This is a genomic window from Chryseobacterium sp. L12 (assembly GCF_056133985.1).
This window is the reverse complement of the sequence record NZ_JBVYOF010000045.1, coordinates 1-40,675: the sequence shown is the minus strand read 5'-3', so window position 1 is coordinate 40,675 and position 40,675 is coordinate 1. Positions and strand designations below refer to the sequence as shown.

41 protein-coding genes are annotated in these 40,675 nt (G+C 34.5%); 21 read left to right on the top strand and 20 right to left on the bottom strand.

The genetic code is table 11. The features are described from left to right. The 3 genes from AC0NBN_RS17605 to AC0NBN_RS17595 form a co-directional block, all read left to right on the top strand. On the top strand, positions 1 to 1,905 hold a 1,905-nt coding region (locus AC0NBN_RS17605; protein ID WP_160813883.1), incomplete at its 5' end, for a peptidase domain-containing ABC transporter. A gap of 38 nt (positions 1,906 to 1,943) precedes the next feature. Next, entirely contained in the window at positions 1,944 to 2,303 is a 360-nt protein-coding gene (locus AC0NBN_RS17600; RefSeq protein ID WP_160813882.1) for a four helix bundle protein, read from the top strand. Positions 2,304 to 2,321: 18 nt separating this feature from the next. After that, the gene (locus AC0NBN_RS17595) at positions 2,322 to 3,620 is read left to right on the top strand and encodes an HlyD family efflux transporter periplasmic adaptor subunit (RefSeq protein WP_160813881.1); all 1,299 of its coding nucleotides are present in this window, start codon (positions 2,322 to 2,324) and stop codon (positions 3,618 to 3,620) included. Here the strand turns inward: AC0NBN_RS17595 and AC0NBN_RS17590 are convergent. Continuing rightward, positions 3,611 to 4,420, bottom strand: a complete 810-nt coding sequence (locus AC0NBN_RS17590) for a hypothetical protein (RefSeq protein WP_160813880.1) — start codon at positions 4,418 to 4,420, stop codon at positions 3,611 to 3,613. The two genes, AC0NBN_RS17595 and AC0NBN_RS17590, sit on opposite strands and share 10 nt — an antisense overlap. Before the next feature lie 374 nt (positions 4,421 to 4,794). Between AC0NBN_RS17590 and AC0NBN_RS17585 the strand changes: the two genes are divergently transcribed. The 16 genes from AC0NBN_RS17585 (at position 4,795) to AC0NBN_RS17510 (ending at position 16,847) form a co-directional block, all read left to right on the top strand. Continuing rightward, positions 4,795 to 4,998 carry a hypothetical protein gene (locus AC0NBN_RS17585; protein ID WP_160813879.1) on the top strand — a complete coding sequence of 68 codons (204 nt, stop codon included), beginning with the start codon at positions 4,795 to 4,797 and terminating at the stop codon, positions 4,996 to 4,998. A 59-nt stretch (positions 4,999 to 5,057) separates the two neighbouring features. After that, entirely contained in the window at positions 5,058 to 6,731 is a 1,674-nt protein-coding gene (locus AC0NBN_RS17580) for a tetratricopeptide repeat-containing sensor histidine kinase (RefSeq protein ID WP_160813878.1), read from the top strand. Between the two features lie 5 nt (positions 6,732 to 6,736). Then, on the top strand, positions 6,737 to 7,402 hold the full coding sequence (locus tag AC0NBN_RS17575) for a response regulator (protein ID WP_160813877.1): 666 nt from the start codon (positions 6,737 to 6,739) through the stop codon (positions 7,400 to 7,402). A 137-nt stretch (positions 7,403 to 7,539) separates the two neighbouring features. Next, a complete protein-coding gene (locus AC0NBN_RS17570) occupies positions 7,540 to 7,689 on the top strand; it encodes a hypothetical protein (protein WP_185147268.1) in 150 nt (49 codons plus the stop codon). 4 nt (positions 7,690 to 7,693) lie between these two features. Beyond that, complete coding sequence (locus tag AC0NBN_RS17565) at positions 7,694 to 8,026, top strand: YegP family protein (protein ID WP_143883089.1); 333 nt, start codon at positions 7,694 to 7,696, stop codon at positions 8,024 to 8,026. A gap of 10 nt (positions 8,027 to 8,036) precedes the next feature. Beyond that, positions 8,037 to 9,110, top strand: a complete 1,074-nt coding sequence (locus tag AC0NBN_RS17560) for a type I restriction endonuclease (RefSeq protein ID WP_143883088.1) — start codon at positions 8,037 to 8,039, stop codon at positions 9,108 to 9,110. Between the two features lie 9 nt (positions 9,111 to 9,119). After that, complete coding sequence (locus tag AC0NBN_RS17555) at positions 9,120 to 9,422, top strand: hypothetical protein (RefSeq protein ID WP_143883087.1); 303 nt, start codon at positions 9,120 to 9,122, stop codon at positions 9,420 to 9,422. A 12-nt stretch (positions 9,423 to 9,434) separates the two neighbouring features. After that, positions 9,435 to 10,046: a hypothetical protein gene (locus AC0NBN_RS17550; protein ID WP_143883086.1), complete on the top strand. Its 612-nt coding sequence runs from the start codon at positions 9,435 to 9,437 to the stop codon at positions 10,044 to 10,046. Between the two features lie 2 nt (positions 10,047 to 10,048). Further along, positions 10,049 to 10,411 (top strand): DUF6804 family protein, encoded by a 363-nt coding sequence (locus tag AC0NBN_RS17545; RefSeq protein ID WP_143883085.1) that lies wholly within the window; start codon positions 10,049 to 10,051, stop codon positions 10,409 to 10,411. A 4-nt stretch (positions 10,412 to 10,415) separates the two neighbouring features. Further along, complete coding sequence (locus AC0NBN_RS17540; RefSeq protein WP_143883084.1) at positions 10,416 to 10,823, top strand: hypothetical protein; 408 nt, start codon at positions 10,416 to 10,418, stop codon at positions 10,821 to 10,823. Between the two features lie 3 nt (positions 10,824 to 10,826). Then, positions 10,827 to 12,170: a beta-carotene 15,15'-monooxygenase gene (locus AC0NBN_RS17535; RefSeq protein ID WP_474468963.1), complete on the top strand. Its 1,344-nt coding sequence runs from the start codon at positions 10,827 to 10,829 to the stop codon at positions 12,168 to 12,170. Between the two features lie 10 nt (positions 12,171 to 12,180). Beyond that, positions 12,181 to 13,062: a hypothetical protein gene (locus AC0NBN_RS17530; protein ID WP_160813875.1), complete on the top strand. Its 882-nt coding sequence runs from the start codon at positions 12,181 to 12,183 to the stop codon at positions 13,060 to 13,062. A gap of 120 nt (positions 13,063 to 13,182) precedes the next feature. Next, on the top strand, positions 13,183 to 13,890 hold the full coding sequence (locus AC0NBN_RS17525) for a response regulator transcription factor (RefSeq protein WP_160813874.1): 708 nt from the start codon (positions 13,183 to 13,185) through the stop codon (positions 13,888 to 13,890). Between the two features lie 3 nt (positions 13,891 to 13,893). Next, complete coding sequence (locus AC0NBN_RS17520) at positions 13,894 to 15,303, top strand: HAMP domain-containing sensor histidine kinase (protein ID WP_160813873.1); 1,410 nt, start codon at positions 13,894 to 13,896, stop codon at positions 15,301 to 15,303. Positions 15,304 to 15,470: 167 nt separating this feature from the next. Beyond that, positions 15,471 to 15,968 carry a hypothetical protein gene (locus AC0NBN_RS17515; RefSeq protein ID WP_160813872.1) on the top strand — a complete coding sequence of 166 codons (498 nt, stop codon included), beginning with the start codon at positions 15,471 to 15,473 and terminating at the stop codon, positions 15,966 to 15,968. A 27-nt stretch (positions 15,969 to 15,995) separates the two neighbouring features. Beyond that, positions 15,996 to 16,847: a YoaK family protein gene (locus AC0NBN_RS17510; RefSeq protein WP_160813871.1), complete on the top strand. Its 852-nt coding sequence runs from the start codon at positions 15,996 to 15,998 to the stop codon at positions 16,845 to 16,847. Positions 16,848 to 16,946: 99 nt separating this feature from the next. Here AC0NBN_RS17510 and AC0NBN_RS17505 read toward each other — a convergent pair whose 3' ends face one another. The 11 genes from AC0NBN_RS17505 to AC0NBN_RS17455 form a co-directional block, all read right to left on the bottom strand. Then, the gene (locus AC0NBN_RS17505; RefSeq protein WP_160813870.1) at positions 16,947 to 17,348 is read right to left on the bottom strand and encodes a hypothetical protein; all 402 of its coding nucleotides are present in this window, start codon (positions 17,346 to 17,348) and stop codon (positions 16,947 to 16,949) included. A gap of 81 nt (positions 17,349 to 17,429) precedes the next feature. Then, entirely contained in the window at positions 17,430 to 18,833 is a 1,404-nt protein-coding gene (locus AC0NBN_RS17500; RefSeq protein WP_160813869.1) for a spore maturation protein, read from the bottom strand. A gap of 148 nt (positions 18,834 to 18,981) precedes the next feature. After that, positions 18,982 to 19,494: a DUF6973 domain-containing protein gene (locus AC0NBN_RS17495; RefSeq protein WP_160813868.1), complete on the bottom strand. Its 513-nt coding sequence runs from the start codon at positions 19,492 to 19,494 to the stop codon at positions 18,982 to 18,984. Between the two features lie 116 nt (positions 19,495 to 19,610). Continuing rightward, a complete protein-coding gene (gene accD, locus AC0NBN_RS17490) occupies positions 19,611 to 20,465 on the bottom strand; it encodes an acetyl-CoA carboxylase, carboxyltransferase subunit beta (RefSeq protein ID WP_143882990.1) in 855 nt (284 codons plus the stop codon). A gap of 104 nt (positions 20,466 to 20,569) precedes the next feature. Continuing rightward, complete coding sequence (gene fbaA, locus AC0NBN_RS17485) at positions 20,570 to 21,640, bottom strand: class II fructose-bisphosphate aldolase (RefSeq protein WP_160813867.1); 1,071 nt, start codon at positions 21,638 to 21,640, stop codon at positions 20,570 to 20,572. A gap of 72 nt (positions 21,641 to 21,712) precedes the next feature. Further along, entirely contained in the window at positions 21,713 to 22,579 is an 867-nt protein-coding gene (locus AC0NBN_RS17480) for an NAD kinase (RefSeq protein ID WP_160813866.1), read from the bottom strand. A gap of 1 nt (position 22,580) precedes the next feature. Further along, a complete protein-coding gene (locus tag AC0NBN_RS17475) occupies positions 22,581 to 23,231 on the bottom strand; it encodes a CBS domain-containing protein (RefSeq protein WP_160813865.1) in 651 nt (216 codons plus the stop codon). 185 nt (positions 23,232 to 23,416) lie between these two features. Continuing rightward, entirely contained in the window at positions 23,417 to 23,947 is a 531-nt protein-coding gene (locus tag AC0NBN_RS17470) for an RNA methyltransferase (RefSeq protein WP_160813864.1), read from the bottom strand. A gap of 91 nt (positions 23,948 to 24,038) precedes the next feature. Then, positions 24,039 to 24,920 carry a bestrophin family protein gene (locus AC0NBN_RS17465; RefSeq protein ID WP_160813863.1) on the bottom strand — a complete coding sequence of 294 codons (882 nt, stop codon included), beginning with the start codon at positions 24,918 to 24,920 and terminating at the stop codon, positions 24,039 to 24,041. A gap of 78 nt (positions 24,921 to 24,998) precedes the next feature. After that, the gene (locus tag AC0NBN_RS17460) at positions 24,999 to 26,096 is read right to left on the bottom strand and encodes a glycosyltransferase family 4 protein (protein WP_160813862.1); all 1,098 of its coding nucleotides are present in this window, start codon (positions 26,094 to 26,096) and stop codon (positions 24,999 to 25,001) included. Further along, entirely contained in the window at positions 26,096 to 26,320 is a 225-nt protein-coding gene (locus AC0NBN_RS17455) for a uroporphyrinogen decarboxylase (protein WP_143882997.1), read from the bottom strand. The genes AC0NBN_RS17460 and AC0NBN_RS17455 overlap by 1 nt, the downstream gene beginning before the upstream one ends. 151 nt (positions 26,321 to 26,471) lie before the next feature. Here AC0NBN_RS17455 and AC0NBN_RS17450 point away from each other — a divergent pair, with 151 nt between their 5' ends. Then, a complete protein-coding gene (locus tag AC0NBN_RS17450) occupies positions 26,472 to 29,006 on the top strand; it encodes an ATP-dependent Clp protease ATP-binding subunit (protein WP_143882998.1) in 2,535 nt (844 codons plus the stop codon). A gap of 78 nt (positions 29,007 to 29,084) precedes the next feature. On the opposite strand, the gene AC0NBN_RS17445 is transcribed toward AC0NBN_RS17450, so the two are convergent. Beyond that, positions 29,085 to 29,615, bottom strand: coding sequence for a hypothetical protein (locus tag AC0NBN_RS17445; protein ID WP_474468953.1), 531 nt, complete (start codon positions 29,613 to 29,615; stop codon positions 29,085 to 29,087). A gap of 126 nt (positions 29,616 to 29,741) precedes the next feature. On the opposite strand from AC0NBN_RS17445, the gene mnmA reads away from it, so the two are divergent. Further along, positions 29,742 to 30,929 carry a tRNA 2-thiouridine(34) synthase MnmA gene (gene mnmA / locus AC0NBN_RS17440; protein ID WP_143883000.1) on the top strand — a complete coding sequence of 396 codons (1,188 nt, stop codon included), beginning with the start codon at positions 29,742 to 29,744 and terminating at the stop codon, positions 30,927 to 30,929. 79 nt (positions 30,930 to 31,008) lie between these two features. On the opposite strand, the gene AC0NBN_RS17435 is transcribed toward mnmA, so the two are convergent. From AC0NBN_RS17435 to AC0NBN_RS17405, 7 genes are all read right to left on the bottom strand, one after another. After that, positions 31,009 to 31,752 (bottom strand): LytR/AlgR family response regulator transcription factor, encoded by a 744-nt coding sequence (locus AC0NBN_RS17435; RefSeq protein ID WP_143883001.1) that lies wholly within the window; start codon positions 31,750 to 31,752, stop codon positions 31,009 to 31,011. A 64-nt stretch (positions 31,753 to 31,816) separates the two neighbouring features. Further along, positions 31,817 to 32,080 carry a 2TM domain-containing protein gene (locus tag AC0NBN_RS17430; protein ID WP_143883002.1) on the bottom strand — a complete coding sequence of 88 codons (264 nt, stop codon included), beginning with the start codon at positions 32,078 to 32,080 and terminating at the stop codon, positions 31,817 to 31,819. Between the two features lie 26 nt (positions 32,081 to 32,106). Then, positions 32,107 to 32,403: a 2TM domain-containing protein gene (locus AC0NBN_RS17425; RefSeq protein ID WP_143883003.1), complete on the bottom strand. Its 297-nt coding sequence runs from the start codon at positions 32,401 to 32,403 to the stop codon at positions 32,107 to 32,109. Between the two features lie 388 nt (positions 32,404 to 32,791). After that, complete coding sequence (locus tag AC0NBN_RS17420) at positions 32,792 to 33,253, bottom strand: hypothetical protein (protein ID WP_143883004.1); 462 nt, start codon at positions 33,251 to 33,253, stop codon at positions 32,792 to 32,794. 3 nt (positions 33,254 to 33,256) lie between these two features. Then, entirely contained in the window at positions 33,257 to 36,790 is a 3,534-nt protein-coding gene (locus AC0NBN_RS17415; protein ID WP_143883005.1) for a DUF6443 domain-containing protein, read from the bottom strand. Positions 36,791 to 36,797: 7 nt separating this feature from the next. Then, positions 36,798 to 40,271, bottom strand: coding sequence for an RHS repeat domain-containing protein (locus tag AC0NBN_RS17410; RefSeq protein ID WP_143883006.1), 3,474 nt, complete (start codon positions 40,269 to 40,271; stop codon positions 36,798 to 36,800). A 6-nt stretch (positions 40,272 to 40,277) separates the two neighbouring features. Continuing rightward, the coding region (locus tag AC0NBN_RS17405; protein WP_474468948.1) for a T9SS type A sorting domain-containing protein at positions 40,278 to 40,675 on the bottom strand (398 nt) is incomplete at its 5' end.

Here is a 40,675-nt window from a genome sequence, read left to right as displayed (position 1 = left end):
TATTGCGGAATTTGGGTTTATATCTCTGATCCAAGTTATGGATTGATAACCTACACAAGAGAAGAATTTATCAAATTCTGGATCGGTGAAAACGCTAATGAAAATACGGAAGAAGGTATTGCTCTTATTCTGGAAACCACCCCCGCTTTTTTTCAGACTGAATTTGACGCTGAGGAAAGCAAAGCAAGTTTTTCTTTTCTTTCAAAATATCTTCTTAAATATAAATCGCTTATTTTTCAGTTGGCAGTAGGCTTACTTGCAGGAAGTTTACTGTCGCTTATTTTGCCTTTTCTTACCCAAAGTATTGTGGATGTCGGAATTCAGAATCAGGATCTGAATTTTATATATCTGGTTTTACTTGCTCAAGTTATGCTTTTTCTCGGCAGAATGGGGATTGAAGTCATCCGAAGCTGGATCTTACTGCATCTTTCTACAAGAATTAACATCTCTATCATTTCGGATTTCTTCATAAAACTGATGAAACTTCCGATTAGTTTCTTTGATACAAGAATGACCGGAGATATTATGCAGAGAATCAACGATCATCACAGGATTGAGCAGCTTTTGACCAACTCTTCGCTCAACACTTTGTTTTCATTGGTCAACCTGATTATTTTCAGCATTGTTTTGCTGTTTTATGATTACAGGCTGTTTGTTGTCTATTTGGTTGGAGCTGTTTTGTATGTCGGATGGATTACTTTTTTTCTTAACAAAAGAAAAGAACTCGACTATAAAAGATTCTCACAGGTTTCTCAGGAACAAAGTAAAGTGATTGAACTCATCAATGGTATGCAGGAAATCAAAATGCACAATGCGGAAAAGCAAAAACGCTGGGATTGGGAGTTTTTGCAAGTCAAATTGTTTAAATTGAGAATAAAATCGCTTTCGTTAGAGCAATGGCAATCGGTTGGCGGAAATTTCATCAATCAGATGAAAGATATTCTGGTGAGTTTTCTTTCTGCTAAATTGGTTTTGGAAGGAAATCTTACTTTGGGGATGATGCTTTCGGTTCAATATATTATTGGACAGCTCAACAGTCCTCTTTTACAATTAATTGATTTTATTAAACAAACGCAGGATGCCAAGATTTCATTAGAAAGATTAGGCGAAATTCATGATAAAGAAGATGAAGAAAATAAAAACGAACAATATGCCAATGAGATTCCTGAAAAAGATATTGAAATCAACAATATGTCTTTCAGATATATTGGTTCTGACCAGTTCGTTTTTGAAAATTTAAGCCTAAATATTCCATACCAAAAAACAACCGCCATCGTTGGAGCCAGCGGAAGCGGAAAAACTACATTGCTAAAACTTTTAATGAAATTTTATGAACCCAATGAAGGGGAAATAAAAATCGGTAATACTCAGATGAAGAATATTTCTCCAAGATTCTGGAGAGATCAATGCGGTGTTGTGATGCAGGAAGGTTATGTATTCAATGACACCATTGCCAATAATATTGCGGTAGGAGAAGATTATGTAGATAAAAATAAACTGAAAAAAGCAGTAGAAATTGCCAATATTAAAGATTTCATTGAAGAATTGCCATTAAGCTACAATACGAAAATCGGAAACGAAGGAGTTGGGATCAGTGGCGGACAAAAACAAAGACTGTTCATTGCAAGAGCAGTGTATAAATCTCCGGAATACATTTTCTTTGATGAAGCTACAAGTGCTTTGGATGCCAACAACGAAAAAGTAATCATGGAAAATCTTGAACAGTTCTTCAAAGGCAAAACGGCAATTGTGATTGCACACAGATTATCAACCGTGAAACATGCTGATAAAATTATTGTTTTAGATAAAGGTAAAGTGGTAGAAGAAGGTAATCATGCGGAATTGGTTACTTTAAAAGGTGAATATTACAGACTCGTTAAAAATCAGTTGGAACTGGGTAATTAAAATAATTACGAATTTCAAATTACGAATTACGATAACAAATGATAAAAGACAACATTATACAAAGAAAAAGTTATGATTTTGCGTTGAAATCTATTTCACTTTATAAAAAAATAACTTCAGAAAATAAAGAGTATGTTTTATCAAAACAATTTCTGAGAAGCAGCACTTCTATCGGAGCTAATGTAGAAGAAACTATAGGTGCACAAAGCGAAAGAGATTTTTTATCAAAAATTTCAATTTCATATAAAGAAGCGAGAGAAACTCATTATTGGTTGCGATTGCTAAAAGATAGTAATTATATTAGTGATGAAGACGCTACGGAAATGTTGAGTCTATGTGAAGAAATTTTAAGAATAATAGGTAAAATTCAGATTACGATTAAAAGTCGTAATTCGTAATTGAAAATTTGTAATTACATGAAGCAAGATATTTTAGATAACATAGAACTCCGCTCAGAAAGCGTTCAGGATATTCTTACACAGCCTCCTCATTGGATGATCAGATGGGGAAACACGGTTATTTTTATTATTTTGATCATGATTATGGTGATGAGTTACATCATCAAATATCCAGAGTTTGTTCCGGCTCCGATTATTGTTACCTCCCAGAATCCGCCGGAAAAAATTGAAGCGAGAAGTAATTCAAAAATAGAAAAAATCTTTATTAAAGATCATCAGAAAGTAAAAAAAGGTGATGTAATGATGGTTTTACAGTCTACCGCAAACTATCAGGATGTTTTGGAACTTAAGACAATTGTTGATTCCATAAAATCTGACGAGCTGCTTTCATTCCCGTTGAGTAAAGTTTCCAATTTCAAACTGGGCGAACTGCAGGGTGATTACAATAGTTTTGCGAAAGCTTTTCAGGACGAAAATCTATTCACCAGATTACAACCGTATGCTCCGGAAAACCTTGCTGCCAATCAAAGCATGACAGAAGCGAGAATAAGAATTGCTAATTTAATGCAGCAGAAAAATCTGGAGATTACAAAATACGAGCTTACCAAAAAAAATTATCAGCGTTCTCAGGAATTATTCAATCAGGGAGTTATTGCAGCGATGGAGCTGGAAAATGAAAAAATAAAATTCCTGCAGGCTCAGCAAAACCTCGAGAACATCAATATTTCTTTGTCACAGTTACAGGAAAACATAACCAATCTTAATAAAACAAAAAGCGGAACCGCCATCAATACAGAAAAGGATAAAATTACCTATTCTTCGCAGACTTTACAGCTTTTTGAAAATCTCAGAAAATCTCTTAAGCAATGGGAACAGACGTATCTCATCGTTTCTTCTACTACCGGAATGGCGAGCTTTCAGCAGTTTTTTGGTGAAAATCAGTTTGTAAAAGCCGGAGATCCCATCATCTCTATTTTGCCAGATCACACCGAGCAATTGGTGGGGAGAATGTCTGTTCCTGCTGTTAATTCAGGAAAAATAATTGCGGGAGAAAAAGTTCTGATCAAACTGGATAATTACCGTTTTCAGGAATACGGAATCATCGAAGGAAAAGTACAGAATATCTCTCTTATACCCGATGACAAAGGAAATTATTATGTAGATGTGGTTCTTCCGAAAGGCTTGCAAACTTCTTACAATAAAACCCTTAAGTTCGACAAGGAACTCCGCGAAAATGCAGAAATTATTACACAGGATTTAAGATTAATAGAACGATTTTTTTATCAGATCAGGAAATTGTTGGGGTATCAGTCCTGATTTTCATTATCTGATCCTGCATAGTTTTCAATAATACGATCAGTGGCTTCTTTTAAAGTTTTCCCATTCTCAGGATGTCGTCCAAAACTCGTAAAGAAATCCACTCTATTATTACTTTTATCATACCAGACTTTCCCTTTAAAATTATTAATATTGAGGGTATCTGGTCTTGTAATTTTTTTAAGATATGTAAACGTACCAGGATTCATTGGGATCACATTAATTTGCGGTCCAAGATAGCTACTGTCAGTTGCCATATATCTATCTTTATTCCAATACATAAAAGGTTTATCAACAGCGGGAGAACCACACTCTCCAATCAGGTCAATATGTTTACTTTTATTATTAGAGAAAACCACACCTCCTGTAACGAGTAGCAATACAAAAGTCATTTCTAAAATACCCATTCCATTTTTCTTCATAAAATCAGGCAACAAAACAGTTGGAGTCACCGTGATAAATATTTGATGAATTTTTTCGGATATATCATTAAAGCTTAATGAAAAGGTTTTTAAATCATCATTTTCTATGTTCACTTTATCACAGAAATCTTTGAAGTCATTATACTTAAGATATTTACTTAGGTAATCCAGAGCAAGATCATCAATATTATAATCTTCATTTTTTTCTACTAAACTGGTATAATATCTTATGTAAGCTCTTTCCTCTCTTTCAAAACCGTATCGATCTTCAAAAAGCGAACTGAGATAAGATGCAACAGAACTTTTATTTCCACGAGGTATCTCATTTTTAGCTTTTTCAAACACGGTTTTCACTAAAAATCTTTTCTTCTCACACATAATTTTTCAGGTATTAGTTATTTGCTGTCCAAATTAGACAAAAATCGGACACAGAACTTACGGAAAACCGTAAAAATCAAACATTTATCAACTATTCTGCTGTCCGTATACTGTCCTTAGATTTCAGCATATCTACCAGATATTTGTAAAAGAAATCAGGGACAAAAAAAATAAAAAAACAAACCTGATTTCTAAACCACCTGATAAAACGGAAGAAAACTCCGGGTTGGGAAGCAGATGTTTCTCTTCCGTTTTTGAAGGTTCACTTCCCAAAAAATTTAGAAGCGCTTCAATTTTTTTAATCGTGTAACACTATCTGCGATCTGTTTCGCAGGGAAGAACACGAATGCTTTAACAATAAATTTTTTGACAAAATGATTCAATTACTTTTAATGCTACTTGGCTTAGCATTCGGAAACAATACAGCAAACACAACAAATTGTAATAATGGAAATACAGTAACCACTCAAAACAACCCAGGAACGGGCTTTGATCCGGGAACGGGGACTGATCCTGGAGACGGAAACGGTGGACCGGTAACTGGAAATACTGGACAAACTCCACCTCCTAGACCTTAACATTTTATGAAGGACAGATTTATCTGTCCTTTTTTGTTAATTTGCATAAAAACTAATTTATGAGACCAAATTACCTAGTTATAATATTATTAATCTTCTATTCTTGTAACAAAATAGAAACAAGAGATGAAGTATATCCAACAAAACTTTACGAAAAAGCAAAATATTTTCAAAATGAAAATATTTCAGACTCTGCATTTTATTACTTTAATCTCGCTAAAAATGATTATGTCAAGATTAACGATTCCACTGGAGCAAGTAAATCGTTAGTAAATATGGCAATCATTCAGTGTAATAATGGGGATTTTTACGGAAGTATCGAAACATCATTAGAAGCTGATAAATTACTACGGAATGAGAGCGATAGCACTGTAAAAAGCACTTTAGCCGCCAATTATAATAATATGGCAATTTCATCATCCTTTTTGAAAAACTATGAAGAGTCTGTTGCTTATTACAAAAAAACTTTACAGTTTTCAAATGATGCCGAAAATAGATACATATATAATAACAATATTGGAGATGCACTTATACTTTTGGGTCAATACAAAGAAGCTAAAAAGTATCTGGAATTAGCGATTTTTACAAAAGATAGCTTGATTTATGCAAAAGTTCTTAACAATATTGCCCGAGCTAAGTTTCTTGATGATCAAAATTATAATCCATTACCAGAATTAAATAAAGCTTTAATAATTAGGCAAAATAACAAGGATATTGAAGGACAAAATTCAAGCTTTTCAACACTGGCAGATTATTACTTAGAAAAAAATGCTGAAAAATCATTACTTTATTCATACAAACTTCTTGAAACTTCAGAAAAAATAAAAAAACCTGAAGATCAAATAAATGCTTTACAAAGACTTATAATGCTTGATAAACCAAATTATTTAAAGTACTTTAAAAGATTAACCGCAATAAATGATAGCACGCAAACATCAAGAAACAAAGCTAAAAATCAGTTTGCTGTGATAAGGTATGATGTAGAACAAAAAGATGCTGAGAATAAAAATTTAAAGCTTAGAGATGCTGAGAATGAAATTAACATAATTTATCTGAGTTTTGGCTTAGGAATTTTAATCATAACACTAATCATAGGACACTTCTGGAATGAAAAACGAAAAAAGAGTATAAAAATTGAAAAAGAAAAAGAAAAAGAGCTCGAGGTAAAAAACACAGAGCTTCGGTATTCTAAAAAAGTACATGATAAAGTAGCCAACAAAGTTTATCATGTCATGTCTGAATTAGAGAATACTGAAAATATGAACAAAGAAGTTTTGCTGTATAAACTTGATGGGATTTATCAGATTTCGAGAGACATATCTTATGATAAAAATGATGTCGCTCTCGAGCACAATTTTTCACAACATTTATCTCAAATGCTAAAATCTTACTCATCAGAAAATATCAAAGTTCCGATTATTGGTAACGAAGAATCTTTGTGGGAAGATGTTGGAGATCATTCGAAGGTTGAAGTTTTTTATATTTTACAGGAACTGATGACTAATATGAAAAAACATAGCAAAGCAGATAAAGTTCTTCTTGATTTTTCACGTGAAAATGACTTGATTAATATTGTATATTCTGATAACGGAATAGGAATTTCGGAATTTTCTCCAAAAAATGGTATACAAAATACGGAATCCCGTATAAATTCTATTGGTGGAACAATTAATTTTGACACGAAAACAGAAAATGGTTTGAAAATCACCCTTTCATTTCCAGCAAAAAATTAATAATTATGTTTAAAAAAACACTGATAGCAGAAGATTTCGAGAGCTACAACTCCTCTGTACAAAAAGCCCTTGAAGAATTAAAAATTGAAATCATAGATAATGTTCAGTATTGCGACGATGCATTTATGAAGATCAAAAAAAGTATTCGTGAAAAAAAACCTTATGATCTGCTGATTACCGATCTTTCGTTTGTAAGTGATCACAGAGAACAAAATATAACGAATGGTCGAGATTTAATCAATATGATCAAAAATGAATCTCCAACTATCAAAATCATCGCTTTCTCAATAGAAGACAGAGCCGAAATTGTTGACGACCTATTCAAAACACACGAAATCAATGGTTTCGTTTCCAAAGGTCGGGAAGATCTTAAAGAACTAAAACAAGCTATAAAAGCTGTCTTTAATAATCAAAAATATATTTCAACCAATATTAAAAATTCGATAAAAACGAAAAACTCTTACGATTTCACAAGATTTGAAATTATTCTTGTAAAATTACTTTCAGAAGGCATGATGCAGAAAAACATCCCCGAATATTTGAAGGAAAACAACATCAAACCATCCAGCTTGAGCAGTGTAGAAAAATGTCTCAACAATATGAAAGAATCTTTAGGAGTAGGTAATAACGAACAACTGATTGCTCTTTGCAAAGATTGGGGAATTATTTAATCTCATTTTCATTAAAACATTTACGAAACCTTTCAATTTTTTTGAAAGGTTTTTTAGTTTTACGGTTTCCCGTAAGGATTGGTTTTGAAAGGGTTATACTTTTGGAGTATTAAAAACAATTTAAAAAAATATTTATTATGAATGTAAAACATACACCAACAGAAATTGTACATAAAGGGCAAAAAGGAGGAACAACTGGTTGTGGAACCAATACAAATGTTCATTCAGACCACTGGACAAATACTTCCGATAAAATAACATGCGATAAAAACGGCTGCAAAAACTAAAATCATGGGAAAATTTGTAATCACTCAAAGAGTAAACAACGAGTATCAGTTTAATCTGAAAGCCGGCAACGGAGAAATAATTTTAATGAGTGAAGGCTGCGTTCAGAAATCATCTTGTCTTAAAGGGATAGAATCTGTGAAAAACAATTCGCAGGACGATTCCAGATACGACAGACGAATGACCGTTAACAACAAAGATTATTTTGTGCTGAAAGCAAGAAACGGAGAAATCATAGGTAAAAGTCAGTATTACAGTTCAAAATCTGCTATGGAAACCGGGATTGCATCAGTAAAAGCCAACGCTCCGACAGCAGAAACTGTTGACGAAACCATTTAAACCAAAAACCATGGATCTTAAAATAAAACTAGAACAGCTGCATCAAAAAGTTGTTGGACTGAAAGATCAGATCGGAACAGAAGAAGCCACAAAGAATGCTTTTGTAATGCCTTTTATTCAGATTTTGGGATATGATATTTTTAATCCGACAGAGGTTATTCCGGAACACATCTGTGACATTGGAACGAAAAAAGGGGAGAAAATAGACTATGTCATCAAGAAAAATGACGAACCCATTATTATCATCGAATGCAAACACTGGAAAGAAAATGCCGATGCTCACAATTCTCAGCTTCACCGTTATTTTCATGTTTCAAAATCCAGGTTTGGAGTTCTTACCAACGGAATTGTCTATAATTTTTACACAGATTTGGAGAAACCGAATATTATGGACGAAAAACCTTTCTTTACCATTAATATTGAAGACATCAAAGACAGTTCTATCAAAATTCTGGAAAGCTTTACCAAGAAAGAGTACAATCTTGAAACTATTTTAGATTCTGCAGAAGCATTAAAATACATAAAAGCCATTCGAAAAGAATTTGAAAAAGAAATTGAAAATCCTTCCGACGAAATGGTAAAAATGTTGGTCAGCCGATTTTTCAATAAGCCACTTATCGCAAACCGAATGATTGCCTTTAAAGAATATACTAAAAAAGCGTTGACAACATCCATCAACGAATCTATTAGTTTTAGATTAAAATCGGCATTAAGCATCAACGAACAAATAGAAAAGCAGGAAGAAAAAATAGTCACCTCTTCTCCTATTGACGACAACAACGAATCTAAAATCGTTACCACAGAAGAAGAACTGGAAGCTTTTCAAATTGTAAAAGCCATCTTGCGGGAAAAAATTCCATCTGAAAGAATTGCACACAGAGACACGCTGTCGTATTTCGGAGTTCTGCTCGATGACAACAACAGAAAGCCACTTTGCAGATTTCATTTCAACACGGCAAACAAGTATCTGGAAACGTTTCACAACGGAAAAGAAGCGGGAGAAAAAGTTTTGCTCAATAATCTCGATGAAATCTACAATTTCAGAAATCAGCTTCATCAGACTTTAGAAAATTATAACATTTAAACAATCACTATGAAAAAATTACTACTTACAAGCCTTTTAGGTTTAGCCTTATTATTACCTACAGCTATTTCAGCTTCTGATAACAGCACAGCTTCAGCAAAAGAAGTGTCTTTCTCCAAAGGAAAGAAAAAGAAAAGCAGAAAAAGCGCAAAAAGTAAAAGAAGCAAAGCGAAAAGATCAAGATCAACAGCAAAAAGAGGTTGTACTTACAACGGGCACGAATTAATTGTTGGTCCGAGAGGAGGTTGTTATTACTATTCCGGAAATAGTAAAGAATATGTAGACAGATCGTATTGTTCTAATTGTAACTAATAAAAAATAATTATGAAACTCAAATTTTTACTTTTAATAATTTTCTCATTTTCTTTTCTTACACAAATTGAAGCACAAAGAAGAACTACAAGTGTAAAAGGCTATACAAGAAAAGATGGAACTTATGTAAGACCACATACAAGAAGTTACAATTCAGGAAGCAGCTATTCATCCAGTAGTTATCAAAGCTCACCATCTTATTCATCAAGTTCTGATGAAAGCTACTCTAAATCTAAAAAAACATCTTCTGGTGACTATTTAGCTTCTACATCTAATTATAATGGAGATAGAATTGAGAAATCAAATTTAATTTCTATTCAAAATTCTGATTTTGAGACGGAAGATGGTAATATTATTTATTTATCAGTTCTCTATTACAATGATAAGGTCATAGATATTTGCCCTATTTCAAAAAACATAATTGATGATTGGGCATTTGATGAGGTAAATCATTCTTTCAATAAAAATAATTTAACTCCTCAAGACGCTTTAGACTTAGTTTCAAATTATGGATGGAGAATCAGTAAAGACAAAATCAGTAGAAGTTTTAGATATGTAAGTTCCTATGACAAAGTACTTCCTAATTATTTAATTAAAAAAATTGAGGCAGTAAAACTAAAATAACCATGAAATACCTCATCATCATAGCTTCACTATGCTGTTTTATCGGCATTATCGATTTACCGATTGGCTATTACACTTTTCTTCGGATCATCGTTTCATTCATGGCATTTGTCATTATTGTGAATGAATTCAGAAGCAGAAGATTTTGGTTTATCACTTTTGTTTTAATCTTTATTCTTTTCAATCCAATTGTGCCGATTTACCTTTATTTAAAGCCATTTTGGATTATCATAGACTGCATTGTAGGACTTTTATTACTCTACTATTTCTACACGCTAATCCCGAAGAAAAAAACAAAAGAACCAGAAACCATCAATACTAATCACATAGAAATCCCTCGAACCAGAGACAGAATAATTAAATAAAAATATGGAAACCACACAAATACCTGAAAATCTTAAAGCACATTTTTTAAGATTGTATCAAATGGCGATATGCGACGAAGATTTTAGTCCGCTTGAACTGAAAATGTTGTATAAATCTGCAGAAGAAAGAGGAATTTCACAAAAAAATCTAGACGAAATTCTTCTTAATCCTATCAATTCCAAAAACTTAATCCCTGAAAATCTTGACGAAAAAGTAGAATATCTCTATGATCTTACTGCAATGATCTGGGCAGATGGAATAGTAAGTCCCAATGAGTATTCTGCGCTTCAGAAATATGTATTAATGTTTGGCTTTTTGGAAGAAAATGTAAATGACATTGTAGATTATTTCATTGAAGCGGTAAAAAACGGAAAAACCAAAACTGAAATTATTAATGCCTTAAATAATTAAATCATGAACACCATGACCTCGAATATTAAGAATCTTTTTCGGCTGAAGCCCGTTTCATCAGAAGAAAATATAACATCTGCGGCTCAGACCGAAAAGCTGTCAGAAGAAGCCAGTGAAGAAAGCAGAAAGCGTACTTATCATGAATCCGGTTACAGAGACAGCTCTCGAAATAGTGGCAACCATACTGCTTTATCCATCTGTCTGGATGCCATTTACTCCAAATTTCAAAACGAAGAAAAAGAACTTGTTGATAAGCAGAACAAGCTCAAAGAACCTTATCTGAATGAGCAGAAAAACAAGGAAACCGAAATTAAAGGTTTAACCGTTTCTTTAGATAATAAAGAGGAAAAACTGGTTAATATTGATGGAGAAATTAAAAATGTGCAGAGTATAATTGAAACTATTAAATTTGAAATTAATGATCTGCCCAGAAATCCGGAAGCATATAGCGTAAAAGCCACAAAAGGGGCTTCTACAAAATTCTGGATCGGTCTTTTTCTGCTTTTACCTATCAGTTTATACCTGTTTACATTTTATATTTCAACATCTTACTCTGCATTTTTCAAAAATTTTGATGCCAACGGCAATATTATTCAAAGCGTTCTAGATGCACAGGCTTTCAATAAAGCATGGGAAGAAGGTCCGTTGGAAGGTGCTTTTGTAACATTAATTCCTTTTGTATTTTTGGGTCTGGGATATTTGATTCATATGTTTGGAGAGAATAAAAACTGGATCAATTATTCAAAAATTGCCTTGCTATTCATTATTACATTCGTTTTCGATGCTATTCTGGCGTACGAAATTGAGTCAAAACTTTACGAACTAAGCAAGACTTTCAGCTCTGCTCCATTCGATCTATCTGTTGCGTTTACAAAAAATCAGTTCTGGGGAATTATTTTCGCAGGATTTATCGTGTATATCATTTGGGGACTTGTGTTTGATTTTGTAATGAAAGAGCATAAAGAGAAAGATAAAATTAAAAATGAACAGATAATAAGACAAAAAAATATCTTAGTACACCAAGAAAAAATTGTTGACTTTGAAAAACAAAAGGAAGAGATAAGAAACAGCATAGGAAGCATTAAAGAACTGATTGCCAAAGCCAAAGGAAGGGTGGAAGAATTGCAGAATATCATTGATGGGGTTATCATTCCCACCAAAGATTATAAATCATATGCTTCGGAATATATGCAGGGATGGATTACGTTTATCGGTGAAAAGCTTGCCGTTTCCTACCCGGTAAAACAGGATATGATTGAAGAATGTAAAAAACAATACAATTATAATCTCAATAAAGTTGGTGCAAATTCTGACAGTCAAAACTCTGTTTATATGTCTGTTCTTTAAAATTTTAATTATGAAAAAAATATTCTACATCATTACAGCTTCTGTATTTTTTATCCAATGCGGAAAACCGAAGGAAAAAGTTTCAGAAAATCCAGTTACGCCAGATAACTCGGCAAAAAATCTGAATGTAAGTGTATTAATCGATCTTTCCGATAGAATAGATCCAGAAAAAAATCCCAATCCTACGATGGAATATTTCCAGAGGGATACAGAATACATCAAAGCGATAGAAAAAGGATTTTTGGATCACATTAAAAGCAAAAAAGTAATTCAGCTCAACGATCAGATGCAGGTTTTCTTCAATCCGGAACCTTCAGATCCGAAAATGAATGAATTTACTAAACAACTAAAGGTTTCTTTTGATAAAAATATAACAAAAGATTACTTTACAACTGTTGAAAAAAGATATTCAGAATTACCTTTAAGTATTTATCAGTCAGCCATTCACGACGGAAATTATGTCGGCTCAGATATCTGGGAGTTTTTCAGAAATAAAGTGAAAGATTATTGTATAAAAGATGACCGAAGAAATATCCTCTTTATTTTGACTGATGGTTATATGTATCATGACGATTCAAAATTTTCACAGGAACAGAAAACCTCTTATTTAACTTCAAAATTGATAAAAGCAAATAATCTTACAGATTCTAATTTCAAAACTACAATTGAAAAAAACAAGCTGGGTTTTGTAAAAGCCAATGAAAATCTGAGTAATCTTGAAGTAATCGTTTTGGGAATAAATCCAGAAAAAGGCAATCCATTCGAAGAAGGTGTCATCAAAGAATACTGGGAAAACTGGTTTAAAGAAATGAAAATAAAAAAATATCAGATAAAATCGGCAGATTTGCCATCCAATTTAGAACCTATTATTTTGAAAGCAATTTCGGGGTAAACTAAAAACACTCTTCTATATATTATTCATTCTAAAGGCGAAGTTTTCTTCGTCTTTTTTGTTTTTTATTGATAAATCTATTAATATTCTTTTCCCTATTTTTGTGAAACTCGTTGCATTATGAAAAAAATTGTTCTGATTGAAGATGAAACCAGCGTTGTTTCTTTTATAAAAAAAGGACTTCAGGAAAAAGGTTACGAAATTTCTGTGGCTTTCGACGGTCGCACCGGAGTAAATCTTGTGCAGGAAAACGATTTTGATCTTGTCATCTTAGATATCATGCTTCCGGAGATGAATGGCCTGGAAGTCTGCAAAGAAATCCGGAAAACCAACAAAAGCGTTCCTATTCTATTTCTTACGGCATTAGGAACTTCAGAAAATATTGTTTTGGGGCTTGAAAATGGTGGTGATGATTATCTGGTAAAGCCCTTTAAATTTATTGAACTTGTGGCAAGGATCAAATCACTTCTCAGAAGAAGCAGTTCAGGAAAAGTGGAAGAAATTCCGGAAGAAAGCGCCGACAGTAAACATATTTATCAGTTTTCTGATCTTATCGTAAACGATTATACCAAAAAAGTAACCCGTGCAGGTGAAGAAGTTTCTCTTACCTCCACAGAATACAAACTCCTTATTTATTTTCTCAATAATCCGGAAAAAGTAATTTCAAGAGCAGAAATTTTAGATGCTGTATGGGGAGTAAACTATGAGTTGGGAACCAATGTGGTAGATGTATACGTAAATTATCTGCGGAAAAAAATTGATAATCAGGAAGATAAAAAACTCATACATACGGTAATAGGAATGGGGTATGTGCTGAAAAAACCTTAAAATATGTTTAATAGAGTAATTACCAATCAAACCAAAACGATGATTCTTCTGATGGCTGTTTTTACAACCGTCATTCTCATTTTTGGAGGTTCGGTTTACTTTTCTATCGTTAATTTTTCACATCAGAGGTTCTATGAGTTACTTAAAATCAGAACGACAACAATTGTTCAGATAGAGAAAAACAAAGATCTTCTGGATCTGCCGGAAAACTATGTACTCAACAGCAACAACGATGAGGAGCTGCCCATGGAAAGAGACTATGTTTTTGCAGTTCCTTCTGATTCCAACTTCACAGACATTTCCAATAAAATACATATTCCAAGCTCCTTTTTCAAAAATATTCTGAAAAAAGGTGAAGCCAACTTTAATGACTCGGAGTTCTATTACATCGGTCAGTCTTTTAAACACCGCAACAAAGATTATATTGCTATTGCTTCTGCTAAAAACCATTATGTAGTTCATTATCTTGGTTTTCTGAAACGTACATTAATTACGTGTATGATTCTCTCAATATTCTTCAGCATGATTTTTTCTTTTTATCTTTCTAAAACACTTTTTAAGCCTATTTTAAAAATTACAGGGAAGGTAAAAGAAATCAGCTCCGAAAATCTTCATCTAAGGCTGGAACCTCAACCGGGAAACAAAGAACTTAACGAACTGGTAGAAACTTTCAACACCATGCTGACCAGAATAGAAACCTCCTTTGAAACACAAAATCATCTTATCGGAAATGTTTCTCATGAGCTGCGAACGCCCCTTACTTCCATTATGGGAGAAGCCGATGTTGCACTTTCCATCAACCGTACTGCCGAAGAATATAAAGAAACACTGGGTATCATATTAGATGAAGCCGAAAAATTAGATAAAAAAATAAAAGCGCTTCTTCTCATTGCACAGACGGGTTTTGACGGAAAAATTCAGAAAATAGATCGTGTAAGAATGGATCAGCTTCTATGGGATGTCATTGAAACATTAAGGAAAATAGATTCCAGGAATAATATTTACCTTGATATCAGCATGCTTCCGGATAATCCTAAAAAACTGAAAGTTCAGGGGAATGAGCAACTGCTTCATCTCGCAGTAGCCAACATCATCAGCAATGGCTGCAAATACTCTGATTTTCAAAAAGTAAAGGTTTCTTTAGGTGCTACAGATACCGACCTGTATATCATCGTAAAAGATATTGGAATCGGGATTCCTGAATCTGAAATGAACAAAATTTATGATCCTTTCTTCAGAGCTTCAAATACCCGAAACTATGAAGGTTACGGAATTGGTCTTCCGCTTGCCAGAAATATCGTAAGAATGCACAATGGCGAACTTTTGGTAAGCTCACAGGAAAACGAAGGAACTACAGTACAAATGCGATTTCCCACCATTTACGGAATTTTAAAAAAGGAAGAAAATTCTTAATTCAGTTCAATTTTTCACTTAGAATAAATACGTTTTTTAAAACTAACATCAATTCTAATCTCATTTTAATCTCTTTAATTACATTTTAATTTCTTTCCAAAGAGCTTTTAATTTGGCAGCGATAGTTTTGTAATATCAAAAATGTTACACTTCTAAATCTGAAAGATATGAGCACAACCATTTTAATAGCAACAGATTATTCTCTTGAATCATTAAATATTTTAAAAAAAGTACTTAAAGAAAAAAATAACGCTGAACAGGATACGAAGTACAAAATTCTCATGGTATCTGGTTATGACATGGGAGATTCTATCAGAGATCTGCTATTCAATACAAAGTCTACCGTTTTCAACAAAATAAGAGCTCAAGAGTTTTGTGAAGCTTATGCTATTATTGCCAACAAATATTCTCATCTGGTAGATAAAATCGTATGCGACATTTTTACCGGAAGCATGCAAAGAGCCTTCAACAATTATGTGAAAGCGGAAAATATCACAGAAGCTTATTATTCTCCGTCACTGAAAAACAGGAATACAAAAGGAAAGTTTGATCTGGCTCCTTATATCAGAAAATGCAAAGAGCTGCCTTCTTTCGAGCTGGTACTGGAAACTCCTAAAGTAATGCCTGAAAAAGGCAGGCTTGCGGAAGTTTTCGCAGAAGTTTAATACAAACTCACTTTTAAATTTAAAAAAATGTTAAGGAATTATAGTAACAGCAGAACGTTGGGAGACAATATAAGACTGGGAACGCTGACCGCCTTTACGGCAGGAACTATAAATGTTGCCTCACTGCTTATTTTTTTGTCTTTTACATCCAATGTTACAGGACATTATGCTGTTTTTTCAGCAGAAATAAGCAAAGGAAACTGGACACAGGTAGCTGTAATAGGAGCATGGATTTTTCTTTTCTTTTTCGGAAGTTTTACTGCTAACTTTTCGGTCATTAATTTCAATAAAAAAAGTAAATATTTTGCCCACGCATTTCCACTCGTTCTAGAAATTATCTGTCTCTTGACAGTAGGAATTTACGGACATCTTTACTATCAGAAAACCATAGAAGAAGCACAGGTTATGGTAGCGCTTATGTTGTTTGCAACAGGTCTTCAGAATGGTTTAACGGCGAGTATCTCCAATTTTTTGGTAAAAACAACCCACCTTACCGGAACGACCACTGATCTAGGAATTTTAGCGTCTATGTTTACTCAGAAAAGATACAGGAAAAATCCCGAGCTTAAGGCAAGAGCAAAACTGCTGGTCAGCATCATGATTTCTTATGTTTTGGGAGCCGTTTTCTCAGGTCTTACATATTATTATCTGGAATTCAGTGTGTTTTATGTAATCAGCACCTGTCTTGTTGTCGTAATTGGATATGATTTTTATAAAATTCATGTAAGACATTTTAATACGCAATACAGATATTCCAAAATATACAAAAAGCCTAATCCATTGGCCTTTCTGTACGATAAAATACATGGAAACGGTGAAAAAATTGAAAGAAAAAGGACAGAAAAATCTAAACTCGTTTTAGAAGAAAAAATGACGTAATGAATTTTTTAAACACAAGACAATCATAGTTTACTTAGTTTGGCTTCCATTATTGAAAAATGATGGGAGCTTTTTTTATTTTCTTTCACTGATGACAACTTAATTTGTAACTTCAAGTGCTTTTTTTATCTCGCTGATTCTGTTGATAATCGGAAGTGCAAAAATACCACTTGTTTTAAGATAAAGCTCATAAAAATCTTTTGCCTTTTCTAAAAAATCATTGTTATTGAGGACTTTTCCGTTATAATAGAAAAGGTTTCCCAGCATTTCATAATAATCTTTATGGTCACGCTCTTGCCTTTCCTGAACGATTTCAATAATCTCTTCTTTCGATTTTGAAGAAAGCATTACAAAATCAAACTTGAAGATGTCTTTCATTAAAGAATCAAAATCAAGTTCTTTCTGCATTAAACTTTCTTCAGGCTTGTCTAAAATCAGTTTTTCCAATGCTTGAGTTAACTGACGTATGAGTCTTAAGGTGAATTCTTTATCGGTAATCATTTTTTGTATTTATCATTTTATCAATATCTGAAACCAACCGATTAATTCTACAGATTTCTCAAAAATATTATTTCTCATAATTTAAGCAAAAAACAGATACGCTAACAAAATAGAAGTAATAATCCCGACCAAATCTGCCAAAAGCATGGCAACAACGGTATATCTGGTATTTTTAACAGCTACTGCACCAAAATAAACAGCAATTACATAAAATGTAGTATCTGAGCTTCCCTGTAAAACAGCCGCCAATTTTCCCTGAAAACTATCGGGTCCGAAAGTTGCCATCGTATCCATCATCATTCCGCGAGCTCCGGAACCTGATAAAGGTTTAATTAAAGCGGTTGGAAGTCCGTCCACAAATCTTGCATCTAAATTCACTGCGTTTACAGCCCACTTCATCCCGTCAATAATGACTTCAAATACTCCCGAAGTTCTCAAAAGAGAAATGGCAATCAACATTCCTACTAAATAAGGGATAATTTTCACACTCGTTGTAAATCCTTCTTTAGCACCATCTATAAAAGCATCAAACACATTTATTTTTTTATACAATGCTCCTAAAACAATGGAAATAAATATAAATAGGATCAATCCGTTGCTCAGAACTTGGCTGAAAGTATCCAGGTTTTCTTTGCTGAGACCCATTAGATAAACAACAAGAAGCCCGACAAGCAGAGAAATTCCGCCGACGTATGCTAAAAGTACAGGCTGTAACAGGTTTATTTTCTGGTAAATTGATACAATAATCATTGCTGCCAATGTCGCCGCAAATGTGGCTATCATACAATAAAGAAATATATCTGTTGGGTTTTTTGACCCCGCAGAAGCTCTCAGCGCAATAATAGAAACAGGGATTAGGGTCATTCCTCCTGCATGCAGACAAAGAAACATGATCTGGGAATTGCTTGCGGTGTCTTTATTCGGATTCAGAGTCTGTAAACTCTCCATTGCTTTGAGTCCGAAAGGAGTTGCGGCATTATCCAATCCCAAAAGATTGGCACTGAAATTCATCAGCATGTGTCCGAAAGCAGGATGATTTTTCGGAATCTCGGGAAATAATCGTGAGAAAAAAGGCTGAATTAATCTGCTTAATAAATTGATTCCACCCGCTTTTTCAGCAATAGCCATAAAGCCCATAAAAAGAGCCATAATTCCGATGAGTCCCAGACAAATTTTAACGGCAGTTTCAGAAGTTCCAATCACACCATCAGTTTGCTGAATGCGGTAAACCTGCACATTTTGTTGAAGAGGATCTGTTTTATAGTGAATCCTGTCGTGTACAAAATCATTGCTTTTTATGAGACCATCTTTTATAACAGGAGAAAACTCGTTCATATCTTGAGTTGCAATTCGTACCGTATCTCCTCCCTTTCCAACAACCATGTCATTGAAAATGGTCTTATAGTGACCGGAAGAAATATATTTAACGCTTGCAACGGCAATTGCAATAATGATAAATGCCGACCAAATTCTGCTCAGAACCATTTTATTAAATTAATTTTAGAAAAGATAATAAATTAAAGTAAAACCTAAAAAACTTTTATTTTTTTGAACCATTAAGATGTAATAAGAATTTAAAAATATAAGCGAAACTCAACTTAAAATAATATGTTCTTAATCGTTAAAATTAAAGTTACTTTTCATCCAAATACACCAAAAATCCCTCAAAATCATCGTCTAAATTTTTTAAGACTTTTGCATTCGCCGTTTTTTTCTGCAGTTCATCAATAAAAAAGTTTTTCTCAAAAAACTGGCGGTGAATTCCCGGTAAAAGCTCCATGAAATAATCCATCCCGACTTTATTGTTGTGCAGATCCATTTTGGTTTCCAAAGGCTCATTTGGAAATAATTCTTCGTGAAGATCTGTAATTTTTTTGCAGAAATTAAACGCTTTTTCCGGCGATGACACTTTGCTGCAGTACATCATAATAAGGCAGCACCAAAAAGCATGTCTAAAGGCGTTTCCTCTTCCATTTTTAGAGGCGGTTTTAGGATACAGCTTCTGCGCAATGGAAAAAGCTTTTACTGTGGCATAAAAACTTAATACCGAAAATAGTGGATGTGGCAAAACAGCAGATAAAAGCCTGAGAATTTTCTTAAAACTCATGCTCCGTATCGTATTGAAAATAACTTTAAAAGTTCTCATAAGCTGTTGACATTTGCCTATTGCAGACGGTAAATTTTCATTAAATTACTGATAAAAACACTCAAACAAAAAATCTCTCCCAAACTGAGAGAGATCTGTTTTAGTTGGTTTCAACTTTATGCTTTTGCAGACAATAAATTTACGGTTTTGGATACCTTATCTTTTATTTCTGTTCTTTTAACGATGAAATCTACAAAACCTTTTTCCTGTAAGAATTCTGAGGTCTGGAAACCTTCCGGTAAATCTCTACCGATAGTTTCGCGGATTACTCTTGGTCCTGCAAAACCGATCAGCGCTTTTGGTTCTGCCATGATGATATCTGCAGTCATTGCGAAAGATGCAGTAATTCCTCCGAATGTAGGATCACAAAGATAAGCAATATACAAAAGTCCTGCCTCAGAAAGCTGTGCCAGTTTTGACTGTACTTTTGCGAGCTGCATCAAAGAATATGTTGCTTCCTGCATCCTTGCTCCACCAGATTGGCAGATGATCATATAAGGAAGTTTTTTCTCCAGACAGTAATCTATCGCTCTTCTGATTTTTTCGCCCATTACAGAACCCAAAGATCCTCCGATAAAGGCAAAATCCATACATGAAACAACCATTTTGGTTCCGTTAACATCACCAACAGCATTTCTGATAGAATCTGTAAGCTTTGTCTTTGCTTTCACTTCCTTTAAACGGTCTGTATAAGATTTGGTGTCTTTGAAATTAAGCATATCAACGCTTTCAACATTAGCGTCCAGCTCAGTGAATTTGCTTTCATCAAAAAGGATTTCAAAAAACTCTGCACTTCCGATTCTTACATGAAATCCGTCTTCAGGAGAAACATAGTTGTTTTTCTTCAGTTCCTCGTGTTCCACAACTTTTCCGGACGGAGTCTGATGCCAAAGACCTTTCGGCACATCTTTTTTCTCGTCTGTAGAAGTGGTAATATTTTGTGCTTTTCTTTTAAACCAGTCGAATGCCATATTGTTGATTTGAAATTATTGATTTGAAGTTTGAAATTCAGGCTTGCCAGTAAAACTTTAGTTTCCGACAGTCTCAAATTTCAAACCTCAAATCTCAAATTAATTTATTTTAAAGTATTTACGTTATTTAAATCTTCAAACGCCTGTACCAGTCTTTTAGAGAAAGTTTCCTCTCCTTTTCTGATCCAGACTCTAGGATCGTAGAATTTCTTGTTTGGTTTGTCATCTCCGTCAGGATTTCCGATCTGAGTTTTCAGATATTCGATATTCTCTGTCATATAATCTCTGATTCCTTCTGTATACGCAAACTGAAGGTCAGTATCAATATTCATCTTAATTACTCCGTAATCAATCGCTTCTCTGATCTCTTCTAAAGTAGAACCTGAACCACCGTGGAATACAAAATTGATTGGTTTCTCCGCTGTTCCGAATTTTTCCTGTACAAATTTCTGAGAATTATCTAAAATTTTCGGTGTTAAAACTACGTTACCTGGCTTATAAACTCCGTGAACGTTTCCGAAAGCAGCTGCAATTGTAAAATTATCGGAAATAGCTTTCAGTTTTTCGTAGGTATATGCTACATCTTCAGGCTGAGTATATAATTTAGAATTGTCAACGTCAGAATTATCAACACCATCCTCTTCACCACCGGTTACCCCGATTTCCACTTCCAAAGTCATCTGCATTTTTGCCATTCGTTCGAAGTATTCTGCTGAAATTTCAAGATTTTCTTCTAATGATTCTTCAGAAAGATCAAGCATGTGAGAAGAATAAAGTGATTTTCCTGTTTGCTTGTAGAACTCTTCGTTAGCTTCCATCAAACCGTCAATCCAAGGCAACAATTTTTTTGCAGCGTGGTCCGTGTGAAGAATTACCGTTGCTCCGTAAGCTTCAGCCAAAGTATGAATATGTTTAGCTCCCGCAATACCTCCCAAAATAGCAGATTTCTGCGCATCATTGCTCAATCCTTTTCCTGCATTGTAAGCAGCTCCTCCGTTGGAAAACTGAATAATGACAGGTGAATTTAATTTTGCAGCAGTTTCCATTACAGCGTTTACGTTGCTCGAACCGATTACGTTTACTGCAGGCAATGCAAATTTATTTTCTTTTGCATACTGGAAAATATCTGTAACTAACTGACCTGTGGCAACTCCTGCCGGGAAAATTCTGCTCATATTTTAGCTTTTATGTAAGATTTAAGTTTAGTTTAAAAAATTCTTGTAAAGATAATATTTTTTGATCAATAATTAATTTCTTTTGTCTCTACCCCACAGAAGCTTCTGGCGGATGGTTTCGTAGAAGCTGAGATTATCCGGCTGTACCAGCAGAATCTGAAAATCTGCCTTTCTGATAACAATTTCCTGATCCGTTTCAATGTGAATTAATCTTGAATCTAATGAAAGAGAATATTGTGGAACGCGGCTTTCAACTTTAAATTTAATTTCTACTTTATCATTTACCACCAAAGGTCTTACATTAAGATTGTGAGGCGCAATTGGCGTGATGACAAAATTTTCATTGTTGGGCGAAATGATAGGTCCTCCGCAGCTTAACGAATAAGCAGTAGATCCTGTAGGAGTGGAAACAATCACCCCATCACCCCAGAAAACATTCAGAAATTCGTTATTAATATAAGAATCTACCGTAACCATGGATGTTGTTTCTTTTCTGGAAATCGTGACATCGTTCAATGCATAAGGGAAAAAAGCGTCTGATCTTGGACATACCACTTCAATCACGGAGCGGCGGCTGGTTTTTATATTTCCTTTCAGTATAGAATCTAATTCTTTGAAAGCCTCTTCTTTGGTAAAACTTGCCAGAAAACCTAATCTTCCGGTATTAACCCCAACAATCGGAATTTCAAGATCTTCAATAAAAGTCAGTGAGTTTACGATAGTGCCGTCTCCCCCGAAAGTGAAAAACAAATCTACTTTTTTCTCAATAAGATCCTGTTTGTGAGCAAAAGTTTCAAAAATCTTTGAAAACTGTAGCGCTTCTGCCATTTCGTTATACAAAACAGATTTCACTCCCCTGCTTTCCAGTTCGGAAATAAATTTGCTTAAATATAAAAAAGTATCAAGATCTTTTTTCTGGGAATAAATGGCTGCCTTCATATTAGATTTCTATAAATTTCTGTAAAAAGCCAAACCGGTCTTTCAACAAATCTGTTTTTTCGTCAGAATAATATTTTTCTACAATTCTGTAATCGTACCTGTCAAATGTTGCATCAATGGAAGCCAGATTTTCATTACTCATCTTTACCGTAACCTGTACAATCTCATCAGACATCATGCTGATAAAGCCTCCGTAAAATTTTGAGTTGTTGCTTTCAACAATATTGGCAATTTCTGTCATCGAATATTTTCTTGCAGGAATTTCTACGGTAATAATAGCTCCTGTCTCTGAAAAAAGAGGATATCTCGATAGTGTCTGAAAAACATCATCACAGGTTATATATCCTAAATATTTTTCAGATTTGTTGATCACAGGGATAACATTTGCATTAAAAGTATAAAAAAGACGGATACTGTCTAAAATATTGTTGTCTTCCAGAATGGCAAAGCGCTCAATCTGATGTTCCAGATTTTTAAGCAGACCCTCTTCTTCGTATAGGAAGTCTCTGGCAATCGCACCATAAAAATGATGAGATTTTTTGATGAAAATATGTGTATATCCAAATGCTTCTATTGTTTCTTTTGCCGATTCTATAGAGTCAGTAAGGTGAAAACACGGAAAATCTTTTGAGATATAGTCCTTGATAAACATTGTGCTAATTTATAAAAAATTCAACGAAACCGTTTCCTAATAATAAAGTTTTTTTTCGGCATTTTAAAATTTTCAGATAAAAAATTTGTCGGATTACAAAAAAAGTGTACCTTTGTCGCCTTTCATTTTTACTTTTTATTAGATTTATTTCAAACTGCACTGTCTTTCAGACAGAAGCAGTTTTTTTATTTTAGAGCTTTTGCAAATTCCCACATCACGATTCCACCGCAAACACTTACATTTAAAGAGTGCTTGGTTCCCAGCTGCGGAATTTCAAGAAAGACATCAATATTCTCCAGAGCTTCATCACTGATTCCGTCAACTTCATTTCCTAAAATAACCGCATATTTTTTAGACTGATCAATCACAAAATCCGAAATCATTTTACTGTCCGAGGTCTGCTCAATCCCGAGAATCTCAAAACCGCTGCTTTTCAGATCATTAATTGCTGTATTAATATCATTTTCATAACTCCAGTCAACACTTTCTGTAGCTCCTAAAGCTGCTTTGTGAATTTCACGGTGCGGCGGCTGTGGTGTAATCCCGCAAAGTACAATCTTCTCAACCAGAAATGCATCTGCCGTCCTGAAAGCTGCTCCTACATTGTGCATGCTTCTCACATTATCTAAAACAACCACTAAAGGAATCTTTTCTGTCTTTTTAAATGTATCTACATCTATTCTGTTGAGTTCCTCAAGTTTTAATTTATGTACCAAAATAATTGATTTATTTCTTGTTACTATTTACGAATTTTTCTTTGGAAATGGATTTAAAACTTTAATGTTGATAAGCTAAGCAGCTTTGCATTTATTTATTTCCACCCATAATCTGATGCACATTCCTTTCAATATTCTGAGCAATAGCTTCCATAGGAATATCATTTTCATCATTATTAAAAGGGTCTTCTATTTCTTCAGCAATCAATTCCAGACTCATCAGAACATAATATACAAAAACCGTAAGCGGAATCATAAAATATCCGAGATTGATAACATATGCTACAGGCAATGCCAAAACGTACAGGATGATAAACTTTTTGATAAATGATGAGTAAGAATAAGGAATCGGTGTATTTTTAATTCTCTCACAACCTCCGCAGACATCCAGAAAACCGGAAAGCTGAGTATCCAGAAACAGCATTTCAGTATCCGAAATTTTTCCTTCTTTTTTAAGTTGATACAATTTGCGGGAAAGAAGCGCTATTAAATCCGACGGTCCGTGGTTCGTCAATGACTTTTCAATTTCAGAATAATCTTCGTCTAACGCCAGTCTGGTAGATTCTTTAGAAAGATGTTTTGCAAGAAAGTGAGGGAAATATTTCACATATCTGGCAATCTGATGTGCAGACTGTCGGTCATCCATAAGAATGGTGTTAATTTTTATGGCAAAATTGCGGGAATCATTCACAAGTTTCCCCCAAAGCTTCCTGCCTTCCCACCACCTGTCATAAGCTGTATTGGTTCTGAAAACCAGAAGTAATGACAGAACAAATCCCAGTAAAGAATGAATCATTCCTACATTGCTGACTTTTGACTTCGATGTTAAGTGAAAATATTCTATCTCAAGGTATTGTATTCCATAAGAGTACAGAGCCATCAAAATCATGGTAGGAAAAAGAATCTTTAAAGTATCACTTTTGTGTAAGCTAAGAAGAATTGTCAGAAAATGCTTCGTATTATATACTCTCATAGAATTATAGTCTTCTGCAAAGATAATTGATAAAATTTTTCCTGTGTAATTTGTTTCGGATTTTAAAATTCTTTGCTATTACAAATCCGCTTTTTCAAACAGATCAAGAATCTTACGCTCTTCTTTTTCCCAGCAAAAAAAATCTGCTGCTTTTTCCAGTTCAGTCCGGTAGCTTCTTCTGCCTTTATTTAAAACTTTTTTTACAGCCTCTGCAATGGATTCCGGTTGATGATTATGAATAATTTCGCCCACATCAAACTGATTTTTGATATTTTCCATTTCCGGAAAAGGTACAAGAATCAAAGGAACTCTTGCCTGAATACAATCTAAAACTTTATTGGGTAAAGAATAGTAATAACTTTCGCCGCCGTTTTCTTCAATACTCATTCCGCAGTCTGCCAATAAGGTTTCTTTTCGCAAATCCTCCGGCAATAGCTTTCCTAAAAACTGAACTTTATCCTGAAGATTTTCCTGAATCACCAATGCTTCATACTCTTTTTTCATCGGTCCGTCACCGGCAATTTTAAAAATAACATTTTCAAGATGATGCATTGCCAAAATGGCTTTATCTACTCCACGAAACGGATTAATAGCACCCTGATACAACAATATTTTTGGCTGATTATCCGGAATCTCCATATTAAACTCTATTTTTCTAGGCGAATTCTGAACAATAACCGGCTGAACTTTATATTGATCCTGAAACCATTTCCCATAGCTTCCGCTTGCCGTCATGATAAATTTTAATTCCGGAACAATTTTATCCTGAAGATACCGCCACAGTTTTTGAGACATTTTGCCCTGAATGGCAGGCATTTCGGAAAAAATTTCATGACTATCAAAAACCAGAGGAATATTAAGCTTTTTAGAGATTAAATAATTCGGAAACAGTGCATCCAGATCATTGGCGAGGAGAATCGTATTTTGATCCGATTTAGTTTTCAGACGTTGATACAATTTCCAGTTAAATTCAAAATAAGCCGTTTTTAAACTTTTTGAGATAAGGGAAATCCTTGAAAAAGGATAAGGACGGTGCATCTTGGTGTTTCCGCCCCAATCATTTCCGATGAGCTCAATATCATAGCCGTTTTCGTATAACGTCCTGCAGACTTTTTCTATTCTCTGATCAGTATAAAGGTTACTGAATGCAGAAACAAGAACTTTTTTAGGAGCCATTATTTCTTTTTTGCAGTCAGCAGGTGGTAAATTTGTACAAAGCAAATAATTCCGTTTGGAATTATAACCGGCCAAAGCATTCCACTGAACACGCCATAAACCACGAAACAAATGCAGCCGATAAGATTAACAATTCTTATTTTGGTTAAATCTTTAAGAATGAAACTTAAAACAATAAAAAAAGAAGCGGCATAACCGATATAAGTAGCAATTTCGGGATTCATGAGGAAAATTTGAGGACAACAAACTTAATCATTTTCAGGAAGATAAAAAACTTTTTTCTGCCATAAAGTCATTAATTGCTTTTTGGTAAAATATTTGTAATTTAGATAACGAATACAAAGCAACGTTGCTTTTATTCTAATGAGATAAATTATGGATTATAAGTTTTCACAAGGTTTGAGCCAGGTGTTCAAGCAAAGCAAAAATGAAGCTCGAAGGCTGAAAAGTGAATTTCTTAATACAGAACATCTACTTTTAGGTATTATAAAAACAGAAAACTCTGCAAAAGAAATCCTTCAGAACCTTAATGCGGATTTAACACAAATCAGAAGAAAAATTGAAACTTTAAATACAGCAAGTTTAAATCCTATTTCTGAAGAGGTTACCAATATTTCTTTCACTAAAATGGCAGATCATGCCGTAAAACGTGCTGAGCTGGAATGCAGACAGTATAAAACAAATGAAATTAATACCGTTCATTTGCTTTTGGGTATTCTATATAAATATGAGGATCCTACTTCTAATATTTTGGGAGCTTATGATGTTGACTACGAAGGAGTTTCAAGAGAATATCAGACTATGCTGAAAAACTCAGGTCAGTCACCTCAAAATTCTGCTTATGACGACGATGATGACAGAGAAGATTTTGAGCAGATGAGAAAGCCTACAGGAAATCTGGGTTCTGCTAAAAGCAAAACTCCTACGCTGGATAATTTTGGAAGAGATCTCACCTCTTTGGCAAGAGACGGTAAACTAGATCCTGTGATCGGTCGTGAAAAAGAAATTGAAAGAGTTTCTCAGATTTTATCACGAAGAAAGAAAAACAATCCTTTGCTGATTGGTGAACCCGGAGTTGGTAAGTCTGCCATCGCAGAAGGTCTTGCATTAAGAATTCAGCAGAAAAAAGTTTCAAGAGTTCTTTTCGGCAAAAGAGTGATTACACTTGATCTTGCAAGTCTTGTTGCAGGAACAAAATATCGTGGTCAGTTTGAAGAAAGAATGAAAGCCATCATGACGGAACTCGAAAAAAACCGTGATGTAATTTTATTCATTGATGAGCTGCATACTATTGTAGGAGCAGGAAGTTCTACCGGAAGTTTAGATGCTTCCAATATGTTCAAGCCTGCTTTAGCTAGAGGTGAAATTCAATGCATTGGAGCGACTACTCTTGATGAATACCGCCAGTATATTGAAAAAGACGGCGCTTTGGAAAGAAGATTCCAAAAGGTAATGGTGGAACCAACTTCTATTGAAGAAACCATTCAGATTCTGAATCAGATTAAAGATAAATATGAAGAGCATCACAATGTAGTGTACACTCCGGAAGCGATTGCAGCGTGTGTAAACCTTACCTCAAGATATATTACGGATCGTTTCTTACCAGATAAAGCGATTGATGCGATGGATGAAGCTGGATCACGGGTTTATATCAAAAACATGAAGGTTCCGACTGCAATTATTGATTTTGAAAAGAAAATTGAAGAAATTAAGGAATTGAAGCAAAAAGCCGTTAAAGCCCAGGATTATCTAGAAGCCCGAAAGCTGAAGGATGAAGAAGAGCGTTTACAAATGGAGCTGAATTCTGCGCAGGATCAGTGGGACAAAGATGTTAAGGAAAAGAAAGAAACCGTTTCAGAAGAAAATGTTGCAGAAGTGGTGTCTATGATGAGCGGTGTTCCGGTGACCAAAGTTGGTAAAAATGAGCTTGATAAATTAGCTCAGATGGATGAGAAACTCAACGGAAAAGTAATCGGACAGGAAGATGCTGTGAAAAAAGTGGTAAAAGCCATCCAGAGAAACAGAGCCGGACTGAAAGATCCTAACAGGCCCATTGGAACATTCATTTTCTTAGGAACTACCGGGGTTGGTAAAACCGAGCTTGGTAAAGTAATGGCAAGAGAACTCTTTGATTCTGACGAAGCTTTGATCAGAATTGATATGAGTGAATATATGGAAAAATTTGCTGTTTCAAGATTGGTTGGTGCGCCTCCGGGATACGTTGGGTATGAAGAAGGCGGACAACTGACTGAAGCTGTAAGAAGAAAGCCTTATGCGGTAGTTCTTTTGGACGAAATTGAAAAAGCGCATCCTGATGTATTCAATATTTTACTTCAGATTTTGGATGAAGGTCACGTTACCGACAGTTTAGGAAGAAAAATTGATTTCAGAAATACCATTATTATTCTGACATCCAACATCGGAACAAGAGATATTAAAGATTTTGGTGATGGCGTAGGCTTCGGAACCAATGCGAAAAAATCTAATTCGGATTCCAGAGCAAGAAGCACTATTGAAAACGCTCTTAAGAAAGCATTTGCTCCAGAGTTCCTTAACAGAATTGATGACATCATCATTTTCAACTCTCTTGAAAAAGATGATATCAAGAAAATTATTGATATTGAACTCAACAAACTGTACGGAAGACTTGAAAAACTTAACTATAAAGTTGAGTTGACTGATGCAGCGAAAGATTTCATTTCAGAAAAAGGATGGGATAAAGATTTCGGAGCAAGACCACTGAAAAGAGCTATTCAGAAATACATTGAAGATTTATTGGCAGAAATGCTCGTAAACAAACAATTAACTGAAGGCGAAACGGTTGTTTTGGATTTGAATGAAGCTAAAGACGGCTTAGAAGGTAAAACTTCAAAACCTAAAAAATCATCTGCTGAAAAGTCACAGTCTTAATTAAATAACTAAACTATAAAAAGAAAGCATCGGGAATCTCTCGATGCTTTTTTGATTATAAAAATTAAAGGTAATTAACTAAAGACCCACTACAAATCCCACCGTTGGAATCAATCCTCCAGAGAAAACACTTCTGTTTTCATTATAAAGTACATTGTACATAACGCCAAGCTGCAGAAAAGAATTATTTCCAATCTGCTGCATATATCCTCCGCCTAAGTACAAAGCTGTTTCCTGCTGATTATTTTTAAAATCATAAAACTTATCCTCATAATTCACAAAAAAATGCTGCAGATTTCCGCTTATAAAAAATGATCTTCCAAAATAATAATTGGCAAAAGGACCAAAACCAAACATAGAAGATTTGTAAAAATCTGAAGTCTGCCAAGAAATATTTCCCATGAAACCAACTTCAAAATCGTTGGTAAGCTTATACCCCACTCTGGGCGCAAACTGAAGGTTGAAGTAAGAATTGCTTCCAAAACCCACGCCTAAACCTCCTCCAAATGTCCAGTTTGAGGATTTTTCGTTTTGATAATTATTTTCTACCTGTGCGTTCAAGGCAATAGCAGAAAAAAGAAAAACTGATAATACTGTTTTTTTCATCATAATTAATTTATCAATTATTCAAATTTAAAGCATTTATTTTACAATTAAGATCTTGTTGAATAAAGTCGTAATTTTGCCCCGTCAAACTAAGGACTCCCGTTAAGAGTTTCGTAAAATTGAAATAACATGAAAGTAGTAGTAGGATTATCCGGAGGTGTGGATTCCAGTGTTACAGCGTATCTGCTGCAACAGCAAGGTCATGAAGTCGTGGCTTTGTTTATGAGAAACTGGAACGATGCTTCGGTAACGCTGGAAGATGAATGTCCGTGGATCGAGGACAGTAATGATGCCTTAATGGTGGCTCAAAAACTTGGAATTCCGTTTCAGGTAATTGATATGAGCGATCTGTACAAGGAAAGAATCGTAGATTATATGTTCGACGAATATCAGAAAGGAAGAACTCCGAATCCTGATGTTCTGTGCAACAGAGAAGTAAAATTCGATGTTTTTATGAAGACGGCAATGTCTCTGGGTGCAGATAAAGTAGCAACCGGACATTACGCCAGAGTCGATTCAACCATTGATGAAAACGGAAAGGAAATTTTCCATTTACTTGCCGGGAAAGATAACAATAAAGATCAGTCCTACTTTTTATGTCAGTTAAGTCAGGATCAGTTGTCCAAAGCATTATTTCCGATTGGGGAACTTACAAAGCCTCAGGTTCGGGAAATCGCTAAAGAAATTGGCTTGGTAACAGCAGATAAAAAAGATTCTCAAGGATTATGTTTTATCGGAAAAGTAAGTTTACCACAGTTTTTACAACAACAATTGATTCCAAAAGAAGGTGAAATTGTAGAAATTTTCAAAGATTCTCCCCTTTTTGCTGAAGAAATGCCCGAATTTTCATCAAAACAGGAAGAATTGGAATACCTCAGCCGAAAGATCAATTATAAAAAAACAGACGGTAAAGTCATCGGAAAACATCAGGGAGCTCAGTTTTTCACGATCGGACAAAGTAAAGGACTTGGAATCGGCGGACATAAAGAAAGTTGTTTTATTATCTCCAGAGACATGGAAAACAATATACTTTTCGTAGGAGAAGGTCATCAGTTTCCGGGATTGCTTAAAAGAGCTTTAAAAATTGATAACTCTGAACTGCACTGGGTTCGTGAAGATTTAAGGTTAAAAAACGGAGAATCGATGGAAGTAATGGCAAGATTCAGATACCGACAGCCATTGCAAAAAGCAACTTTATATCAGTTTGAAGAAGGATTCTATATAGAGTTTGAAGAACCGCAGTCAGCGATTGCAGAAGGGCAGTTTGCAGCTTGGTACATCGGTGAAGAGCTGATCGGAAGCGGTGTAATTTCTTAAAAGAATTTTATCTGAATAATAATCCCGAAGCATTTTTGTTTTGGGTTTTTGTTTTTTCTATATTATCTTTCATCTCAAATCAACTTACCAACCAGTCTTTAAAATCTTTCACGCGGTCGCGGCTTACAGTAATTTCTTCCTGTGGCTGAAATTCTAATTCAACCTTATAATTGGGCGAGGTGTGAATATTTTTAATATAATCTGAATTGATGATGAACTGCCGGTTTACGCGAAAGAATTTCTTTTCATCCAGCACCTCTTCCAGTTCATCCAGTGTGAAATCTGAAGGATATGTTCTTTCCTGAGTCTGCAGATAAACAATTTTATTTTCGCTGAAAAAACAGCTTACTTCGTGGGTCTGAACAATTTTAAGGTTATAGCCTATTTTCACCAGAATTCTGGAAAGTATTGTTTTTTCTTTTTTTATGAGTTGTTTGATATCCTGAGAATTAACCGCCTGATCTGATGGAATGAATGACTTAAACTTTTCCACAGCTCCTGCAAGATCTTCTTCCATTATCGGCTTCAAAAGATAATCTATACTGTTGAGCTTAAAGGCTTTTAAGGTATACTGGTCGAAAGCTGTTGTATAAATAATGAACGCTCTGGTTGAAATTTTATCAAAAATATCAAACGAAAGACCGTCGCCCAAAACAATATCCGAAAAAATAAGCTGCGGATGCTCATTTGCAGCAAACCATTCTACAGCAGCTTCCACAGAATCAAGATTGGCAACTATCTCTAAATCAAGAAATAAACCTAACATTCTTTCAAGCTTTCTTGCAGCCGGTTTTTCATCTTCAATTATGACAGTTTTGATCATTCTGAGGTATAATTTTAATGTTGAATCTGATGCTAAAATTAAATAAATATTTCGGTATAAAAAGCTACTGCTTTCTCAGATTATTCATTTCATCTTTAATGGCATTCTGCTCCCATTCAGAATTCAGAATGAATAATTTTACGGCTTTTACCAAGAGGATAATTGCCCAAACTGTCAGAATTATTGATCCGTGAAAGGTATAATCGGTGGTCATCCATTTAATAAAATTTCTTCCTAAAATAATTACTGCCACAATACCAAACCATATACAGTTTGTATAAAATGATTTAAGGTCTTTTACTCTTTGCTGGGTTAATGTATGATTCATGATAACAAATGATTAATAATGATTAATTAAAGTGATTTTGATTTACTTTTTTCCTGTTCGATCAGTTGGTTTATTTTTCTTTCTTCCCATTCTTTTCCGATTCCAAAAGTGTTTAAACCATGAATGGTTAAACCCAATCCCCATCCTAACATTGGCCAGTAAAACCATAAATGTTCCGGTGATGTAAGCAGATTGATGATAAGTAAAAAAGGAATGACCAAACAGTATGAGATTAAATTTCCATAAAAGCTCTTTAAATCTTTTACCCTCTTTGCCGCTTTTTCGTACGCTAAATTTTCTTTGTTGAATGATAAATTTTCCATGATGTTTTGTTTTACAATTAATTTGCTTGTTTTTGTTGAGACAAATGTATGTCAGAAAAGTATCCTCAATCAACTTTATGTGACTGAATGGTAGAAAAACAGAACTGAATGGAAGTAATCAGGATATATAAACAAAATCCCTCGTAAAATTGCGGTGGGTTTATTTTTATCCGCTCAAAGTCGGGAGACTTTGCGCAGCGGGGTATATAAATATAAAAAAACCTCGCATTTTCCGAGGTTTTGTTTTTATCCGCTCAAAGTCACAGACTTTGCGTAGCGGAGGGATTTTAAAAACAGACAATCTTATTCTTTATAAAACAAAAACCTCGCATTTTGCGAGGTTTTTTTATTATCAGCTCAAAGTTACAAACTTCGCAGAGCGGGGCGGTCATTTGGAAGGTTGATATGAACAATTTCGGAATATAGGATAAATCATTTTTAACTTATCCCCAAAATTATTCTCTTCATCTTGGTATTGACTTATTTTTCCTTTTTCCACAACCCACCATCTATCATAACCATCATAGTACATTGTGTCATTTCCTTTATTATTATATAATACAAAAGCAAAATCTACATTATTATAATATTCCGGATCATTGTTACCGATAAATTTAAATGTTTTAATTTTCGTATTAATTTCTAAATAATTTGCTTTAGAAAATTTTTGCATAATAAAAGAATTTTCATCAGAATTAATTTTCCAAAACAATTTCTTTTCAAAGCTAAATGATGCATCGTTTGCAGAAGTTGACTGTTTGTAAAGAATGACTTCTTCATTACTATCCTTTCTTATTGAACACGAAAAAATTATTGCAAAACACATAAATAAAATAACTAATCTAATCATAACCTACTTTGCTTTATTACTTGTTACAGATTCTGTTGGTATTTTAATACCCCAATAAACTTGACGTTGTGGTTCATTTAATGCTTCATTCACTTGGTTGGAGAGAATAGTTGTTCTTATTTCTTCATTATTAGTAAAACCATTTTTATCTACATTTTTAAACGGTTCTTGTCTTTGAAAATAATTAGCATTATCCAATAAAAAATTTCCAGCGTGTATTATTTCATGTCCTAGCCCTGCAGTTGGAGAATTTATTTTATCATCTTTGCTAAATTTACCACTTTGATATCTTGATATTAAGCCTTTTCTATTCGCATCGTTATCCTCAGAATTATTGAATAGAATTCCTTTTTTACTATTAAATGTAATTTTACCTATATCAATAGGATCTTTTGTATTCCAATGTTTATACTTTTCGTTATAAGATAGCCCCATATAAAATCTTGTAGTTTCACCTTCAACTACACTGAGAACTCTTTTGTCATCAATTATTTTTTGTAAGTAATTTGTATCTTTTTTCCCGTCTCCGTTTGTATCTAAATTTAATGCATCAGATGTATAAAGCTTATCTAAACCTGCAATTGCATTATCAAGAAATTCATTACCTGTTGTTTTCCTATTCTTAGAATATGAATAACTCCATTGTTTTTGTCTACCATCTTCTGTCTGGTAATAAATTATAATCTCTTTTCCATTGGGATCTTTAAAAAATATCGGATTATTAAAGGCATAATGGTAGGGACTGGCTTTAATATATCTTTCCGCCAGCGGATCCACCACACCCCAACGTCCAATATCCGGCATATAGAATCTTGCGCCATAATCATACATTCCGGTCTCTTGTAGCTCCTTGCCGTTGTACTTGTATTGATAGGGATTATAAAAATTATAAAACATCATGTTCTTATGCATCATTCCAAAGGGATAGTAATCGGTGACTTCCTCAATATCTCCCATTATAATTCCTGGCATACACGGCTGATCAGGAGGTGAATTATCACAATTTTTAATACCATCTCCCTTAACTATTCCATCTCCATCTGAATCACTATAATTTATCCTTACGTTACCTAAGTGATCAGTATAATTATAATAATATGTGGCTCTTAATGAATCGTAAAAACCTTCTGATGTCGGAATAAAGCTTAATTTCATTCCATTATTTGCTGCATTTCCATACGGATCTACCCAATATCTATATTGAAAACCATCTAAATAATTTGTCTCTAAACCATCAAAGAGCTTCTTTATTTTCACTCCATCCGCTCGATAAGTATAATTGGTTATCTCCGAATTCTGAGTGATCTGCTTTGGTAAATTTAGAAAATTATACTGAATTGATGAAATGCCTTTATCTACAAATGAGGTCATATTTCCATTTATGTCATATGCTATATCTGTTGGTGCAGCCTTGTAAGGATAACCATATGTTGTAGTAACGGCATCTGTTATTTTCTGCAAACGGTTGCTTGTATTGTTGTTTTCGTACTGATAGGAAAGATTATCAATGAGCATAGCGGTAGTTCCAAATCTATGAGCAGTTCTCTTCATAGTCTTTATATTCCCATTGAGATCATAGGTTACTTTTTCATAATATTCCCTGATTGATGGATTCATTGAGTTCTGATAAAATCCTGCTGATAAACGGCTGAGTCCATCATACACATATCCATATCTTTTGAGAGGATCATTTTCATTCCCAGTTCTCCAGTCAACTTCAGCAATATTCCCATTGTACCTTGGAAGAACCTGTAAACTTGGATCAGATGCATCAGGAGTTTGCAGACCTTCAACCTGATTATATTTTATCTTATATCCAAAAAGATCATTTCCCAAATTGTTAGGATCATTAATTCCCGTCATCCAGCCACGAATATTGTAAGTGTAATCAACATTTTGAAGCCCACTTCCTGAAATTTTCCCACCAACTTTCTTGGTTTTGAGCTGTGAGAGCTCGTTGTATTCGTTCTGAGCGAGATATTCAACAGGATTATTGTCAACCTGATGGGTATGGGTTTTTAGTCTGTTCTGATGATCATACGTAAAGTTTTCGGTAATTACTTTTTCGGTATCAGAATTAAGCCTTTTATGACGGGTAACGGCTTGTTTGGTTACCCCGGCAAAGTCAAGCTGAGATTCTGTTTTGGTGTAGCCTCCGAGGTGATTGATGGAGTGGGTGCCAATGGCTCTTCCTCTCTGGTCGTACCACGTATAGTTTTTTGTCCAGTTATCGTCTTCGATGTTTTTGACATACGAAGCGGTTGGAAGAGATTTGGTGCTGATATTGGAGTTCTGGGCATCTTGTGTCAAAACATTCTGACCTAAAATCTGTGTAGGAAGAGTTGGGCTTCCCTGTGGATAGGTGTCGTAATAGTTGATAGAAAATACTTTTTCCAGATAAGGGAACATTACATTGGAATAATAAATCTGCATTCCGTTCTTTGTAAAACCTGCTGTATCCCTGTTTTCTGTAATCACCAGATCTCCAATCATATTCTGCATTGGAGATCTCTCAGTAGTTCCTTCAACAAGGCCTGTGAGAATTACTCTTCCAAAACGATCATATTTGGTGAAAAGCCATTTTCCGGTAGGTCGCATTACTGCATCCTGGGTAAAGATCAGCCGGTCTGCTTTATCATACACCATATATTCCCAGCCTTTCCCGGGAAGCTTCTTTTCAACTAGACGGTTTCTGCCGTCATAACGATATTGATAGCAGAGATTGTTTAATATGTCATCAGGTATCTCATCATCGCTTCCTGCTCCATATTCATTATAAAAGCTAAAAGAGGCTTTTGGAGGGATAACCAATGCCAGTTGATTATATTCGTTATACACATAGTAGGTATCTGCATTTTCAGTTGCGCTTAAAACTTTTCTTACCAGTAAAACTTGCCCTTCACCGTTTTTAAATTCGATGGTTTTGTTGCCGTCTTCGTCGGTAACAGTATTTTTATATAACTGCCCATTTCCATAGTACAAGCTGCTTGCTGCTCTAACAGAAGTTTTTGTAGCATTATTTAACCAAGTGGTTGTTGGAACAAATTGCCCTACCTGATCATTGGTATTACTTGCATCATAAGTGAATTGTATAGGCTTATTGTTCCATGCATTTCCCACCTGCTTTTGCTGGAGTAACCGATCCAGTGGAGAATTTTCGAGGATTTTTTCTGAATAGATTTTCTCAGAACCATAGATCGCAGGGTTTGAAGCGTAATCCAACGGCGCAGTAAAAATGCTGCCGTTGGCTGTAAAAGTTTGCGGAACAGGAAGATAATCTCTCACCTGTCTTCCAAAGCCATCATATTCGATATGCGTAACAACATCCCTTCCCAGTGGTGATGCTTTTACATTCACCACCTGTTTTGGTCTTCCTAAACCATCGAAATACTGAACGGTTTCTGAGGTTTTAGGATTGGAAAGTGTAGGATCGGAGAGATAGGTCTTCGAATATACATAGTTTTCAGTATTGGTCAGCTGTGCCTGAAAAAAGCCTGACACGAGCAAAGCACTAATGGGAATTAATATTTTTTTCATTTGGGTTTTATGGTTTATAGTTGTATTTGAATTCTTTTAATACTTTACCGTTGATATCTACAATCTTCTCCAGTCTGTTGGCTGCATCGTATTTGTAGACTTCCCTGATTCCCGATGGCGGAGTGATGCTCGTGACGCCAATTAAAGGATCGTAGGTGTAAGTAGTAATAGGATATCTGTAGTTACTCTTTCTAAAATTATCAAGAGTGTTAATAAAATTTGATTCAGATGATGAATCAACATCCGATGTTGATTCAAGTATTATATTTGAAAAATCAACCAGACCGGTTGTCCCATCATAATCTATACCTTCAACCATAGCTATAACTTTCGTATTATTATATCCCCAAATCAAACTCACCGGTATTCCACCTTTCATTGTGTATTGCAACAAATTACCTTTCGAATCGTATCTATCATATGTAACTTCTGTTTCCATATTATTGATCGAAAAATTTCGGGACATGACAGATGAAGGTAAATAGTTTTGTAAGTTATCATACTTGGTTTCTACGTGGCTTATTAAAATATTTGAATTAACGGTTCCCTTGTAAGTCTCAATACTCAACGGTATTCCTGTCATACCCTTATTAACTAATCTGGTATTGTTTACATCAGCAGCATAATCATAGTCTGTCTCTATAATTTCACCATCACTTGTTGTTGCTTTACTAGTAGCTACTTCACCGGAGTTGGTATAAGTAAATTCTGTTTCTTTTATTAAAGTTTTATTACCAAAATATGAGATATCCGTAGTCTTCATAAGTCTTCTCTTTCCGGTAATTAAAGGGTTAAAAATAAAATGATATTTTGAAACTGGATCTTGATTAATAACAGTTGCTCCTGTATAAGATATACCGACTTCCCAATTTCCTCCACTACCACAACCTAATAATAAGGCTGGGTAAGTAGTATACGTCGGATCATAAGGGCCGGTTGATGTATTAACTATATAAAATTGTGGATATACTGCATAGGTGTTGGGTAGATTTGAGTAGAAATAGTTTGTTTTAAAAACTTTATTTTGATTCTGATCGTATTTTTCAACATATAAACCTTCACCATTTGTTGTAATATCTCTTTTAGGAAGCCCTTTATAAGAATATATAAAAGATAGATAATCTTCATTACTAAAACCATATTTTGTTGACCCCTTAGTTGTGCCATCAAATATATTTATGTCGGTTTCGGTAACTTCACTATATCCAAAAGGTTTATTTCCACCAGTTCCAAAATCGTTGGAATTCACAGACAGCTCGTTAAAAATTGATATTTGATATTCCATAAAACAGCCGCCATCCTGCATTGTCGGCTGAGATTTATATGTTGATGCTCTTACTACGCCAATTGGTTCAAATTTGTAGATAAGCTTACCATCCGAATAATTATACGCCTTATGAGATAATAAAGTATTATTCTCATAATTTTTAATAGATTTAATTCTTACACCATGACCATATGAAACCGACTTATCAATTGCTCCGTCATCATTATATTCAAAATCACAAGAAACTACGGCGAAATGGATTCCGTCATTGGCATTATACTGAATTCCGTTTTCAACATAAACATAATATTCTGTTGTAGGGTCACTATCAAATGGCAGAACATAATCTTCATTCCATTGTTGTTGATGAGTCTGCTCAAATACGCTGCCTGCCACATCAATTTTCCACTCTTTTAATAATACCTCGGGTTGGGAAGCTTTCCGTTTATACAATTTTATCTTGCACTTTACCATTTCCGAATATGGATAATGTGTCTGTGGATATACGGAGCCCATATATCCATCAAAAATGGTATTCTTAAACTTTATTGTAACAGTTTGTGAAGGCTTAAATACCTGACTGACTAAAAAATAATATCCCCCAGGAACTGTTGAAGCTCCACGATGAGTTATACTTTCTGATCTACGTATTGCGTCAACCTGACTCCTTGTTGGAATAAATTGATTGTTAAATGTATTTGATTCGTATTCAAATTCTGTTCTTGCCTTAGTAGGATAGGTTATTTTTTTTAAAATATTTGTTGGAACATATGACTGATTTACATATCTGGAAGTTGGAGAATATGGATATGTAACATTCATATTGTAATTTTTATACGGATTAGTATTAAGGTAGTCAAAATAATTTAAATCAGGCAGTAAAGAAAGGCTATTATTACCATTATTGTATCCGTAAAAATCTGAACTTGAAATTTTAGAGGGCATCACGTAAGATAAATCGTATTCAAACAGGTAGGGTGGAGTATTCTGAATTGCCACTCCTGAACTGTTATAATTTATTTCCTGAACAGAGTTTAATTTTAATCTCTTATGTCTGTAGCCTTCTTCGACTGTTTGGATTTGAATTGTTGGAAAATAATCGGTATTAAAAACAAAACTTTTTATCATCTTATTTGGAAATTTCGATTTTATATCAATAGAAGCTAATTTTTTTATTGGAACGGCTGAAGAGTTAGGTTTAATATCTTCTCTGTTAGCTAAATTAAAATCAATTTTTGTATCTTCTGTTTCGATAGAAACTAATGTTTTTTTATCGTTGATTGTTGCATTGTTACTTGTTGTAACCTGTTCACTTTGGGACAAATGAAAACTGGGGAAACGAGCTACTTGTGCAGGATACAACTGGTAGGTTTTTTCGTCTTGATATGTGAAATTAATTGTCTTTCCAGTAGTTAATGTAATTTTTGATATTTTAAAGGTAATCCCAATGTCTGTATAATCTGTTTGGTCTGTTCTTGATTTTTCAACAACATAAAAGAAAAATTTGTCCCCTTTATTTGTTGTTGCCAGCCAACCGTCAAAATTTCTGACAAACTTAACATCTTCATTACTTTCTATAAAAAGTATTTCATTAACATCTTCAGGGTTGTAAAAAAACTTACCTGAATATCCGTAAAAATTATAGGTAAAAATGTCTGGCTGCCCTTTTTTTGCTTTTAAATCAATAATTACATCATAAGCATCATCATTCGGTTGTGGTAAGATAGACGATAATCCATCATTTGTTTCTTGCCTGCCTTGTTGTAATCTATAAGATGGGGTCTCTGAATTAAGTGTTGCAAAATTATTCTTAAATGCATTGTACCCACTATTATTAGAAAATCCATCTCCTCCATAAGGATTGTCTTCTTTACCCCTGATTTCCTGCGTTATCGTTCCTTCAGGCATAAAGCTCCATCCTAATCCTACCCATGTAGCTTCATCCGCCACTTTTATACCTGAAGTATGATAGTTTAAGGCCAAGGGTATTTCAATGTTATCTACTTTAAGATTATACAAGGGAACTGATACGGAAGCTGTCCCAGTATAGTGTCCCACCGGAATGTCACCAAACCTTCCTAGAAGAGCGACTTCGGGAGAAGTTGGAACATTAGTTTTGCTTGGATTAAACTGACTTTGATTGCCAGAATTATTCTGACCAAATATTTTACTAATGTTTGCTAGTAATATTATTGATATTAAAATTTTTCTCATTTGTATTTATTTTTTTATAATTTTCGCACTCGCCGTTTTATTATCATTGGTTTTCACCACCACCAGATACGCTCCCTGAATGAGGTTCTGGGTGTTGATCCTGGTGATTTTGTTTTTAGTTTTCAGGCTTTGCAGCTGTCTTCCGCCCATGTCGTACACCGTAATGTCCGCTTCAGCTTTCCCATCACCCAGCTTCCAGCTTGCGGATTCCATTCCAATCTCCTCATAACAGCAATCACTCATCGGACTCGGATAGATTCTGATGTCCTGCTTCTCAATCAGCTGGTCAATCTGACTGTCACCCAGCTTCTCGATCTTCCAGTTTTCTTTGCCCAGTTCTTCAGCACTTTTTCCTTCCACTTCTCTGCTGTTGGTCAACACTGATGATAGAAGCCTGTATCCCC

Bases quoted from the DNA above. Each gene is read 5' to 3' on its own strand.
- accD (WP_143882990.1), bottom strand. From the start codon at position 20,465: ATGGCATTCGACTGGTTTAAAAGAAAAGCACAAAATATTACCACTTCT.
- AC0NBN_RS17425 (WP_143883003.1), bottom strand. From the start codon at position 32,403: ATGGAAAATTTATCATTCAACAAAGAAAATTTAGCGTACGAAAAAGCG.
- AC0NBN_RS17450 (WP_143882998.1), top strand. From the start codon at position 26,472: ATGGATTATAAGTTTTCACAAGGTTTGAGCCAGGTGTTCAAGCAAAGC.
- mnmA (WP_143883000.1), top strand. From the start codon at position 29,742: ATGAAAGTAGTAGTAGGATTATCCGGAGGTGTGGATTCCAGTGTTACA.
- AC0NBN_RS17465 (WP_160813863.1), bottom strand. From the start codon at position 24,920: ATGAGAGTATATAATACGAAGCATTTTCTGACAATTCTTCTTAGCTTA.
- AC0NBN_RS17570 (WP_185147268.1), top strand. From the start codon at position 7,540: ATGAATGTAAAACATACACCAACAGAAATTGTACATAAAGGGCAAAAA.
- AC0NBN_RS17445 (WP_474468953.1), bottom strand. From the start codon at position 29,615: ATGATGAAAAAAACAGTATTATCAGTTTTTCTTTTTTCTGCTATTGCC.
- AC0NBN_RS17560 (WP_143883088.1), top strand. From the start codon at position 8,037: ATGGATCTTAAAATAAAACTAGAACAGCTGCATCAAAAAGTTGTTGGA.
- AC0NBN_RS17520 (WP_160813873.1), top strand. From the start codon at position 13,894: ATGTTTAATAGAGTAATTACCAATCAAACCAAAACGATGATTCTTCTG.
- AC0NBN_RS17550 (WP_143883086.1), top strand. From the start codon at position 9,435: ATGAAACTCAAATTTTTACTTTTAATAATTTTCTCATTTTCTTTTCTT.
- AC0NBN_RS17555 (WP_143883087.1), top strand. From the start codon at position 9,120: ATGAAAAAATTACTACTTACAAGCCTTTTAGGTTTAGCCTTATTATTA.
- AC0NBN_RS17590 (WP_160813880.1), bottom strand. From the start codon at position 4,420: ATGTGTGAGAAGAAAAGATTTTTAGTGAAAACCGTGTTTGAAAAAGCT.
- AC0NBN_RS17535 (WP_474468963.1), top strand. From the start codon at position 10,827: ATGAACACCATGACCTCGAATATTAAGAATCTTTTTCGGCTGAAGCCC.
- AC0NBN_RS17475 (WP_160813865.1), bottom strand. From the start codon at position 23,231: ATGTTTATCAAGGACTATATCTCAAAAGATTTTCCGTGTTTTCACCTT.
- AC0NBN_RS17515 (WP_160813872.1), top strand. From the start codon at position 15,471: ATGAGCACAACCATTTTAATAGCAACAGATTATTCTCTTGAATCATTA.
- AC0NBN_RS17585 (WP_160813879.1), top strand. From the start codon at position 4,795: ATGATTCAATTACTTTTAATGCTACTTGGCTTAGCATTCGGAAACAAT.
- AC0NBN_RS17430 (WP_143883002.1), bottom strand. From the start codon at position 32,080: ATGAATCATACATTAACCCAGCAAAGAGTAAAAGACCTTAAATCATTT.
- AC0NBN_RS17600 (WP_160813882.1), top strand. From the start codon at position 1,944: ATGATAAAAGACAACATTATACAAAGAAAAAGTTATGATTTTGCGTTG.
- AC0NBN_RS17455 (WP_143882997.1), bottom strand. From the start codon at position 26,320: ATGAATCCCGAAATTGCTACTTATATCGGTTATGCCGCTTCTTTTTTT.
- AC0NBN_RS17540 (WP_143883084.1), top strand. From the start codon at position 10,416: ATGGAAACCACACAAATACCTGAAAATCTTAAAGCACATTTTTTAAGA.
- AC0NBN_RS17505 (WP_160813870.1), bottom strand. From the start codon at position 17,348: ATGATTACCGATAAAGAATTCACCTTAAGACTCATACGTCAGTTAACT.
- AC0NBN_RS17545 (WP_143883085.1), top strand. From the start codon at position 10,049: ATGAAATACCTCATCATCATAGCTTCACTATGCTGTTTTATCGGCATT.
- AC0NBN_RS17410 (WP_143883006.1), bottom strand. From the start codon at position 40,271: ATGAGAAAAATTTTAATATCAATAATATTACTAGCAAACATTAGTAAA.
- AC0NBN_RS17460 (WP_160813862.1), bottom strand. From the start codon at position 26,096: ATGGCTCCTAAAAAAGTTCTTGTTTCTGCATTCAGTAACCTTTATACT.
- AC0NBN_RS17415 (WP_143883005.1), bottom strand. From the start codon at position 36,790: ATGAAAAAAATATTAATTCCCATTAGTGCTTTGCTCGTGTCAGGCTTT.
- AC0NBN_RS17580 (WP_160813878.1), top strand. From the start codon at position 5,058: ATGAGACCAAATTACCTAGTTATAATATTATTAATCTTCTATTCTTGT.
- AC0NBN_RS17480 (WP_160813866.1), bottom strand. From the start codon at position 22,579: ATGAAGGCAGCCATTTATTCCCAGAAAAAAGATCTTGATACTTTTTTA.
- AC0NBN_RS17500 (WP_160813869.1), bottom strand. From the start codon at position 18,833: ATGGTTCTGAGCAGAATTTGGTCGGCATTTATCATTATTGCAATTGCC.
- AC0NBN_RS17495 (WP_160813868.1), bottom strand. From the start codon at position 19,494: ATGAGAACTTTTAAAGTTATTTTCAATACGATACGGAGCATGAGTTTT.
- AC0NBN_RS17530 (WP_160813875.1), top strand. From the start codon at position 12,181: ATGAAAAAAATATTCTACATCATTACAGCTTCTGTATTTTTTATCCAA.
- AC0NBN_RS17435 (WP_143883001.1), bottom strand. From the start codon at position 31,752: ATGATCAAAACTGTCATAATTGAAGATGAAAAACCGGCTGCAAGAAAG.
- AC0NBN_RS17595 (WP_160813881.1), top strand. From the start codon at position 2,322: ATGAAGCAAGATATTTTAGATAACATAGAACTCCGCTCAGAAAGCGTT.
- AC0NBN_RS17565 (WP_143883089.1), top strand. From the start codon at position 7,694: ATGGGAAAATTTGTAATCACTCAAAGAGTAAACAACGAGTATCAGTTT.
- AC0NBN_RS17525 (WP_160813874.1), top strand. From the start codon at position 13,183: ATGAAAAAAATTGTTCTGATTGAAGATGAAACCAGCGTTGTTTCTTTT.
- fbaA (WP_160813867.1), bottom strand. From the start codon at position 21,640: ATGAGCAGAATTTTCCCGGCAGGAGTTGCCACAGGTCAGTTAGTTACA.
- AC0NBN_RS17420 (WP_143883004.1), bottom strand. From the start codon at position 33,253: ATGATTAGATTAGTTATTTTATTTATGTGTTTTGCAATAATTTTTTCG.
- AC0NBN_RS17510 (WP_160813871.1), top strand. From the start codon at position 15,996: ATGTTAAGGAATTATAGTAACAGCAGAACGTTGGGAGACAATATAAGA.
- AC0NBN_RS17575 (WP_160813877.1), top strand. From the start codon at position 6,737: ATGTTTAAAAAAACACTGATAGCAGAAGATTTCGAGAGCTACAACTCC.